Source organism: Aestuariibaculum sp. M13 (genome assembly GCF_024723255.1).
Lineage (GTDB): Bacteria > Bacteroidota > Bacteroidia > Flavobacteriales > Flavobacteriaceae > Aestuariibaculum > Aestuariibaculum lutulentum.
This window is the reverse complement of sequence record NZ_JANIAC010000001.1, coordinates 1,062,288-1,119,958: the sequence shown is the minus strand read 5'-3', so window position 1 is coordinate 1,119,958 and position 57,671 is coordinate 1,062,288. Positions and strand designations below refer to the sequence as shown.

Genomic DNA, 57,671 nt, shown 5'->3' with positions numbered 1-57,671 from the left:
ACGCTATAAATTCAACAATAATGACTGCACCGTCAATAATAATTCCGAAGTCGATAGCACCTAAACTCATCAGGTTGGCATCGATTCCGAACATGTTCATTAAGGAAATGGCAAATAGTAAACACAACGGAATTACCGAAGCAACAACAAGGCCCGAACGGAAATTTCCAAGAAGTAAAACCACTACAAAAATAACAATAAGTGAGCCTAAAATTAGGTTTTCGGCCACGGTAAAGGTGGTTTTACCAATCAGTTCACTGCGTTCTAAAAATTCGTTGATGTACACGCCTTCGGGTAACGATGTTTGAATATTGGCTATGCGCTCTTTTACGGCTTCAATAACTTGTTTAGAGTTACCGTCTTTAAGCATCATCACCTGCCCAAGCACTTTTTCGCCTTCACCGTTTCCGGTTATGGCTCCAAATCTAGTAGCGCTACCAAAATCTACAGTCGCAACATTCTTGATATAAATAGGAACACCATCATTTTTAACAACAATGTTTTCAATATCACTTAAAGAATTAACTAAACCTTCTCCACGAATAAAATAGGCTTTATTGCTTTTTTCAATGTAACCACCACCAGCAATACTGTTGTTTTTTTCTAAAGCATTAAAAATATCAAGGTAGCTGATATTCATTGCTTTTAGCTTTTCCGGATTAATGGCAACCTCATATTGTTTTAAGTAACCGCCCCAGGTATTAATTTCAACAACACCCGGAATTCCTGAAAGTTGACGTTTAACAATCCAATCCTGAATGGTTCTTAAATCGGTTGTGCTGTACTGGTCTTTATATTCAGGTTTAACATCCAGAATATATTGATGAATTTCTCCTAAACCGGTGGTGATGGGGCCCATTTCAGGTGAGCCGAAACCTTCCGGGATTTTTTCTGTAGCGGATTTAATTTTTTCGGCAATAAGTTGGCGTGGCAGATAGGTACCCATCTTGTCGTTAAACACAATGGTAACAACTGATAAACCAAATTTTGAAACCGAACGGATTTCTTCAACACCCGGTAAGTTCGCCATCTCCAGCTCTACAGGGTATGTAATAAATTGCTCGACATCCTGAGTAGAGAGGTTGCGAGATGTGGTAATCACCTGCACCTGGTTGTTGGTAATATCTGGTACTGCCCCGATAGGAATTTGTGTTAAGGAGTAAATACCAAAACCGATGATAAATGCGGTAAAAAGTATAACGATTAGCTTATTTTTTAAGCTGAATTTTATAATGTTTTCTAACATAATTCAAAGTAATCAAATAATTAAATAGAGCTATTTTAAACCGAAGTGGTTTAAATAGTTTTAATAATGTCGTTAAAGAATTATGCTAATTTGGGTGGCTGAAAAACAGAAGGTTTTTCGAATAAAGAGACAGGTTCTTTGTAAAAGAAATTTACAGGTTTTTCTATAATTTCAACACGTTTAATATTATATGAAAAGTGTTGAGTAAGTATAAATGTAGCGTTTAGATGGCACAACAAATGTTGATGCTCTTTAAATGGAAGATTTTTGTGTTCTTCGTGCTTATCGCCGTGTGTTGCTACTTCACCACCGTAATGTTCTGATAAAAACTGAAGGAAATTATCGCCATACATTTCTTTGTGATAGCTGGCATGTTCCAATAACGCATTGAACTTTGAAAAATCGTCAAAGTTAATATTGAAACTCTGTATGAGTATCAGAAAGGAATAAACTATACTAATAGCCTGGCTCATAAGTACCGAAATTACAAAAATTATTAATGCTAAATGTTAAGAGTTGCTTAAAAGTAGGCTTTTAGCTGAACTGTTCCAGTGTGAATCGTTTTACTGGTTTCGGTTTTTCTACCGTAATAGCTAAGGTTTAAATCTAAGAAAGTGGTTAGTTTTTTTTGTGCCAACAAACTCCAGGTAAAGTTTTTTCCGGGTTGTAAACCTTCAAGCATTTGGTAGGCTACAGGTGTGGAGGCACTACCACTAAAATCGTTGGTTAAAAAGTTGAATTCTCCAATTACTGAACTTTTTTGACTGTTAGCCAGGGTAAAGGATGTGCCGTATTTTGATTGCTTTAAAGTTTCCAGACTACCAATGGTATTTTCCTTGTTGGCATATTGGTAATAAATGTCGAAGCGTGAATTGTCGTTGAATAAATATGAGAGTTTCGGACTTAGACGTGTTTCATCAAAATTGTAATTTTTACTTATAAAGTTTTCACTTAAACTTTCATTGTTTTCAAAATCAGATTGTAAAGTGATTAACCAGATTTCGGCAATTTTATGATTGAAATTGAGCTGATGACTTTTCAGCGCATTTTCAATAAATCCTGTTGATAGAATATTTCTTGTGCGATTTGATAAAAAGGTATACGATGTCGTATAGTGTTGTTTTCCGCGATTGAAAAACAAAATATTTCTTAAGTTAAGCTGAAGGCCTAGCTGGTTTTCTTCATCATTTTCAAACGGATTTAAATTGAAGCGATTGCCATCACGCTTCAACTTTCTGTCAATTAAATAACTGGTTTGATTATAAAAATGCGACCAGAATTTTTTAGAAGCATTGTCGCTAACAGCCCATTGCGCTGGGTTAATGGTTACGGTTTGACTTAGCCTATTTTGATGTGTTTTTATATACACGCGATTAGGTAGCAGAACACGAATGTATTTGCCCTGATCTTGAAATTGTGCAATCTCAAATTCTTCCAGTTCCTGAATACCATTGTTGTTATAATCGATCCAAGTGTAGGTGCCTTGTCCGGGCTCAACTTCTACATAAGTAAAATCCTGTTGCGGTAAGGTTCCCGAATTGGTTTCAAAAAGGGTGTTCCACAAAATAAGTTGTTTAAATAACTTTTGACTGAATTGCAATCTGGAGTTTATAGATTGTTCATCAGCTATGTCTTCTTCCGCACTTTTTAAGTTTCTGTAATTGGCGTATAATGCCAGATTAGTATTTGTGTTTTGAATGAGTCGGGTGTCTAAGTAAAACGTATTCGATGTATTTACTTTTTGTAATTGATTATTTCTAATACTGTCGTTTACACGATTTTTGTACCCTATTTCGGTGAAAATCTTCGTGCTGTCTCCCACACCAAAAAAGACTTCATAAGATTTAAATTTCTGACTTAAAGGTGTTAGAGAATCGGTTAAAAGTTCACGTTGTTCATTATCTTCAATAGCCATTTTTGTTCCCAGCCAACTCTGTTTCATGCTATAAGTAACACGATTATATGACCTTAAAAATGTTGAGGTACTTAAAGTAGAATTGGCATCTAAAAAACTGGAATACGATTGAATATTGAATTTGTTTAAATTCAGGTTTACTTGCCCTAAATGACGGTTTCCATTGAAAAATCCAGAGTAACCTAAATGCTCAAACTGGTAATTTATACCTCCTTTTTCTGAGTGAAACAGGTTGATTCCGGAGCTTAATAAATTTTGGTTGTTATAGTCATTTATAATGGTCGTTCCGTTTAGGTCGCTTAAATTCCAATCCCGATTAAATTCGGCATTATACAAACGTTGAATGGTATTGAAGTTTTTCTGAATATAATCGCCATCGGCAAAAACGTTTAAATTCCAAAGACTATCTGTTTTTATAATACTTTGGGTGATTTTAAGTTTTCCGGCGAAGCCATCGTTATTGTTGTCATCCAGATTTGAGAATAAGTTTAAATCTTTTTTGCTTCCAGCGACTTCAAAGGCAATATTTGTTTTTTCTGTAGGGGTGTAACTGCCGTTTAAAACTGCAATTTGTAGTTTAGTTGGCGCCACCAGTTGAACAACCGGTTCATAATCGCCTTGTGGAATACCAAGATTAGGTTCTACATATTCGTAAATATTGCTGATGGCATTGGTGCTGCTTAAAATATAATTTCCTTGGTTAGCACCCACCTGGGAAAACGTTACCCGGTATAATTCATCGTCAGGGTTGTTAGAAAACACAAAGGCTTCAATACCGTTGATCACTTCTTTTCGGTATAAAATGCGGTTATCGTTGTAGTTTTCCTGAATTTCCGAGGGCGCTACCATTTGTGTACGGTCGTCTCCGGCTTGCGATAAAATTTCAACCTGTTCTTCCGAAAGGTTTTGTTGTAAAGGTTGATTTTTAGCATCGTTTTCAGAATAAACCGAAACACCAAGTTTTAGTTTTTTGCTTTCATAGTTACTGCCACCATAGGCAACCAATCTGGAATAATTGCGCTCGCTGTATTGATAATCGACAGTGATGCGCATTTCGGAAGTCATCGGAAATGTAGAGTTGAAAATGATTTCGCCGGCATTATAATCAATAATATAATCTTCATTTTCGCCACGCTTTAACGCGCTTCCATTAACATAAACGGTTTCGCTACCAGAAACAATAAGCACAAACAATTCACCGTTTTGTCCCTGTAATTTATATGGACCTTGGTTACCTTCCTGAGCTGTAAACTGACTGCGGGTAAATTGTCCGCGTACCAAGGCGCCAGCAGCAAATAGTTGGGTTTGGTTGTCGTCGTTTCCTAAATTGGCATTTACTAACAAACCTTGTACGCGCTTTGAGAAATTGGCAAAGTAAGAATTGTTATTTTCTAAATCGATATCTCCCGCACGAATATTCCACTTGTCACTTAGTAATTCAATAAAAATCTGATCGAATTCATCCAAGCGTTGGCTGTAACCACTTTCCTGAAGTGGAATGTTGGCATCCTGAATTGAGGCACGAAGCGAAATTTTGTCGTTCAGTTTTCCTGAGATTTGTAAATCCAGTTCGCTATTCAATACCGAATTTTGGTTGTTACCAACCGTAACTCCACGAGAGATACTTCCCGAAGTGGTTAAACCGTCAAACGGAATATAGTTTTTATTAGTGTTAGGTTGTGATAGCTGGTATAACTTTTGAATGTTATCGGTGTTTTCTACAATAATGTTTTCATCTAACTGTTTGTAAGTCTTGGTTAGAAAATCTGGAAACTTTAAATAATATATGATGATGGAATCTGAAGCTATACTTTTTTTGAAGTGTAACATCGCTTTTGGGAAATCGACCGTATAATAAGAGGTGTCAATAATGGAGCCATCTGTTCTTTTTATCGAAAAATGGTTCGGGTTAATACTTACAGAATCGATTTGTATGGAATCTTTTACAGCAACTTTTCTGTTTTTGTAATTCGTGTTTTGTTCTTGAGCCATAACCCAAAAACCAACAAAAAACATAAAAAGGCGTATAGTAGATTTCATTTGATACTTAAACAGTAAATTGTCTAATATATTTTGTTTGAGTTTTTGTTAAATGAACTGCAAAATTGTGGTGTAAAAGTAATGCATTATTTAATTTAGCAGAAATTCGGTAAACTTATTGGCTTTGGCGTTAGTACATTATTTGGTAAATAAGTGATTTGTAAAACTTTAAATATAAACATGAAGATAATATCTTATAACGTAAATGGTATTCGAGCGGCAATTAATAAAGGGTTTTTAGACTGGTTAAAAAGTGCCAATCCAGATGTGATTTGCCTTCAGGAAATCAAGGCTTTAAAGGAGCAATTAGATTTAAATGTGTTCGATGAATTGGGTTATAAATACAATTATTGGTTTAGTGCTGAGAAGAAGGGGTATAGCGGTGTTGCAATTTTAAGTAAAATTGAACCTAATCATGTTGAGTATGGCACGGGAATTGATTCAATGGATGCCGAAGGTAGAAATCTTAGAGCCGATTTTGACGGTCTTTCGGTAATGAGTTTGTACTTGCCTTCAGGAACGAATGATGCACGTTTAGATCATAAGTTTGAGTACATGGACATGTTTCAGGAGTATATAAATAATCTGAAAAAGGAAATTCCTAATCTGGTTATTTGTGGTGATTATAACATTTGTCACGAAGAAATAGATATCCATAACCCAAAAGGATTAAGTAAAGTGTCTGGGTTTTTACCAGCCGAGCGTGAGTGGATTGGAGGTTTCATTAATAATGGATTTATCGATTCGTTCAGACATTTAAATAAAGAAGCAGATAATTACACCTGGTGGAGCTATCGTGCCAATTCCAGAGCCAATAATAAAGGTTGGCGTTTAGATTATGCTATGGTTGCAGAGCCATTACAAGAAAAAATAAAAAGAGCCGTTATACTAAAAGATGCAGTGCACAGTGATCACTGCCCTATTTTAGTTGAAATTGAATCATAGAAGTTAGTTAATAATACAAATCAAACAGAACCTAAACATGATTAAAAAATTTGTTTTAGCCACATTAACCTTATCGCTTTTAGCGTCGTGTGTATCTCCAAATGTGTACAAAGATTTAGAAAATAAATACAATAACTTAAAAAAGGAGAATCGTAAACTGCTTATTGACAACAATACGCTTTTAGAAGATAAAACAGTTTGTGAAAACGAACTTGGTAAACTAAAAGATTCTTATGCGGGTGCGGTTGAACAACGCGACCGTTTACAGAACGACTATAATGCAGCTAAAGCAAATTTAGAAAATCTACAGGCTTCTTATGAAGCTTTAGAGCAAAACAGTTCTAAAGCGATTGCTGCTAATTCACAAAAGAACCGTGAGTTGCTAGCTGAATTAGACGCCAAAGAACAAGCTTTAAATGCTGAAATTGCACGTTTGGCAAAATTAAGAACAGAGTTGGAAGAGCGTTCGGCTCGAGTAGTGGAGTTGGAGCGTTTGATTTCAGAAAAGGAAGAAGCTATGACGGCATTAAAAGATGCTATATCTAAAGCTTTAACCGATTTCGAAGGTAAGGGCTTAACCGTAGAACAACGCGATGGTAAGGTGTATGTATCTATGGAAAATAAATTGTTATTCAACTCAGGAAGTTGGGCAGTTGGTGTCGATGGGCGTCGTGCGGTGCAACAACTTGGTAGTGTACTTGGGCAAAACCCTGATATTGCCGTGTTAATTGAAGGGCATACCGATAACGTACCATATTCTGGAAACGGACCATTAATAGATAACTGGGATTTATCAACCAAACGAGCAACAGCAATCGTAAATATTTTAGCTGAAAACGATGATATTTATCCTGAAAATTTAACTGCAGCAGGTCGAGGTGAGTTCGCACCTGTTGCAAGTAACGAAACGCCTGAAGGTCGTGCTAAAAACAGAAGAATAGAAGTTGTTTTAACGCCTAAGTTAGATGAGTTATCAAAGCTTTTAAACGAGTAATACAATTATAAGATTAACATAGATTTAAGCCTTTCAGTTTCCGGTAAGCTGAAAGGTTTTTTTATCTTTAATGTTTAAATTTTTAAAAGAATTATTTAGAACAATGAAATATACAACCATACCAAAAACCGATATAAAAGTCAGTAAAATTTGCCTAGGAACCATGACCTGGGGAAATCAAAACACCGAGGCAGAAGGTCATGAGCAACTCGATTATGCTTTAGAGCAAGGTGTAAATTTTATAGATACTGCCGAAATGTATCCGGTACCTGCAAGTCCGGAAACTCAGGGAGAAACCAGTAGAATTATTGGTAGCTGGTTAAAGAAAAGAAATAATAGAGAGCAAGTCATTATAGCCAGTAAGATCGTTGGAAGACCAAGCGATTATACGGCGCATATTAGAACATCAGGTCTGCAAGGAAACTCTATTGCAGAAGCGGTGGATAATGAATTAAAGCGCCTGCAAACCGATTATATTGATGTGTATCAGATTCACTGGCCGGAGCGTGAAACCAATACATTTGGAAAACGCGATTACGTGCATAACCCCAGCGATGAGTGGACCGACAATTTTAACGAAGTTTTACATAAAATGGATGAGCAAATTAAAGCGGGAAAAATTCGTCATGTCGGGTTATCAAACGAAAAAGCCTGGGGAACGATGCGTTTTCTTGAAGAATCGAAAAGTCATAGTTTGCCAAGAATGCGAACCATTCAAAATGCTTATTCATTATTAAACAGAACTTACGAAGGCGATTTAGCCGAAATCTCTATGCGTGAAGATATTGGTTTGTTGGCATATTCACCAATGGCATTTGGTGTGCTTTCCGGGAAATATATAAAGGGTACAGCTGCCGATAATGCACGTTTAAAGCTGTTTCCAAGGTTTGCACGTTACAGTAGTGAACAATGTACAGAAGCAACAAAACGATACTTAAAGATAGCTGAAGATAATAATATGACTTTGGCCGAAATGAGTCTGGCGTTTGTAAATCAGCAACCATTTGTTACGAGTAATATTATTGGAGCAACGTCTTTAGAACAGTTAAAGGAGAATATTAATTCTATTAATGTGACATTGAGTGATGCTGTTTTAGAGCAAATAAATGCCGTACATGCTGTTATTCCAAATCCGGCAACCTAGAAAATATATGTTGGTTTTATTCAATATGTTTTCATTTTGAATAGCTTTTAAATGGATTAATTTATAATATAGAAAATATATGTAAATTGTTCTGGTTACACGTATTAAATTGATTTAAAATGAAATGGCAAGGTAGAAGACAAAGTTCTAACGTTGACGATCGCAGAGGGCAAGGAAGTTCGAGTGGGGGCGGATTTAATCCATTGTTGCTTAGACCACTTTTTAAACTCCTGTTTTCAAAAGTAGGATTGTTTATTGTTGGTGGGTTTTTGGTGATTTCTTTTTTAATGGGGAAAAATCCATTAAGCTTAATTGGTCAATTGTTAGGAGGAGGAGTTCCAACCGAATCGTCATCGTCTTATCAGCCTACCGCAGAAGATGAAGAATTGGCTCAATTTAGTGCGACTATTTTAGCTAATACAGAAGATGTTTGGAATAAGTTATTAGATAATTACCGTGAGCCTACTTTGGTGTTGTTTACGGGTTCGGTATCATCAGCTTGTGGCACGGCATCAAGTGCAACAGGGCCTTTTTATTGTCCTGGTGATGAAAAATTATATATCGATTTAAGTTTTTTTGATGATATGGAGCGTCAGTTAAATGCTCCTGGAGATTTTGCTCAGGCTTATGTTATTGCACACGAAGTAGGGCATCATATTCAAAAAATAATGGGAATTACAGATAAGATGAATCGATTGCGAAGTCAGCTTAGTGAAACAGAGTATAATAAATATTCGGTGCGTTTAGAACTTCAAGCCGATTTCTTAGCCGGTGTCTGGGCACATCATTCACAGGAAATGATGCGTATGATGGAGACCGGTGATTTAGAAGAAGCTCTTAATGCGGCTAATGCTATTGGCGATGACAGGTTGCAGAAGAATTCGACAGGTAGAGTAGTTCCAGATTCCTTTACTCATGGTACATCGGCACAACGTATGCGATGGTTTAAAAAAGGATTCGATACTGGAGATTTGTCGCAGGGAGATACGTTCAGTACGAGTTCATTGTAGTTTATCTTCACCTTGTATAAATGTTTTAATAAAAAGCTTAGATGGTAGTCTAAGCTTTTTATTTATCTAATAGATATATTTATTATAACCCTCCGAAAACGAAATAGTTAATAAGTTTTATTACAGATATATGATAAGCTGACAAAAGTTAGTTTTTATAGGAAATTCGATATGTAATTTTGATGATATTAACCATTTCATTTTAATTATGAATACTCGAATTATCTGTTATTTATGTTTTTCTATTATGTTGTTTTCATGTCAAGAAGCAGCTAAAAAGTCTAAAGATCTTGCTCTGAATATACATGAGAAAAGGCACTGGAGTTATTCTGGAGAAACCTCACCTGAACATTGGGAGGAAATTGAAAAGAATTCTTCTTGTGGAGGCGCATTTCAATCGCCAATTAATATTATTCATAGGGATGTCGATTCTTTACAACAAACAAACCTGAAAATACAGTATAATCCAACGACATTTATAAATAAGGTTGAAAATAATGGACATTCCATTCAATTTGATTTTGAGTTAGGAGATTCCATAAATTATAAAAACAAAACCTATTTTTTAAAGCAGATTCATTTTCATGAACCTTCTGAGCATAAAATTAACGGGATTGTTTATCCAATAGAAATGCATTTGGTGCATATGAATAGTGATGGAGAAGTTACCGTATTAGGGGTTTTAGGAGAAGAAGGAGAAGGAAGTGTTTTGTTTGAGTTTTTTGAGAGCTTTTTACCAATTAAGGAAGGCGCTTTTAAGGAAATTAATCAGCATGTCGATTTGTCAAGTTTAATGCTAAATGAAAAACAATATTATTCATATCAGGGGTCTTTAACAACACCGCCGTGTACAGAAAATGTAAATTGGATTGTTTTTAAAGAGCCTATAATCCTTTCGGAAGCAGAAGTGTTGAAGCTGAGGTCTAATATGCCGATTAATAACTACCGTAATGCGCAGCCATTAAACGGAAGAAGAGTTAATTATAATTATTAATTACAACATAAAATAGAAAACCCCTGATAGAAATTAGCAGGGGTTTTTATTTGATTACATCTTGTTTTTTTAAGAGTTTTTAGCAATTTTAATGTGGGCTAAATGGTGTTCGCAGTGCCAGGCATAAATACCAATATTGGTTTTTAGGTTTACATAGGATTGAGATTCGGGATGAAAATAGCTTTTATTTAAATCTGATGCATTTAGGCTGTCCAGTAGGAACGTCCATCGTTGATGCAAACCCTCTAAAATGATTAGTGAGCTTTCTATTGAAGGATTATTGGCGTCGGGTAATTCCGCCCAGAGATTTTCGTGATATGGCTTTATTGTTGGGGTTTCTTCAGTAAGTGCAAGTTTGCATCTAATAAAGCTATTCATATGACTGTCGGCACAATGATGAACCACTTGCATAATGTTCCATCCGTTGGGTCTGTATGTTTTTTTTAAATCGGATACACTTAGGTCTTTGACTTCTAATTTAAGTTGTGTTGGGAAATTGCGAATTGTTTTTATCCAGTCCTTTATTTGTGTTTCACTAATGATTTCGGAAGATTTAAACGTCCCTATTGGATATTTTAAGTGCTCGATATTTGTATTCATATTTAGAAGTTGTTTAAGTGTTTTTCAAAGCATTTACTTTCTGCTACATTTGTGTATTGTCCGTAATTTGGGATGAGGTGATAACCATTTTTTGAGTAAAGTTTAATGGCTTCTGGCTGTTTAATTCCGGTTTCTAAAATACATGTTTTGTATGCTAATTCAGTGGCCCATTGTTCGAGTTCATACAATACTTTTGAAGCAATGCCTTGGCTACGATAATCTTCGGTGGTATACATCCGTTTTATTTCCATAGTAGTCTCGTTATATGGTTTTATAGCTCCGCAAGCCACGGGTGTTTTATTGGAGTAAGCGACAACGACATGTTTAATAGAATCTATTTTATTGAACTGAGCGTAAAAGGCGTGGTCGTCTCCATCACGTCTTGCTAAATCGGCATCGAGATGTTTGACTAATGCAATAAAATCGTTGTTTTTTGAGGTGGTTCTTAATAAGGTAATCATAAAAACGAATTAAGGTAACTAAGATAGTTAATACCTTAGAATTTAATTTGTAAAAGTGCGTTAGGGATAGTAGTGTAAAGCTCGCAGTGAGTTACGAACGAAGACTTGAAGCGTATAGCCCGACCTGAAGCAGAGCGAAAGGTAACGCCATAATTATAAAAAAAGAAAACCCCAAACTAGAACTAGCAGGGGTTTTAAAAGGTTATTTAACCTGATTACCATCTTTATCGAAAAAGTGATATTCCAGGTATGTGTAAGCATCTCTTGGTAAAATTTTAACCCATTTCTTATGTTCAAAAAACCATTTTGAACGTATAGATGGAAAACCTTTTGTTAAAAAGGCTGCTATAAAAGGATGTGTGTTTAAAGTCAACTTTTTATAGTCTTTTTTTAATAGTTTTTCAAGATCGTGAGTTATTTTAGACACAATTCCTATTGGAGCCTCAACCTCAGAGTCGTTCATAAGTTCATCAGGGTTTTGTTCCCTGGTTTTTATGTTCATTTCTGGGCGTACACGTTGTCTTGTAATTTGTATCAATCCAAATTTACTTGGGGGCAGTATTTTGTGTTTCGCTCTGTCATCTTTCATTTCATCACGGAAATGATTAAAGAGCTTCTGCCTGTTTTCTGCATTAGTCATATCTATAAAGTCGACTACAATAATACCTCCCATATCGCGTAAACGCAGTTGTCGGGCAATTTCGGTAGCGGCTATTAAATTAACCTCTAATGCGGTTTCCTCTTGATTGTTGGCTTTGTTAGAACGATTACCACTGTTTACATCTATAACGTGCAGGGCTTCGGTATGTTCTATTACCAGATAGGCGCCCTTAGCCATAGATACGGTTTTGCCAAACGAGGTTTTAATTTGTCTTTCTATTCCATATTTTTCGAAAATTGGAACATTTGATTGATACTGTTTAACTATTGATTCTTTGTTAGGTGCAATTTCGTGCACGTAATCTTTAATTTTAAAGTAAAGCTCTTCATCATCAACATGAATTGCATTAAAGGTGTCGTTAAAAATGTCTCGTAAAATAGACGAGGCTTTATTCATTTCACCTAATACTTTACTTGGATGATGGGCTTTGTGTAGCTTTTTGCACATTGCTGTCCAACGACTTAACAAATTTTGCAAATCTTTATCTAGTTCAGCTACCTTTTTGCCTTGTGCTACCGTACGAACTATAATACCAAATCCGGCAGGAGTAATACTCTTTACCAGACGTTTTAGTCGTTCTTTTTCTTCTTTGTCTTCTATTTTTTGAGAAATAGAAATACGGTTAGAAAAAGGAACTAAAACAATATATCTACCGGCAATAGAAAGCTCTGAGCTTATCCTAGGGCCTTTGGTAGAAATTGGTTCTTTTACTATTTGTACTAATAGCGACTGATTTGATTTTAAGACATCGGCAATTTTACCGTCTTTATCAATATCCTTTTCAAATGGGAAATTTTTTAAAGAAAAATCTTTTAGTTTACCTGTGCTTACACTTTTTGTGAATTTTAGAAGGGAAGGAAGTTTTGGTCCTAAATCATGATAATGCAAAAAAGCATCTTTCTCATAACCTACATTAACAAATGCAGCATTTAGACCAGGAACAGCTTTTCTTATTTTGGCTATAAACACATCACCAACCGAAAAGTTATTACCACCTTCATCTTTCTGTAATTCAATTAGTTTTCCATCTTTTAATAAGGCAAAATCAACATCATCGGAACTAGATCTAATGATCAATTCTTTATCCATTTAGTTAATTTTTATCCATACTTTCTAGGCTATAGTTTATAATTTTCTGTTTTTTTAGCAATATGCTAATAGACTAAAAACCAGTAACTAGAACTTAATTGTACAGATGGATTATACTTAATTTTTTATCTGATGCCAGTAATAGCAACAGATTTCACAGGATTTTTTAAAATCCGTGGAGTTCAGGAAAGGCACAAAATGTACCCACATTCTCTTGAACTCATTTCAAAGAACGTTTTGTTTTGTAAAAACCAAAAAAAGTAGCTGTTAACTACTTTTCTTGACTATTTTTTCTTTTTGTGACGATTAGCGCGTCTACGTTTCTTACGCTTGTGCGTAGCAACCTTATGTCTCTTACGTTTTTTACCACTTGGCATAAATACTGTTTTTTAAATTAATAATTTCTTTTAAATGTTTCGTTGTTATTTAACCTCTACATTAGTTTTAACGCCTTCAACAAATACTTTAGCAGGCTTAAATGCAGGAATGTTGTGAGATGGTATCTTAATAGTAGTGTTTTTAGAGATATTTCTACCTGTTTTCTCAGCTCTTGTTTTGATGATGAAACTTCCAAAACCTCTTAAGTAAACATTATCTCCCGCCTCTAAAGATGATTTTACTTCTTCCATAAATGTTTCAACCGTCGCTTGAACATCACCTTTTTCAATTCCTAATTTCTCAGAAATTTTTGCTACTAAATCAGCCTTCGTCATTTTAATATATTTTTATTAGATTACTATAATTTTAAAAGGGATGCAAATATAGGAATTAAATATTCAATATTTCAAACCTAATTCATTAAAATTTAAGATTATAAACGTTTATTTTTGTTCGCTGTATTTATTTGGTTGATGATATTTTATAAAACTTTAAATAATTGGTATTCAAATAATAAGCGTGAATTACCGTGGCGAAAAACCGCAAATCCCTATTATATTTGGCTATCAGAAATTATTTTACAGCAGACACAAGTTGCGCAAGGACTGCCATATTACAGCGCATTTGTCGCCGAATTTCCGTCTGTTTTCGATTTGGCTAACGCATCCGAAAGCCAGGTGTTAAAATTATGGCAAGGATTAGGATATTATTCCAGAGCTAGGAATTTACATGCAACTGCGAAGTATGTAGCTAACGAATTAAATGGAAAATTTCCGGATAACTATAAAGACTTATTAAAATTAAAAGGTGTTGGCGATTATACAGCCAGTGCTATAGCTTCAATATGTTTTAATGAAGTTGCTGCGGTAGTAGATGGAAATGTTTATCGTGTGCTATCGCGTTATTTCGGTATCGATACTCCTATAAATACTACGCAAGGGAATAAAGAGTTTAAAGCCTTAGCACAGGAGCTTATCGATAAGAAGGATCCGGCAACCTTTAATCAGGCCATTATGGAGTTTGGGGCAATGCACTGTAAACCTAAAAACCCGAATTGTGACACCTGTCCGTTTATTAATAGTTGTATAGCGTATAACAAAAGTGAGGTTGAAAACCTTCCGGTAAAGTTAAAGGCTAATAAAGCCAAGGTTAAACATTTTAATTTTCTGGTTATTCTTTCAGATGATAATCAAACGGTTTTAGAGCAGCGTCAAGGAAAAGGTATTTGGCAAAACCTGTATCAGTTTCCTTTAGTAGAAACTAAAAATGAAGTCGGTTTTACTGAAATGAAAAGCTTAGCAGAAAAGCACCAGTTATTAAAAGACAGGTCTTTTGAGTTGTCGTTATATAATAAGGAATCTATTGTACATAAACTTTCACATCAGCATTTGCATACCAAATTCTGGATTGTAAAGCTTGAAGACGAATTAAAAAGTGGTGTTTCTATTGCTTCTGTAGCCGATTATGCAGTACCTATATTAATAGGTAATTTTATAGAGGCTTTTAATTTTTAATTGGGTTATTTATTGCCGGTCGCATTTTTTTGTTAATTTTAAAAAAATGGAAATCGATTCTTAATAATGAAAAGCAATTCTGTAATTTTGCTTTTGTATAAACTGTAAATATATATGTCTGGAACTTTAAATAAAGTGATGTTAATTGGTCATTTAGGCGACGAGGTGAAAATGCACTATTTTGAAGGTGGTGGCTGCGTGGGGCGTTTTCCTTTGGCAACAAATGAAACCTACGTTAGCAAACAAACTAACGAGCGTGTAACCAATACAGAGTGGCATAATATTGTAGTTAGAAATAAAGGAGCCGAAATTTGTGAGAAGTATTTAAGCAAAGGGGACAAGGTGTATATTGAAGGTCGTCTGAAAACCAGAAAATGGACTGACGAATCAGGTAGCGAGCGTTACTCAACCGAAATTCAATGCACGGACTTTACATTTTTAACCACTAAAAAGGAAAGTGAAGCGCAAATGGGGAGCACCCCAAGTGCAGCACCGCAAGTTTCTAAACCTGTTGAAAGTAAACCTGTTTCCAGCGACCCTATTGAAGACGACGATCTTCCATTTTAAAGAAACGCCAAGTAGCGTTTATGTTTAACTTAAATTTTTGTATTTGGACCCTGAGCCCGCCAGTTTTAGTAGTTTAATAGCAGCAGTTGATTATTCAATTGTATTTGGTTTTGTGTTATTATTTGTACTGCTATGTTGTTCTGCACTTATTTCTGGTGCCGAAGTTGCTATGTTCTCACTTTCGCGTAGCGATATAGAAAAAGGTTTAGAAGAGAAGTCTAAACGCATTCAAATTATTTCAGATTTATTGGACCGCCCAAAAAAATTATTGGCAACTATTCTTGTGGCCAATAACTTTATCAATATTGCGGTGGTTATTTTATTCGCCTACTTAAGTGGTTTTTTGTTTTCAGGAATAACATCGGCGTTAATTAAGTTTATTATCGAAGTGGTAATCGTAACTTTCTTAATCTTATTATTCGGAGAAATTCTACCGAAAATATATGCCAGTCGTAATAATATAACCTTTGCTGTTTTTATGGCTTATCCGCTAAAGGTTTTAGATGTGTTGTTGTCGCCGTTAAGTTTACCCATGCGAAGTGTTACCTTGGCGATTCATGACAGATTAGGAAAACAAAAATCTAATTTAAGCGTCGATCAATTATCACAGGCTTTAGAGTTAACCAGTGAAGAAGATACCACAAAAGAAGAACATAAAATACTTAGAGGTATTGTTCAGTTTGGAAACACCGATACCAAACAGGTCATGCGCCCCCGTATTGATATTTTTGCTTTAAATATAGAGCAGAAATATGCCGATGTTCTAAATGAAATTATTGAAAACGGATATTCTCGTATTCCTGTGTATCAGGATAATATAGATACGATTAAAGGGATTCTTTACGTGAAGGATTTACTGCCTTATATTGACAGAAAACAGTTCGATTGGACAACGCTTCTTCGTGAACCATTTTTTGTTCCTGAAAATAAGAAGCTAGATGATTTAATGACCGAATTTCAGGATAAGAAAGTGCATTTGGCAGTTGTGGTTGATGAATATGGGGGAACCTCCGGTTTAATTTCTTTAGAAGATATTATAGAAGAAATTGTTGGAGATATCAGCGATGAGTTTGATGATGAAGATTTAACCTATTCAAAGCTTGATGACCATAATTATGTGTTTGAAGGCAAAACAGCACTGAAAGATTTTTATAAGATTATTAAAATTGAAGACGAAACTGTTTTTGAAGAAAACAAAGGGGAAGCCGAAACCGTTGCGGGATTTGTGTTAGAGATTTCAAAAAGCTTTCCGAAGTTAAATAGTAAAATAAATTTTAAAAATTTCGTTTTTAAAATTGAAGCTTTAGATAAGAAACGTATAAAGCTTGTAAAATTTACCATTCTAGATGAAGTATAATATTTACTTACTTTTATTTGTATTGCTATGTGTGTCTTGTGGCGAAGATTATGTGCCTAAGCCAAAGGCATTTTTACGATTAGATTACCCTGAACATAAATATAATCAACCGGATTTTACAGGTTTGCCATTTTCGTTTGAAACCAACAAGTTGGCAACTGAGGTTAATGTAAAACCTATGCAATCGTCTGTTGAAAGTTATGGAGTTGATTTGCAATATCCTTCAATGAAAGGGACAATTTTTATTACATATAAGGCTGTTAATAATGATGAGGAAATACTGGAAAAGTATTTACGTGATGCGGAAAAACTTACTATAGAGCACATGATTAAAGCTGAAGAAGTTCCTCCAATGTTTCCTTTTGAAAACAAAAAAGAAAGAGTTTATGGTGTTTTCTCTGAAGTGAAAGGCGATGTGGCTTCGCCGGCACAGTTTTACGTGACCGATAGTGTGAATCACTTTTTAACAGGGTCGTTATATTTTTATGCAAAACCCAACTACGATTCTATTTTACCTGCCGCAAATTATCTGGAAAAAGATATTCAACATATTATGGAAACCTTAAGGTGGAAATAAAAAAAAGCGTCTCGATTTCGAGACGCTTTTTTTATGTATTATTAATAGAAGTTAGGCTTTTTCTGCACAACAAGCTTTTTTACAATCTTTAGCGCAAGCAGCTTTTTCTTCTGCAGTTTTGTTAGTACAACACGCTTTAGCACAGTTGGCATTACATGCTTTTTCAGTTGAAAAACTATCAACAGTTTTCATGTCGCTTACTTTATAAGTGTCGCTAACAAGAGCAACAGTTTCTGTTAAATTTTCCGGAGTAACCAGCGCTTCGTTGTATTCAACCATGGCTAATTTTTTGTCGAAATCTACTTTAGCAGATTTAACGCCTTCCATTTTAGCTAATTTGTTTTCAATAGTTTTAGCGCATCCCATCATGCAAGTCATACCCTCAACGGTAAATTCAGCTTTAGCGTATTTTGCATTTGGGTCTAACTCTTGAGTGCCGGTCGTTGCAACTTCAACAGTTTTTACTTCAGCTTCAGCTTTATTTTTACAATTAAAAGCAAGAAGAGATAATAGGGCAATAAAGAATATGTTTTTCATTTTCAATGGTTTTATAAGGGTATTATGAAGCACAAAATTACTAAATAATACGGTTTGTTGGTTTTAGAACTCTAATTTTGTTGTATAAACAAAATGCTGAGTGAAAAGTCAAAATTTAAAATGGGTATATTTATTTGTACTCTCGTTAATCTGGGGAAGTTCTTTTATTTTAATTAAAAAGTCACTTTTGGGATTAACTCCAATGCAACTTGGGGTATTGAGGAACTTAATAACATCATTAATTTTATTAGCATTAGGGTTTAGAGGGTTGAAAAGTGTAACCCTTAACGAATGGAAATGGTTAGCAATTTCAGGGTTGGTTGGCTCTTTTATTCCTGCGTTTTTATTCGCCATAGCAGAAACCGAAATTGATAGTGCGGTAACCTCGGTACTTAATTCCTTAGTGCCTATACATACCTTTTGGTTAGGCTTGGCCTTTTTTAATATTCCTTCGTCTAAGCGTCAGTTTTTAGGGTTGGTTATCGGGTTTGTTGGTTCTTGTATTTTAATGTTGAATGGGGCAGAACTTAACCCAAATCAAAATTACTGGTATGCAGGTTTTATTTTGCTTTCAGGTTTGATGTATGGATTAAATGTGAATATCATAAAACGATATCTTCATAATGTGAAGCCTTTAACTATAGCTGCGGGTAATTATACAGTTATCTTTTTTCCGGCCATAATTATGTTGTTTTTTGTGGATTTCTTTTCTGAAAAGACATTTAGAAATCCGGAATTTAAAATGTCTATGGTTTATATTACAACCTTATCGTTTTTTGGAACGGCTATGGCTAAAATTATGTTCAATAAACTGGTTAAAATAAGTACGCCGGTATTCACATCTTCGGTAACGTATGTCATGCCAATCGTTGCTTTAATGTGGGGGTTTCTTGATGGTGAGCGCTTTAGTTTAGTTCAGGGTGCGGCTAGTTTTGTAATTCTTTTAGGTGTTTTTTTAGTACACAAACAACAATAACTTTCAGATATTCAGTAGGTAATAATTTGATTTAAATTATTTTTTTTCAGGAATTTTCACGAAATTTAAGAGAATAAATTTTTAGTAAAAATGAAAAAAATAGCTCTTCCTATCCGATTTGGTCTGGTTACCAGTGCCGTTTTAATTGCGTATTTTTTAATTTTGGCTTTGTTTCACAGGCACATTTATCCGGCGTTTAGTTTTTTTAATGCCGTTATTACCGCTTTTGGTATTTACGAAGCCATTAAGCTCACTAAACTAGAAAAACCAGAAGCGTTTTCGTATGGTGAGGGTTTTAAAACCGGACTTATAACTGGTTTTATTGCGGCCATTTTATTTACTTTTTTCTTTTTGTTTTACATTACCGAAATCAATGCCGGATTTTTATCAGAATTATTTAAAGTCCTAAAAGGAGGTTTAGACGCTGATACAGGCTTAGTTACCTTTGTGGTTTTAATCATGGGATTCGCGACAACAGTTATTGCAACTCTGGCAGTTATGCAATTTTTAAAAAATAGCACGCAAACTAAATAAAACGTTTGTAAATTAATTAATTAGCAGTATATTTGCACCCGCCTTATATAAGGTTAGTAGTATTTATAACAAATTTAATTAATAAACGTTACGCTATGTACGCAATTGTAGAGATAGCAGGGCAACAATTCAAAGTTGAAAAAGACCAGAAAGTTTTTGTTAATCGTTTAGCAACAGAAGAAGGTGACGCAGTATCTTTTGATAATGTACTTCTTTTAAGCGACGGTGACAATGTAACTGTAGGCGCCCCAGCTATAAACGGAGCTCAAGTAGGAGCAAAAGTTTTAAAGCACCTTAAAGGTGATAAAGTAATAGTTTTCAAGAAGAAACGTAGAAAAGGTTACCGTGTAAAAAACGGTCACAGACAAGCTTTAACAGAGATTGTTATTGAAAGTATCGTTGCTTCAGGTGCTAAGCCAGCTGCAAAAGCTGAGAAAAAAGTAGAGGCTCCTAAAGCTGACGCTTCTCAAGACTTAAGCGCTTTAACTGTTGCTGAATTAAGAGAACTAGCGAAAGCAAAAGATATTTCAGGATTTTCTACAATGAAAAAAGCTGAATTAATCGCTGCTTTAAGTTAATAACAAAATAAAATCGAAATAAAATGGCACATAAAAAAGGAGTCGGAAGTTCGAAAAACGGTAGAGAATCAGAATCGAAACGATTAGGTGTTAAGATTTTTGGTGGTCAAGCTGCATTAGCTGGAAACATTATCGTTAGACAAAGAGGTAACACACACCACCCAGGTGAAAATGTTTACCAAGGTAAAGATCATACTTTACACGCTCAAGTTGATGGCGTTGTAAAATTCACTAAAAAGAAAGACAACAAGTCTTACGTTTCTATCGAGCCTTTCGAAGCTTAAGAAACAATTCTTTTTAAGATATTAAACCCTTTCTGTTTACAGGAAGGGTTTTCGTGTTTAATAATTATAAGTTAATATTAAATACATTTTCAAGTAATATAAGTTATGTTTCTTTAAAGTTTTATTTGGAAACTTGCGATGGTATATTACTTAAAATTTCTTTTAACTTCATGTTTTATTATTCTGTCGGTTTTTGGCCAGGCTCAGGATTCAATCACTTCTTTTCAGGTCGATGTAAAATTCACTAATTTTAAGTCGCAATTAAAGGATGCTCGTTTTAAAGAAGATTCTCTAGTAATAGCGACAATTTACACAAAACTTGGGGACTTTTATTTGAATTTAGGTCTGGATAGCGAAGCTGTTAAAGAATACCATTTAGCGCAGGATTATGACAATAACAAAGATACATTATTTGTATGGCTCAATGCGCGTTTAGCCGAAATTCATCTTGGTTTTAAACAATTTGATGAAGCTAAATCTTTTTTAAAAGAAAGCTTAGAGGTGTCAAATTATCTAGATTATAAAAAAGGATTAGCAAAGGCTAATGCTTTATTAGGTAGTGTTTCTGAAAAGGAGCAGAGATATGATGATGCGTTAAAATATCAAAACAGAAGTTTAGAACTTTATCAAACCTTAAAAGACAGCACGGGATTGGCTATAACCAATGAAAATATTGGAAGTATTTATGAAGATCTTGAACAGTATGATGTAGCTTACAGGTATTTTTTAAAAGCATTTGATTACGCAAAAAATAGTACTTCAGATATTCGAAACAATATTCTTAACAATCTTGGTGATGCCAATCGTAAATCGGGAATATATGATAAGGCATTGTTTTATACGGAGCAAGCTTTAAGTTTGGCCCTGCAAACTAAAAACGGATCGCAGGAAGAGAGTGCTTTAAAAGATATGGCACGCACGTATGCAGAAATGGGCGATTTTGAAAAAGCCTATCAGAATTTAAGTAATCAAACCATTACTAACGAGCAGGAATTAAAGCGCCATAATGCCGAATTGGTTAGTTCGCTGCAAATTTTACATGAAGTAAAGGAACGTGAAAATCAACTTGAACTTTTAAGTAAACAAAATGAAATAATTAAGCAAAGGCAACTGGTTGTCGTCTTGTTAGCTGTTGCTTTAACCGTTTTGTTTTTTGTGATTTTAGTCTATTTTAAAAAGAAAAAGAAACAGGAAAAAACCATTCTTCAATTTAAACAGCAATTATTAAAAGCCGATTTAGAAAAGAAAACTTCAGAAGAAAAAGCATTAAAACGTGAAATCGACATTCAGGTGTCGGCATTAACGAATTACAGTTTAAATCTGGCGCAAAAAAATAAAATGCTTGCTGATGTTTCCAGAACTTTGATTAATATAAAGGACAGAAATAGCGAGTTTATAAAAAGTAAACTAGAAAGTCTGGCGAAAGATATCGATTTTGAACTGTCGCAACAAAACGAATGGAGTGAATTGTTAGGTTTCTTCGGGCAAATTCATCCAGGATTCTTTGATAAATTAAAAGCAGAAGCTATAGAAGAGCTTTCAACTTCCGATTTACGCTTGTGTATGCTTATACGATTAAACTTGTCTTCAAAAGATATGGCATCCATTCTTCATATTACACCCGATAGTGTTCGGATTGCACGTTACCGCATGCGAAAAAAATTACCGCTTCAGCCCAAAGAGAAGTTAGATGTGTTTCTGGCTAATGTATAGTGAAACTTAATGCAATGTTACCTGAATGTTAATGTTGCTTTGTAATATACCCTGTGCACGGGAGGTTGTTACGGTTTGTTAACACAGGCTTTAGCTATTTAAAAGAGTTGGTTGGTAGTTTTGCTCCAAGAATTTAACTAAAAATAATCAACTCAAAAATGAAACACTATTTAGTTTTTTTAATGCTGCTTGGATTTACTTTAAGTAGCTTTTCACAAACCGGAAATATACAAGGGGTTATTACCGATGAAAACGGTATTGCGGTACCAGGAGCCACTGTGGCAGTTCAAGGTTTTAATAAAGGAGCAGTTACCGATTTCGATGGTACGTATACACTAGTTGAAGTTCGCGATGGACTTCAGAAATTAATTGTTAGCTTTTTAGGTTATGCCAGCGTGGAGAAAGAAGTTACTGTTAAAGCAAACCAGACTGTAGCTTTAAATATTACCATGAGTTCTGAATCTACCACTTTAGATGAAGTCCTTATTACAGGGTATGGTTTAGGCGGACAAGCCAGAGCATTAAATACGCAAAAGAACAAGCAAAATATTACCAATATCGTGTCTACTGATCAAATTGGAAAGTTCCCGGATGCTAACGTGGGTGATGCTGTAAAACGTATTCCTGGTATTACCATGCAAGTCGATCAAGGGGAGGCGAGAAACATTATTATTCGTGGTTTATCACCACAATTAAACTCTGTAACCTTAAACGGCAGTCGTATACCTTCGGCTGAAGGTGATAACCGTAATGTTCAAATGGATTTAATTCCATCCGACATGATTCAAAGTATTGAGGTAAATAAAGCGGTAACGCCAAATATGGATGCAGATGCACTTGGTGGTTCGGTAAACTTAATTACCAGAACGTCACCTCAAGGTTTTCGTTTATCGGCTACTGCCGGTTCTGGTGTTAACTTTATTACCGATAAGCGTATTTTAAACGGATCGTTCTTATTAGGAAACCGTTCTAAAAATGATAAATTCGGTTGGATGGTTTCGGCTTCTATCAACGATAACGATTTTGGTAGTGATAACGTTGAAGCCGAATGGGAAGACGAATTCGAGTTCAATAATGGCGACGAAGACAACTTAGAAGAAGTAGCTGTTAATCCGTATGCTAAAGTATTTGAAATTAGAGAATATTTAGTGCAACGTGTGCGTCGTAGTTTTTCGGCTAACTTCGATTATAAATTAGATCAAAACAACAGTTTATATTTTAAGTCTATTTATAATTGGAGAGACGACCGTGAGAATCGTTTCCGTTTAGAAAACGAAATTTTAGATGGTGAAGATATTGGTGCAAGTGATTTCACAGTTGATGCTAACGGAAATTTAACGAGTTTCCCTGTTGAAGCTAAGCGTCAGACCAAAGGTGGTATTGTTGGTGGACGTAACAAAAATGCACGTCTCGAAGATCAGCGTATGCAAAACTACAGCTTAGGTGGAGATCACTTATTTGGTAGTGTAAAATTAGATTGGATGGCATCTTACTCAAAAGCTTCAGAAGAACGTTTAAATGAGCGTTATTTAGAATATGAAAGCGAATACGGAGTAGCATTCAATAATAATGGAGATAAGCCTTTGTTTACGCCTTTAAGCGCTGCCGATGCCGATTTTAGCTTATTTGAATTAGATGAAATTACCGAAGAAAATCAGTATACCGAAGAAGAAGATGTTAATTTCTTTGTAAACGTAAAAGCGCCTTTAACTTTGGTTGAAGATCAGGAAGGGTTTTTAAAATTCGGATTTAAAAGTCGTTTGAAAAATAAAAACAGAACCAATGACTTTATGGAATATAGCGATGAAACCGGAGCTTTAGATATTTTAGGTGATATTCCAACCAGAAATTATTCCGATAACGATTTCCTTGCCGGAAGTCAGTATCAAATTGGAAGTTTTGCTTCAGCAGATTATTTAGGAGGTTTAAACCTTTATGATAGTAGCCTTTTTGAAGGTGAAGATCTTCCGGATGAATATTTAACGGCTAACTTCGATGTAAACGAAAATGTTTATGCAGGTTACGCGATGTTAAGTCAGCAGTTTTCAGATAAGTTTACCTTATTAGCGGGTGTGCGTTTAGAGCATACAACCATAGATAGTGAGGGAAATACTTTAGTGTTTAACGAAGATGGTGACTACGACGGGACGCAAATTGTTAAAGATAAAGGCAACTATACAAACCTGTTGCCTGGTGTACATTTAAAATATAATGTGGCCGATAATACCGTGTTACGTTTTGCATGGACAAACACTTTGGCGCGTCCTAATTACGTAGATTTAGTGCCTTATCAGGAAATTAACAATGAGGATGAAGAGATTTATTTTGGTAATTCAGAATTAAACCCAACAACATCGATGAACTTCGATATTATGGCCGAGCAGTATTTTAAATCTGTTGGTTTATTATCAGGAGGTGTATTCTATAAAGACATCCAGGATTTTATCTATACTAATGTTTCTGAAGACGACAATGGATTTGAAGTTTACAAACCATTAAACGGAAACGGTGCAACAGTTTTTGGTGCTGAGGTGTCTTTACAACGTCGTTTAGATTTCTTACCAGGCTTTGCTAAAAACTTCAGTATTTATTTAAACTACACGTATTTAACATCGAATACCGATGGCATTTACAACGAAGATGGCGACGAGCGTACCGATTTAGATTTGCCAAATACAGCACCAAACATGTTTAACGGGTCGTTGGGCTATGCCGATAAACACTTTAGCGTACGTTTATCAGGAAACTTCTCTGATGCGTATGTTGATGAAATTGGTGGTCGTGCATTCGAAGATCGTTACTACGACAAACAGTTTTTCTTAGATTTTAATGCTAATGTAGCCTTATCAAAACAGTTGAGTTTATATGTGAATTTAAATAATATCACAAATCAACCATTACGTTATTACCAAGGAGTAAAAGGAAGGACCATGCAAATGGAATACTATGAAAAACGCCTGAACTTTGGTTTAAAATACGATTTGTTTAAAAAGAAGTAAGATTAGAATATAAATGAAAAAATTAAAAATAAATTTAGTTTTAGGTGTCGCAGCTTTAATGGTAAGTTGCGGACCTAAACTACCTGAAATTGTAGCAACAGCAATAACCGAAACCACACCTCACGATACTGATGATCCTGCGATTTGGGTGAATAAAGCCAATCCGGAGCAAAGCATTGTGTTTGGTACCGATAAGGATGAGGTTAATGGTGGTGTGTATGCCTTTAATCTTGACGGAAAAATAATTCCAGAGAAAAGTCTAACAGGAGTGAGTTACCCGAATAATGTGGATGTAGAATATGGTTTTAAATTAAACGATTCTACACAAACCGACATTATGATATTCACTGAAAGGGAAAAGCACCAGGTTCGTGTGTATTCGGTGCCAGACATGACCCCTTTAGATAACGGTGGTTTTAAAGTATTCGCCGATGAAACTGATGTGGAGATGAAACGACCAATGGGCGTTTCAATTTATAAAAATCCGAAAAGTGGAGCTATTTCCTTTTTTGTAAGTCGAAAAGTAGGACCAACCGAAGGGTATTTATATCAATACGAATTGTTGTCTGATTCATTAGGTGTAAAAGCAAACTTGCTTAGAAAAGTAGGAACTTTTAGCGGACAAAAAGAAATTGAAGCCATTGCTGTTGATGATGCTTCAGGATATGTGTATTATTCTGATGAAGGTGTTGGGATTAGAAAATACCATGCCAATCCAGAAGATGGTAATGCCGAAATCAGTTTGTTTGGAGGCGAGCACTTTAAGTCAGATATTGAAGGGATTGCTATTGCAAATTACATGGATAAAGGGTTTTTAATTGTGTCAAACCAGCAAGCACATACCTTTAACGTGTTCGATTTAAAAACCAACGCTTTTATAAAAGCTATTAATTTAGGAACAGTAGAAACCGATGGTTGCGATGTAACCACAGTAGCTTTAGGGAGCAAGTACCCAAACGGGCTGTTTGTTTCTATGAGCGATAACAAAACATTTTTATTTCACGACTTAGGTTTACTTAAGTTAGTTGATTAGTTAGTTTTTTTGAATGTAAAGCCTTCCTTTAAACAGGAAGGCTTTTTTTATTGATTTTTTCGGAAGAATTGATTAATTTAATGCAAGTTAAATTAGTTATTTCTCTTAAAATTCAAGCTTATGCATCTTCCGTTTAGATCTGAAATCAGAAATTCCCCAAAGCAACAAACCATTAAAATTTATTTAGGTGATGAATCTTTAGATGAAAAGATAAAAACACATCTTGAACATTTTAATGAAATCGATTTTATAGAAATAAGAGAAACTGTTGAGCAAAATCGGTCGAATGAAAATATTACGGTATTCCTTAAAGATGATGTAGATATAGTTAAGATGCAAAAGGCAATAGATTCCAGTTTATGGTGGTATTTCGAAGATGATGTGGTTGATGAATAGTTGCGCAATAGCGATTGCAGCGGCATCCTTTTCTGAGAGGCTGAAATACATTCAGTACGAAGAAAAGATATAGCGGAAAGCGCGGTGCTTTAGCAATTGCCCAAAATAAAAAATCCCAAGCCTTGAAACTTGGGATTTTGTGTATAATGATATAATAAAACCACACTTCGACAAGCTCAGTGTGACAAATTAATTTTAGTATCTGTAGTGTTCAGGTTTGTAAGGCCCTTCAACAGTTACACCAATGTATTTAGCTTGTTCATCGCTAAGCTCGGTAAGCTCCACACCAATTTTAGCTAAGTGTAATTTGGCAACTTTTTCGTCTAAGTGCTTAGGTAACATGTAAACTTCGTTTCCGTAAGCTTCGGCATTAGTCCAAAGTTCGATTTGAGCTAAAGTCTGGTTTGTGAATGAGTTACTCATTACAAAACTTGGGTGACCTGTAGCACATCCTAAGTTTACTAAACGACCTTCAGCTAAGATGATGATATCATTCCCATCAACGTTGTATTTATCAACCTGAGGTTTGATTTCTACTTTCGTGTTTCCGTAGTTTTGGTTTAACCAAGCCATTTGGATTTCGTTATCGAAGTGTCCAATGTTACAAACGATGGTTTTATCTTTCATTGCTTTAAAGTGCTCAGCTCTAACGATGTCTTTATTTCCTGTTGTTGTGATGATGATATCCGCATTTCCAACTACAGTTTCTAATTTTTTAACTTCGTAACCGTCCATAGCAGCTTGTAATGCACAAATTGGGTCGATTTCTGTTACGGTAACAATACTCCCTGCACCTTTAAATGAAGCTGCAGTTCCTTTACCAACATCGCCATAACCACAAACTACAACGCGTTTTCCGGCTAGCATCACATCCGTAGCACGACGAATAGCATCTACTGCACTTTCTTTACATCCGTATTTGTTATCGAATTTCGATTTAGTAACCGAATCGTTTACGTTAATCGCCGGCATTGGTAATGTTCCATTTTGTACACGCTCGTAAAGTCTGTGAACACCTGTAGTGGTTTCTTCAGATAAACCTTTAATTCCAGCAGCTAACTCTGGGTATTTATCTAAAACCATATTGGTTAAATCACCACCATCATCAAGAATCATGTTTAATGGTTTTCTGTCTTCACCAAAGAATAAAGTTTGCTCGATACACCAGTCGAATTCCTCTTCGTTCATACCTTTCCATGCATAAACAGCAGTTCCGGCAGCAGCAATTGCAGCAGCAGCCTGATCTTGAGTTGAGAAAATATTACAAGAACTCCAGGTTACTTCGGCACCTAAAGCCTGTAACGTTTCAATTAATACAGCCGTTTGAATAGTCATGTGTAAACATCCGGCAATACGAGCACCTTTTAAAGGTTGAGAAGCACCATACTCCTCACGTAAACTCATTAATCCCGGCATTTCAGCTTCGGCTAATTCTATTTCTTTTCTACCCCAGTCTGCAAGCGACATATCTTTTACTTTATGTGCTACGTAAGGAATTGTTTTTGTACTCATATTAATCTTTGTTTTGTTTTTAAAACTAAACATTCTTGTGGTTAAAACATAAATAGTTAAATTCGCCTGTCAAGAATGTAAAATTGCCTTAGGCGGTGCAAAGATAACCATAACTTTTAGAATATTAAATGCCTCTTTATAAAACCATTACTCCAAATTCACAAACTACTGTTAAAATCTGGAAAATAACAGAGTCTTTTGATGATTTAATGCAGGGATTAGCCTTAAAACCAGAAAGTTTGAATCGGGTTTTAGGGATGAAAAGTGAATTGCATCAGCGCGGATTTTTAAGTGTGAGGCATCTTTTAAGGGAGTTTGGTTATAACGATTCTGATTTGTTTTACGATGAAAATGGCAAGCCGCATTTAAAAGATGGTAAACAAATATCTATTACGCATTCCTTTAATTTTTCGGCGGTGATTGTTAGTGATGGTATTATTGGAATTGATATTGAAAAACAAAGGGAAAAAATTCAGTTGATTGCTCATAAATTTATTGATTACGAGTACAATTATTTAGATGAAAACGCCGAAGATTACATTAATAAGCTTACTATAATTTGGTGTGTAAAAGAATCACTTTATAAGCTTTTTGCAACGCCGGGATTGAGTTTTAAACAACACTGTTTAATGATTCCAGCTTCTGATAATGCCAGCGAAACCATTGCCTGGATTGATTATGAAGATAAAAAATACAGATATAACGTTCAGTTTTTAGAGTTTGAAGGTTTTACCTGTGCTTATGCCATGGCCTAAATGAAAACGGTATATAAAGACATAATCACGGCTATTGATTCTGGTAAAAAGTTATTAGCTGTTTTAATTGATCCTGATAAGTTTGCTGTTGAATCTGTTCCGGAGTTCATTACAAAGGTAAATGCTTCGGTAGCGACGCATATTTTTGTAGGTGGAAGTGCCGTTGAAGATGACGCGACTCATATTTTGGTTGAAGCTATAAAAACATACACATCATTACCTGTGGTTTTATTTCCTGGAGATGTCACACAAATTACCGAAAAGGCTGATGCCTTGTTGTTTTTAAGTCTCATTTCAGGTAGGAATCCTGAATACCTTATTGGGAAACATGTCGCATCTGTTTCAAAACTCCATGGTTTAGATTTGGAAGTCATTCCAACGGGTTATTTACTTATTGAAAATGGCAAAGAAACGGCAGTTCAACGCGTAACAGAAACCAATCCCATGCTCAGAGCTGATATTCAAAAAATTGTTGATACAGCCAAAGCAGGTGAGCTTCTCGGAATGAAATTAATCTATCTGGAAGCTGGTAGCGGAGCAGTGCATCCGATAACTTCTGAAATTATAACTTCAGTTAAAACTGAATTGAATATACCTTTAATCGTTGGTGGAGGCATTCGAAGCAAAGAACAATTACAATTGGCATACAACTCAGGAGCCGATATGGTTGTTATTGGTACCGCTTTAGAAGAAGATGAATCTTTTTTCAATAATGTAGCTATTTCTTAGGCCTTTTTACAATCTCTATATTCGGTGTTTTTGGTTTTTTCATACCGTGACCCAGATAAAAACTTGTATGTGCTGGCTGATTGTAGCCTACATTTTGCCAGGCGATGCTAACGCGGTACAGCGGGTCGTGCATTAGGGTAAAAATGCGATGCTCCGTTGGGAAGGGTGTTGAAAAGATGACTAGCTCGGTGTTATCTTCATTTCTCCAGATGACTTCTTCACGCCAGTCTCCTAAGATATCGGCAATTAAACAGGGGTTCGATTTGGTCCAGTTATTACTTCTTAAACGCATGCCATCATAATCGTAAGCTTTTAGAAGCATATCGGTAGTTTTAGTTTCGTAATTCCATTTGGTGATGACTGTTTTATCAACAATTTCACGTAACAAATCACCATCCCACCAACCAAACATATTCCAGCTGGCACCACGACGTCCGGCGGTTGGATAAGTTTTATAAATAACGTCGCCTTTCACATTATGAATTCCCGAACCATTTGAAGCCCAGCTTTCAGTACCTAAATAATTAGGGTCAATATCAGCTGTAACACCACGACCAAAATCGCCTGTACCTTTAACGCTCCATAATACTTCTCCGGTTTTCGGATCTCTAAAATCGATGGCGGGAATAGTTGTGCCATTGGCTTCTTCATGACACATAAAATATTCAAGTCCTTTGCGCGTTGGATCGAAATCACCCAGATGAGCAGCATCACCATGACCAAATTCTGTAGAGTATAAACCTGTGCCATCATGATCTATAGCACAAGAACCAAATTGAATTTCATCGAAGCCATCGCCGTCTAAATCGCCAACGGCTAAATTATGATTACCTTGACCAAAATAGGCTTCATTGCCTTTAGTATTCGTGTCGAAAATCCAGCGGGTTTTTAATTTTTTGTTTTTAAAATCGTAGGCAGCAATAACGATGCGCGTATAATATCCGCGAGTAAAAATTATCGACGGGTGTTTCCCATCCAGATAAGCTACGCAGGCTAAAAACCGATCCACACGATTTCCATAGCGGTCGCCCCATTCGGCTATATTACCACGTGGAGGAATGTAAGGTTCGGTTGTAATAAATTCACCAGTTTCGCCTGAAAATACACTTAAATATTCTGGGCCTTGTAAAATATAGCCTCTTTCGTTGCGGTAATCGGCATCAGCTTGTCCTAATATGTTTCCTTTGCCATCTGTAGTTCCATCAGCGGTTTTGCATGCAATTTCAGCTTTTCCATCACTATCTAAATCATATACCATAAATTGTGTGTAGTGCGCACCAGATCTAATGTTTTTTCCTAAATCAATAGTCCATAAAATAGTGCCATCAAATTCAATACCTTGTAAAAAGGTGTTTCCAGTGTATCCTCGATGGGAATTGTCGTGTGAATTTGTGGGTTCCCATTTTAATACAATTTCATATTGGCCATCGCCATCTAAATCGCCAACAGAGGCGTCGTTGGCTGTGTATTTGTATTCGCGTCCATCAGGTGAAATGCCGCCTTTTGGAGCAGTTATCGGAATCATTTTGTAAATATCGTTCCAAGCAGCTACGGGTTTAGATTTTTCTTGTTCCTTTCCGTTAATTATAGCCGAAATGCTATAGGCTTCAGAAGAGGGTGTTTTGTCAATAAAATTACTGGCACCGTAGATGGGCGTGTCGTTTAATTTTTTTGAACCACGGTAAATATTGTATGATGCGTTTTCAAATTCGGATGCCAAAATGCGCCAACTTATCAAAACTTCATTTTCATTGGTTTTAACAGCTACAGTACCACGATCTAAATCTTCCATTTGGTTTTGCGCAAAACTGGAAATATTAAATAAAAGAAAGGTAAATATATAAGGGAGTGTAATTAAAAATTTAAGCTTTTGGAAATACCGCATTTTAATATGTTGTTTAAGTCAGTTGTTTGGTTTATAGTTGGTTGTATTTTTGTTTAAGACTAAATAAATCAAGAATAGTTTAATGATTAGACTTAGCTTTTAATCAAATCTATATTTTACATAAAATTAGTCTGTCCTGTGGTATCCTGAATAGTAATTTTTCTCTTGAGATAAAAGGTCTTACTTTTAAGGTCTTAAAAAATAACTTATGAAAATATCAGTTGAACTTACAATAACCCCATTACACGACGATTACGAACCTGCAATTATTCATTTTATAAAAAAATTAAGAGCTTCAAATCTTACAGTTTTAGAAAATCCTTTAAGTACGCAAGTTTATGGTGATTACGACGAGGTGATGCGTGTTTTAACTTTAGAAATTAAAGAAGCATTTGAACTTATAGAGCGTGGTTTGCTGTATATGAAAATTGTAAAATCTGATCGTCACGATTATGAGCCACATTTTTAATTGGTTGTTTTCGCAATATCAAGGTGTCGAAACTCATTTAATTGTACTTGAATTACTTGGTGTTTTTTTTGGGTTTTTAAGTGTCTGGTATTCCAAGCAGGAAAACATTCTAGTTTATCCAACCGGGATTGTAAGTACCGCGATTTTTGTGTATATTTTATGGGTGTTTAGCCTTTTGGGCGATATGCTAATAAATGCTTATTATTTTTTAATGAGTATTTATGGCTGGTATTACTGGACACGAAAGGATGGAGATAATCACCAAGTTCCTATAACAAAAATGACCAAAAAGGAACATATGTGGAGTGTCGCTATTTTTGTGTTTACCATGTTGTTCGTAGTTGTTGTTTATGTCATTAGCGATAAATTTGATAACTGGACGGCTTATGTTGATACTATTACAACAGCCATATTTTTTGTGGGAATGTGGCTTATGGCTAAAAAGAAATTAGAAAACTGGACGTATTGGATTATCGGTGATATTATTTCGGGGCCTTTGTATTTTTATAAAGGACTCATTTTTACATCATTTCAATATTTGTTATTTACCGTAATTGCCATTTATGGATATAAAGCATGGAAGAAGACTTTAAGCAACAGCCAAGTAGCTGCATAAAAATAGTTTTATTCGGTCCTGAATCTACCGGGAAAACCACCTTGTCTAGACAATTGGCTCGGTATTATAATTCGGTTTGGGTACCTGAATACGCCAGAGAATATCTGCAAAATAAATGGAATAACGAACGTAAAACCTGTGAGCCGGAAGATTTATTGCCAATAGCCAAAGGACAAATAAAATTAGAAAATAAATTAGCTAAAAAAGTAGACGATATCTTAATCTGTGATACTGATTTGCTGGAAACTAAGGTGTATTCTGAAGCGTATTATTTGGGTTATTGTGACCCAGTTTTAGAAAAATATGCATTGGAAAACACTTACAGTTTATATTTTTTAACTAATATTGATATTCCGTGGGAAGCCGACGATTTGAGGGATAAGCCAAACGACAGGGAGGCAATGTTTGAAGCTTTTCATAATGCTTTAGTGAAGTATAAGCGACCTTTTGTGCTACTTAGCGGTAGTAAAAAGGAGCGCTTGGAAACAGCAGTAAAGCATATTGATAAACTATTGAAAAAGAAAAATTAATGATTGCAGAAAAAGAGGTGATGTTTACCGATAAGGATATCCGTCAAATTGAAAGTCATGGTCTTACCCAAGATAAAGTTATTGACCAAATTGAGTGTATTAAATCTGGAATGGAGTACTCAAATTTGGTTGAAGCTGCTACCGTTAATAAAGGTGTTTTAAAGTTTGATAAACATGACATGCAACAATACGTTGATTTGTACAACAGTAAGTTGGATGTTTTAAATGTCGTGAAATTTGTGCCGGCATCTGGAGCTGCAACCCGAATGTTTAAATTTATCTATCAGTTTTTAAAAGACTATCATGAGGATGAAGAACGTTTGGGGCATTATTTAAAAACACATAAAAACTTTTGGGTATTTGTTAATGGTTTAGAAAAGTTACCTTTTTTCGAGAATGTTGTTTCTAGAATTTCAAATTATTCAGATTTAGCAGTAGAGGAAAAATATATAGCTTTCGTAAAAGTTATGTTGGCTGATGATGGTTTAAATTGTAGTGCTTGCCCAAAAGGACTGTTGCCGTTTCATAAATATAATGATGAGGTATTAACGGCCTTTCATGAGCATTTGTTAGAGTCTACCTTGTATGCCTCTTCAAATAATATTTCGAATTTGCATTTTACTATTTCTGAAGGACATACTGAAAAATTTCAGGAAGAGTTAAAAAATGTTCAACAAAAGGTACAAGATAAAACCGGCACTAAATTTAACGTCTCGTTTTCTTATCAAAGTAAATCGACCGATACCATTGCCATAAAATCTAATAACGAATTATATCGAACTCCGGAAGGAAATTTATTGTTCAGACCGGCAGGTCATGGGGCTTTGTTAGAGAATTTAAATAGGCTTGACGCAGATTTAATTTTTATAAAAAACATTGATAATATTGTTATTTTAGAACAAAATAGAAAGCAGAGCGAATATAAAAAGTTATTAGCAGGAGTTTTGTTAGATGCTCAGGAAAAAGCTTTTCAGTATTTAAATGAATTAGATAAAGAAATGGTTTCGGAAAGAAAATTATTGGAAATAGCTATGTTTTTAACGCATAGAATGAATTTAAGATTAGATGCCGAATTCGATGATTTTAGTTTTAATGAGAAAGTTTCATATTTATATAAAAAATTAAACCGACCAATTCGTGTTTGCGGAATGGTTAAAAATGAAGGTGAACCTGGAGGAGGACCGTTTTGGGTAAAAGATTCGGAAGGGCATGTGTCTTTACAAATTATAGAGTTTGCTCAAATTAACGTGGAAGATAAATCTCAAAAAGCTATCGTAAAACATGCCACGCATTTTAATCCGACAGATTTGGTTTGTGGAACAAAAGATTATAAGGGCAATAAGTTTAATCTTCATGATTTTGTAGATCCTAAAGCTGCTTTTATAACTATTAAATCTCAAAACGGAACGGATATTAAAGCATTGGAATTACCTGGTTTATGGAATGGAAGTATGGCCGATTGGAATTCTATTTTTGTAGAAGTGCCTTTGTCAACATTTAACCCGGTTAAAACGGTTAACGATTTGTTGAAACCGGCACATCAAGTACTGTAATGTATAATAAAGAAGCTTTAATACAAGAATTAAATTTCAAAGCAATTAGAAGTTCTGGTTCTGGTGGGCAACATGTCAATAAAGTTTCTTCAAAAGTTGAGTTAAGTTTTAGTCTTAATGATTCGGTTGTTTTTGATGATATTCAGAAAACTAGACTTGAAAAAAAACTTCAAAATAGATTGACTAACGATGGTGTTTTAATCCTTCAATGTGGAGAAAGCCGAAGTCAGCATAAAAATAAAGAACTTGTTATAAAGCGTTTTCTTGATATGATGGAAAACGTTTTGATAGTTCAAAAGAAGCGTGTGCCGACTAAAATTCCTAAATCTGTAATTAGAAAACGCATAAAAAGTAAGAGGAATCAGTCTTTAAAAAAGGAAAATAGAAAAAAGCCAGATTTAGACTAAATAATCCGAAATTGCTTATTACCTTTGCGCCGTTCTCATAAAGGGGTGCCTATATCGGCTGAGATCATACCCATTGAACCTAGAACAGGTAATGCTGTTTAGGGAGGCGAAGAATCGCTGTTTGGATAAATTTATTTATCAAATTATTTAATCAAAATTAGTTAAGAATAATAACCTCTTTTTATTCGATTATAAAGTCATAATCGTAATGAAACATTTATTTATTGTTTTAACTACTTTGGTATTAGCTATTCAGGTTAATGCCCAAGAACAACAACAAGATTCAACTCAGGTTGAAAAATTAGATGAAGTTTTGCTCTCTGCAACCCGCGCAAAAGATAAAACACCGGTTGCCTTCACTAACATATCTAAAGAAGAACTGGAGTCGACCAATTTGGGTCAGGATTTACCTATTTTATTAGACCAGTTGCCATCTGTTGTTACAACTTCTGATGCCGGAGCAGGTGTAGGGTATACAGGTATTCGTGTTCGAGGTACCGATGCAACTCGCGTAAATGTAACCATAAACGGTATTCCGTATAATGATGCTGAAAGTCAGGGGACATTTTGGGTAAATATGCCTGATTTTGTGAGTTCTGTTGAAGATATTCAGTTGCAACGTGGCGTAGGAACCAGTACCAATGGTTCTGGAGCATTTGGAGCAAGTTTAAACTTAAAAACTCTTAATCCTTCAACCGAAGGTTACGCAACAACCACAAATGTAGTAGGATCTTACGGCACACGTAAGCATAATATCAGTTTAGGATCTGGATTAAAAAATGGGTTTTATGCGGAAGGTCGACTATCTAAAATTATGAGTGATGGTTATATTGATCGTGCGTCTTCCGATTTATCATCATATTATGTTGAAGGAGGATTTTTAGATGAAAAAACATCGGTTAAAGCAATCGTTTTTGGAGGAAAAGAAAAAACGTATCAGTCTTGGTATGGTACGCCAGAAGCCGTTGTAAAAGGTGATTTACAAGGTATTCAGGATTTTGTCGATAGAAATTATTCTTCGGAAGCTGAAGCTGAAAATCTATTGAATTCAGGCCGTACGTATAACTATTATACTTACGATAACGAGATTGATCATTACGAGCAAACTCATTATCAATTGCATGTATCGCATCAGTTTAATACTCATTTTTCAGCAAACCTTTCGGGGAATTATACACGCGGGAAAGGCTATTTTGAACAATATAAAGATGGTGAGGAAGTAGGTGATTATTTTCCTGAAAGTGCCGATGCCAGTGAAGAAGGCGAAGTTATTAGACGCCGTTGGTTAGATAATGATTTTTATGCAATCGTGTCTTCTTTCAACTATAAAAAAGATAATCTAAATGTATATTTAGGGGGAGGATATAATAAGTATGATGGCGACCATTTTGGTGAATTAATATGGGATTCGTTTCCGGTTTCTGTGCCAATTCGAACAGATTACTATACTAGTGTAGGAGAGAAAAATGATTACAATGCGTATTTAAAAGCTGAATATACTTTAAATTATACATGGTTTTTATTTGCCGATATACAGTATAGAGGTGTAGATTATAAGTCTAACGGATTGAGTTCAGATTTAATCCCAATTGATGTTTCAGAAACTTATAATTTCTTCAATCCAAAAGCAGGGGTAACATATACTATTGATAATTATAATTCGGTTTACGGGTCGTTAGCCATTGCCAATAGAGAACCAAATCGCGACGATTTAACAAAGAATCCTGTATTGCCACAACCAGAACGTTTATACGATTACGAGTTTGGTTATAAGTTAAAAACACCAAAGTATTATGCGACTGCTAATCTGTATTATATGGATTATAAAGATCAATTGGTGTTAACAGGCGATTTAGATAATGTTGGAGACCCCATTCGTGAAAATGTAAAGGAAAGTTTCAGAGCAGGTGTAGAATTACAGGCGGGTTATAAATTTTCAGATATGCTACGAGTTGATGCCAATGCGACTTTCAGTCAAAACAAAATTAAAAATTTCGACTACGTGGTTTACGATGCCCAGTACGACCCGAATACTTGGGAAACCGTGTCTTACGATGCTATTACAACATCTTATGAAGATACCGACATTTCATTTTCACCAAACGTTGTTGCCGGAGGAGCTGTTCGTTTTACACCTTTAGAAAATTTAAATCTGGCGTTTATTTCAAAATATGTAGGCAAGCAGTATTTAGATAATACTTCAAGTGACGCTAAGAGTATGGAGGCATATTTTGTAAATAATTTTAATGCGACTTTTAAGATACAGCCAAACTGGATTAAAGAAGTAGCTTTTAATCTGTTAGTGAATAATATTTTCGATAACGAATATGTGTCTAATGGATATACTTATAGCTATTATTACAGACCACAAGGAAGTAATGATAATGCTATAACCGAGAATTTCTATTATCCGCAGGCAAAAATTAATTTCCTTTTAGGAATGACTTTAAAGTTTTAATGAAAGAGAAAAGTTAGAAAATGAAAACGCTCCTAACTGGGGCGTTTTTTAATTGTTGTATACTCGAATAATATACCCGGAAACTTCAACATTATAACGTAATAAAGTATATTGTCCGGTAGTACCTTCGGCCATGTTTCCTGTTAGAATATCATAGGAGTTGTCATCATTGCAAGTGCATGAAGCAATAATCCCATCAATCGTTAATTTGGAGCAAGTGCTTAAAGCGTGATTAGGGTCCGATAATTCAAAGGCATTATAAATGTCACCTCCAGCATAAAACAATACCACACCATTTATGCCATAACCTTCTAAAATCACATAATTCCCCGGTAGTTGAAGTTTGTTGTATTGCGGTAATCTGGTGTCGATAAAGTTGTTTGTGTTAAACTTGTAGTCCGGTAAATAAGGGTTTTTTATAATATCGTCGTTACTGCAAGACACGATTAAAAAAAGGGTAAGGATGTATAAAAGAGGCTTCATAAAATTCGCAAAATATTCTACCGCAATTTACAACAAAAAGGAAATTGAGATAAATATTTTGTATATTTGTTACTCAATCTCGTGAAAACGAGATTTTTTTTATGCAGAAAATCGATAGACATGTTTTCGGCATTTTTAATTATTAAATGAATGAAGTTATGAGTAAAGTATCGTACTATACACCGGAAGGATTAAAGAAATTAAGAGACGAATTAAAACAACTAAAAGATATAGAACGCCCAAAAGCATCACAGGCTATTGCCGATGCCAGAGATAAAGGAGATTTAAGTGAGAATGCAGAATACGACGCTGCGAAAGAAGCTCAGGGTTTATTGGAAATGAAGATTTCTAAACTTGAAGAAGTACTTTCTAATGCCCGTATTATTGATGAGTCGCAATTAGATACCTCTAAAGTTTTGGTATTATCTAAAGTGAAAATAAAAAACCAAACCAACGGTATGGAAGTGGTATATACTTTAGTGGCTGAAAGTGAAGCAAATTTAGCAGCGGGTAAAATTTCTGTAAATTCACCTATAGGTAAAGGATTATTAGGGAAATCTGTTGGTGATATTGCTGAAATTCAGGTTCCTAATGGCGTGATGAAATTTGATATTATCGAAATTTCAAGATAAATAATAATAAAATACAATGTTTTTAAAAGATTCCTGTCTTAACTTAGTCAGGAATCTTTTAAATTTATAATCTCTCATTTTTAATATTATGGCTTCAATTTTTACTAAAATAGTTAATGGAGAAATTCCTTGTTATAAAATTGCTGAGACTGATGAGTTTTTAGCATTTTTAGATGTTAATCCAAATGCTTCAGGACATACACTTTGTATTCCTAAAAAGGAAGTTGATAAAATTTTCGATTTAGATGAAGCGACCTACACGGGATTAATGCAGTTTTCAAGAAAGGTAGCGATTGCTATCGAGAAATCTATTCCTTGTAAACGAGTAGGTGTTACTGTTATTGGTTTAGAAGTGCCTCACGTTCACGTACACTTAATACCATTATCAACCATGGAAGATGCGCGTTTTATTAAAAAAGTATCGCACTCCCAAGAGGAGTTTGAGGCTGTAGCAGAAAAAATTAAGGCAGCTTTATAATACGCTATATATTATAACTGCGGTTATACACAATGCAATAAATACACCTGAAGTAATGGCAAGCCACGTCGCCTTTTTAAAATGTGTCGAGGCTTGTTTAGGGTTAAATCCTCTTTTGTGATATTCAAACACACGCTCAATATCTTCGGTCCATTTTACGGGGTAAATATGCGTATTACAAGTTAAGCAATCCATTTCGTATTTAATATCAGAAGTAATTTTTTTATAGAAGTTGGTTTCTATAAACTTTTGCTTAAAGGTAAGTTTTAAGCCTTCTTTACTGTAACATTCCGGGCAATTGTTGTTAAGATCAACAGCTTTAATTTTGATATAGTGTTCTGCCATAGCCTAAGCGCGTTTAAGAGTTATTTGTATGGTTGTGCCTTTATCTTTTTCAGAGTGTAAAACTTTAATCTTGCCATCATGAAAGTCTTCAATAATACGTTTGGTTAGCGATAAGCCTAATCCCCAGCCACGTTTTTTAGTGGTATATCCTGGTTCAAAAATTTTATTAAAGTCTTTCTTGGCGATACCTTTTCCGGTATCGGTAACATTAATTTTTACGGTGCTATCAATCTCAACAATCTCAACAATTAGTTTACCTCTGCCTTTCATGGCGTCAATGGCATTTTTAACCAGGTTCTCAATGGCCCAACTGTAAAGTTGTTTGTTCAAATTTACTAAAATGCCACTTTCGGGCATAACAATTTCAAAGTCAATTAGTTTAGAAGCACGCGCTTTTAAATAATCGTAAGAATCTAGGGTCTCTTTTTTAATATCTGCTAATTCTAAGGTAGGAATTGAACCAATTTTGCTAAAGCGTTCTGTTATAGTTTGTAAGCGGTCTATATCTTTTTCAATTTCAGAGATATAACTTGGATTTACATTTTCAGATTTTAATATTTCTGTCCATCCTATTAAAGAGGATAATGGCGTACCGATTTGATGTGCAGTTTCTTTAGCCATACCCGACCATAGTTTATTTTGAGTTGCATTTTTAGTGCTTCGGTAGAAAAAGAAAATCACAGCGCCAAATAAAAACACAATCAATAATAAAGCTAATGGATAATATTTAAGTTTATTTAAAAGTGGGGAGTTGCCATAGTAAATAGTGCTGGCAATGGTATTGCCTAATTTTACAGGAATGGGGCGGTTTTCTTCAGCAAATTTGGCAATTAATTTTTGTACGTATAGTGAATCCTGAATTTTGGTCTCATCTAAATTTTTAAAACTGTTTAAGCTGCCATCTTCATTAATAACCAGCATAGGTGTAGTTTCGTTGCTGCTCATAATTTTCAGGGTGAGGTCTAGGTTCGTAGCATCGTCATCAGAATTGATAAATTCGGTCTGCGCAAAGGACCAATTTTCCATTTTGGTACGTTCTTCTTCTTTAAAATGTTGAAAAAACTCGTAGGTTTTCCACAAAATCAGGGAAACTATAATAAGAGAAGCGGCTACAATAACCCAGCGTAGTGTATTACTATATTTAGTAAAAATCATGCGTTTTTAATTAGTATCTAATATAATGCAAATCTGTTAATATTATTGTTTAACTTGTTAGTAAATTGGTTTTTAGTTACAATTTAGATTAGTTACATTTGTTGAAACAAAACTAGATGCAGTCTATAGATCCCAAAGAAATAAGAACCAGTTTGTTACATGGTTATTTGTTAAGTGCAGTAGCGCCAAGACCTATAGCTTTTGCCAGTACAGTTGATGCCGAAGGGCGTATAAATTTATCACCATTTAGTTTTTTTAATGTATTTAGCTCTAATCCGCCAATACTTGTTTTTTCACCATCGCGTCGTGTTAAAGACAATACGATTAAGCATACATTAAAGAATATTGAGGCGACTCGCGAAGTTGTTATTAACACTGTTAATTACGATATGGTACATCAAATGTCGTTATCGAGTTCAGATTTTCCTGAAGGCGTTAACGAATTTGAAAAATCAGGGTTAACCATGTTAAAGTCTGATATTGTTAAACCATTTCGTGTAGCCGAATCGCCGGTGCAAATGGAATGTAAGGTGAACGATATTATCGCTTTGGGAACTGAAGGTGGCGCCGGGAATTTAATTATCTGTGAGGTTGTAAAACTTCATATTGATGAAGACGTTCTAGATAAAGACGGACACGTTATTCAGGAGAAATTAGATTTGGTTGCCAGAGCCGGAGGGAGTTATTATACCAGAGCAAACAAAGGTTTTTTTGAAATTCCGAAGCCTATTTCAACTGTAGGAATAGGAGTGGATAGTTTTCCGGAGGAGATTAAAAACAGCATGGTTTTAACAGGCAACGATTTGGGAATGTTGGGTAATGTAGAGGCTTTGCCAAGTAACGAAGACGTGACGGCGTTTGTAACGGATTTAGGCGAGCGTTATCCGAATATAAAAACAGCCTCGCACCGTGAAAAACATAAACTGGCTAAGAAATATTTGAGTTATGGTGATGTGGATAGTGCCTGGAAAATATTATTAAGTTAAGTAAATAAAGTATAAATCTGAATAAATAGTAATACATGGAAGTTCAAGGAAGAATTAAAATGATTGGTGAAACTCAATCTTTTGGAAGTAATGGTTTTAGAAAAAGAGAAGTTGTTGTAACTACTGAAGAGCAGTATCCACAACACATTATGGTTGAGTTCGTACAGGATAAAACTGATTTATTAAACAGTTACCAGGTTGGACAACAGGTAAAAGTTAGTATTAACTTACGTGGTAGAGAATGGGTAAACCCACAAGGAGAAACGAAATATTTCAACACTATTCAAGGGTGGAGAATTGAAGCAGTTCAAGCGGGAGCTTCAGGAGATAATTTACCACCGGTACCTCCAATGGATGCTTTTGAACCAGCAGGAAGTTTAAATGAAGATGATCACGACGATTTACCGTTCTAAGTCGTTGTTATAAATTTTAAGAAACCTCAATATTAAATAATGTTGAGGTTTTTTGTTTTAATAGAAAGACTATGCATTTTTTAACCCAAGACTTATGGTTTCCCGATTATAGCGAAGCCAGTGCTGATGGCTTATTAGCTATTGGAGGAGATTTGTCGGTAGAGCGTTTGTTGTTTGCTTACGAGTACGGTATTTTTCCTTGGTACAGTCAGGATGAGCCCATTTTATGGTGGTCTCCCGACCCGCGTTTTGTGTTGTTTCCTGAAAAATTAAAGGTTTCAAAAAGCATGCGTCAGGTACTTCGAAATAAAAAGTTTAATGTTACCATTAATAAGGAGTTTAAAACGGTCATGCAATCCTGTTCTAGTATAAAACGGGAAGGACAGGACGAGACTTGGATAACCAACAATATGATTGAAGCCTATGTTAAACTATATGAATTAGGCTATGCAAAGTCGATAGAGGTATGGCAGGATGATAAACTGGTTGGTGGTTTGTATGGTGTCGATTTAGGTAATGGTGTGTTTTGTGGTGAGAGTATGTTTTCAAAAGTGAGTAATGCCAGTAAGGTTGGGTTTATCACTTTTGTTCAGCATAGTAATTATAAATTAATAGATTGTCAGGTGCATACTAATCATCTCGAAAGTCTTGGAGCAGAAGAAATTTCTAGAGCTGAATTTTTAGAATATTTATAATAAATTCGAGAAGCTGTATTGATAGGTCTTTTAAATGGAAAGGCTTAATGTATTTAAGAAGAAAAAGTAATTTCTGGAGTCGAGGTTAAAGCGTTCTAATCGGTATTCAATACCCGTTTCAAATTTTAGTTGTTTCCCAAAATGCCATCCCAGATATACAGCTGTACGCTGATCGATTTCTGGAGCGTCGGGTTTACTTAAACTTAATAATCCTTCAAAATAACATAAAACATAAGGCGCTTCAACGCCTTCATTATGTCCGCTAATAGGGAAATTGGCAGAAAATCTATAACGCTGTCTAAAAATAGTTTTCGATTCTAATATCCGTTGTTCTGTTCTAAAGCGATGCCCAAAGCTTATTTTAGCTTTATGTTTTTGGTATTTAAATTGCTGCATAAACCGTAGCTCATCACTCCCAGATTCAAAAACGTCTCGATGTCTGTAATAGAGTCCGACTCCTAAACGATTTGAAGAACTTAAAGAGAAGGTGGACATGTGAAAAATATCTAATTGCTGTTGCTGAAAGCTAAATGTTTTGTTCTCAAACAAAAAATAACGAGAGCGCCCGGTGAAACTTAAGCTATAGTTTTTGGAAACACCATAATTGAGAACAAACGAAGTTTCACCAAGTACCCCTGAATGATCCTGCGCTTTTAAAATGAATGTGTTACAGGAGAGAAAGATACAAAGGAAAACATGTTTTAATTTCATAATCGTTCAATGCAGATCAACTGGTCATTTTTAGTTGACTATCCCAGTTATAGCTTTTAGCAAAGATATTATAACAAAAAGGAAAAATGATATGAAATTTATACTTCATTATATCTAAAACAGTTTATTTCATGGTCGTTAACCATACCGGTGGCTTGCATGTGTGCATAAATAACTGTCGATCCTACAAATTTAAAACCTCGCTTTTTTAAATCTTTACTTAAGGCATCACTAATGGCTGTAGTTGCTGGTGCATTTTTATAATTTTCCAGTTTGTTTTTAATAGGTGTACCTTGCACAAAATCCCAGATATACTTACTAAAACTACCAAATTCATCCTGTACTTTCATGAAAGCCAGTGCATTGGTAACAGTTGCTTTCACTTTAAGTTTGTTTCTAATAATGCCGGCATCTTCCAGTAGGCAATCTATTTTATCCTCACCGTAGTTAGCTATCTTCTTATAGTCGAAATTATCAAAAGCTTTTCTGAAGTTTTCTCGTTTTCTTAAAATGGTAATCCAACTTAAACCTGCCTGAAAAGTTTCTAAAATTAAAAATTCAAAAAGAGTTGCATCATCATAAACCGGAACACCCCATTCTTCGTCGTGGTAGGCTTCATACAAGGAATCGCCAGTGCACCAGCCACATCTATGTTTTTCGCTCATTGTAATTTTTGTAAGGATTTATGTAAAAGTATGACAAAAATCATTTTAAATGAAGGTATGAGCCTCTAATTTTGCCCAAGATAATAGCATAAACCATGAAGTCAATAATTAAAGATAGTTTAGATCGAAGCATGTCTTATGAGGCATATAGAGATTTAGTAAAACGTTTAGCCGAAGAACATTCCACAACAGGTGCAGAACAAACAAAAGATCAGGCGGATTTCACCAAATTAAATGAAAGACGCATGAAACGTTGGGATAAAACCATAAGAATTCCGGAGGTTTCACAAAAACGAATATCTAAATTTAAGCAGGATATTACCTGGTTGGTTATTGCTGAAAGTTGGTGTGGTGATGCAGCTCATGTTTTGCCAGTGCTTAATAAGATTGCTGAGGTTAATCCGCACATAACCTACAGGGTAGTGCTTCGCGATGAAAATCCAGATCTTATGGATGCCTTTTTAACCAAGGGTGCGCGATCAATTCCTAAAGTTATTATTATTGACGATAATACAGGCGAAGTATTAAGTACGTATGGCCCACGACCAAGTGAAGCGACAACTTACGTGCAAAGGTTTATTGCTAAAAACGGAAAATTAACTCCTGAATTTAAAGAAGATTTACAACATTGGTATAACAGTGACAAGGGACTAAATATTATTAACGATGTTACCGAAATACTATGTGGATTGGAAGCTAAGGTTTGCCTATAAAATTAAAGGTAATCGTTCCAACTTGAGAAGGTTTTGATGCGTCTTCGCTAAAAGTGGCTTCTCTGGCATATTCTAAAGCGTGTTCTTTCAGGCATTGATTGTCTGAATTCGATGAGCCGTTAATAGAGGCGTCGGTAACCGTGCCTTGAGAATTAACCGTAATATTTACAACAATTTTTCCGCCTACTTCACATAAATAAATTGGGGTAGGCATAAAGTTGTGTGTTCTGTCTTTAAGGGAGTAACTCATGGTACTCTTCTTATTTACGCCTTCACTTTTTTGTTTTTTTAAAAGCTCGCTCACTTTATTAAAGGCAGATAGTTCTTCTTCTTTAATCGCTTTATCTTCTGAAAAATTTTCACCTAAAGCATTCGAATTATCACTTTCTCCTGAATCTGTACTTGTATTTGTTTTTGGAACGTAATCTTCAGGAGGAGCAATGGTTTTAAACGCCTGAGCAAAATGTTTGCTATTATCTGTTTCGTTGAATGCTTGATTAGTTTCCGCTTTACTACCCTGAAGTTGTTCTAAAGCCTCCAGAACCTTAATTTCTTCTTTGCTTAGCTCTTTTTCGGGTTCCATTTCATAATAGCTTTCAGCTATTTGTTCGCTTTGCTGTTTTAAGTGTAAATTAAAAACAAAAAGGATAACGGTTCCTGTAATAAGAAGCGTAATGAGTAGGGCTTTATGTTGATCTGTTAGGTGCAAATCTGGGTTGTTTTTGGGTGATTCTACTCGAAATATACGTAAAATTACTCAATTTGGTTGTTCAGAGAGCTAATGAAATCTTCAATGCTAACCCCGTTAGTAACATCAAAATCTCCGATTTTCGTACGCCTTAAAGCCGATAGATGGCCACCGGAATTCAAAGCTTTTCCAAAATCGTTGGCTAAAGAACGAATGTAGGTGCCTTTGCTGCAAACCACTCTAAAGCCAACTTCTAAGTCTCTAATATTTGTAATTTCAAACTCCGCAATATTAATGTTTCGTGGTTTAATTTCAACCGTTTCACCCGCACGGGCAAATTCATATAAACGCTTACCGTCTTTCTTTAACGCCGAAAAAACAGGCGGATATTGTTCAATATCACCAATAAACTGTTTGGTAGTTTCTTTAATTAAATCTTCGGTAATATGTTCGGTAGGAAAGCTTTCATTAATCTCGGTTTCAAGATCGTAAGATGGCGTCGTGCTTCCTAAAACAATAGTCCCGGTGTATTCTTTTATTTGAGCCTGAAACGAATCGATTTCTTTGGTCATTTTACCTGTACAAATAACTAATAATCCACTGGCTAAAGGGTCTAAGGTTCCGGCATGCCCAACTTTAATCTTTTTTAGTTTGAAGGCTTGCTTTATTTCCCAGCGCAGTTTGTTAACCACTTGAAACGAGGTCCAGTTCAAAGGTTTATCGATGAGTAAAACTTTACCAGCCTGAAATTCTTCCTGTAAACTCATATTAGCCGTTTAAAATTGAAAATAGAATTGCAATTAACCCAACAATAGCACAGTAAATGGCAAAGTATGTTAGTTTACTTTTCTTTACTAACGCAATCATCCAGGTACAGGCAAATAAACCAGCAACAAAAGCAGTAATAAACCCGATTGATAATGAAGTAATATGTGAGCTGTTGTATGCTAAATCGCCACTTAAAATGTCTTTTGCAATCTTCCCGAAAATTAACGGCACCACCATTAAAAATGAAAAGCGAGCCGCTTTTGTTTTATCGTTACCAAGTAAAACTGAAGTTGATATGGTTGCTCCCGAGCGAGAAATTCCAGGAAGCATCGCAATAGCTTGAGAAACACCTATGATCAATGCGTTCGAGAATGATACCTTTTTATTGGTGTCTTTAGCTTTGTCGGCAAAGAATAATAATGCAGCAGTTATAATTAGCATGCTTCCAACTAATAAAATATTGCCTCCAAAAAGGGCTTCTAATTGTTCTTCGAAAAACAAACCGACAATCACCGCGGGAATCATGGAAATAACAATCTTAGCAACGAATTGTAAATCTTCATTCCATTTAAACTGTAAGGCTCCTTTAATAAGTTCTAGAATGTCTTTTCGAAAAACAACAATAGTACTTAATGCGGTAGCGAAGTGTAAAACAACAGTGAAAAGCAGACTTTCTTCCGGGACAGATTGATCGCCTAAAATGGCTTTTCCTATTTCTAAATGTCCACTTGACGATACTGGTAAAAATTCGGTAAGCCCTTGAATAATACCAAGAATGATAGCGTTTATTATATCCATGGGGCAAAAATATTAAAATAGCCGTATAATTGGTCGCCAATCATAGAAACTTTAAAAGGATTAATTAGTAATTTGTTCGATAATCGAAATTTAAATATTTTCATGTTTTTCTTTTTCTATGAAAATCATAATCGCTCCCGATAAATTTAAAAACTCACTTTCCGCATTAGGCTTTTGTAATGCGGTTGAAACCGGTATTCATAAAGTGATTCCTGATGCTGAAATTGTAGCATTGCCCTTAGCAGATGGAGGGGATGGAACTATTGATATCATTAACTTTTATTTAGGCGGAGAAACCGTAAAGGTTATGGTGCATAATCCGTTTTTTAAATTAATCGAGGCCTCATATTTATATGCTGAACATTCCAAAACAGCCTTTATTGAAATGGCGGAAGCTTCTGGGTATAAGCTTCTGAAAACTGAAGAACTCGATTGTAAACATGCAACCACCTATGGAACAGGTGAATTGATTTTAGACGCAATTAATAAAGGTGCTAAAACTATCATATTGGGTATTGGCGGTAGTGCGACTAACGATTGCGGTATTGGAATGGCTAAAGCCTTAGGATACCGGTTTTTAGATGATTTTGATGAAGGTGTTAAGCCAATAGGAGCAAATTTAAGTCGTATAAAAACAATAGATACATCTCGTGTGAATCCAAAATTAAAGGATGTTGAAATAAAAGTAGCTTGTGACGTTGCGAATCCATTATACGGTGAACATGGTGCTGCACAAGTGTATGCTAAACAAAAGGGAGCCACAGATGAAGACGTTGAACTGTTAGATCAAGGATTGAAAGATTTTTCAAAAATTATAGAAAAAACTTTCAATATAAATCCGCAAAAAGTAGAAGGAGCCGGTGCTGCTGGAGGCATGGGAATCGCTTCAAAAATATTTTTAAATGGCGATTTAAAACCGGGCGTAGAATTAATAAAAGAATTAGCCGATTTCGATAATAAACTTCAGGGTGCCGATTGGATTATTACCGGAGAAGGTCGTTTAGATGGACAAACCTTATCAGGAAAAACGATTCAGGGTGTACTGTCATCCGCGAAAGCGAAACAAATAAAAGTTGCTGCTTTTTGTGGTGATATTCGTTTGTCTGAAAAGGAGATGCAGGGTTTAGGAACAGATTACTCCGATAAGGTTTTAAACTATAGTAAATCGACAGATGATGCTATGAAAAATGTCAAAGACTATGTGAACCAAATGACTAAAAAATTTGCTAAAACGCTTCTTGAATAATTACTTTTCAGGGTTTAGTAAAATGGCATACATCTCGATACCAAAACCTAAAAGCACCAGCATAGGTGCTAAACGAATACGTCGCCAATGAAAAATTTCTGGGTTAAAAACATTAGGGTCGTCACTACCACCGCCAGACATTAAAATAAAGCCTAAAGCAATACAAGCCAAACCAATAAACATGAATTTGTAGTTCTTCTTTCCGAAAATAAACTGGCTTTTATTAGCGTCTTTTTGTTTTTCTTCTCCCATAATGTGTTTAAAAGTGTAACGCAAATTAACGTATTTATTTAAAAAATAAACGTTAACAGGTTTATAAATTATCTAATAATAAAGTTCGTCGGTTTTTAAATTTAAGAAACGTTGTGTAGCAAAATGGGTGCTTATCCAGGTAATTACAATGCCTAATCCAAATACAAACGCAAATAGTAAAACCACTAAAATCGGGGTGTTAAGTAAGCCTAATTCCGGGAACATTTTGTTAACGTAATACAGCACAATGCCCATGCCTATTAAAGCTATTACCGCACCAATAACACCTAAACGAACACTTTTCCAAACAAACGGACGACGAATAAATTGCTTGGTCGCACCAACCATTTGCATGGTTTTAATGGTAAATCGTTTGGAGTAAACCGATAATCTTATGGAACTGTTAATTAAAAGTACCGCAATTAATGTGAAAATGCTGCTTAAAACCAATACCCAAAAACTGATTTTCTTAACGTTTTCGTTCATTAAGTTAACCAAATCGTTATCGTAAGTCACTTCATCAACAAAGTTTTTAGATAAGGCTTCTTCCGAAATTTTTTCTAAATGTTCCGAGGTTACGTAATCGGCTTTTAGGTGTACATCAATCGAGTTTTGTAACGGGTTGTAGCCTACAAAATCCATAAAGTCTTCACCGTTTTCAGCCTTCATAAATTCTGCCGCCTGTTCTTTCGAAACATATTCGGTAGACTTTACGTAATCGGCCATAGCCAAGCTTTTTTCAAGCTGTTTCGTCTCCACATCTTTCGCCGAATCTTTCAAATAAATGGTAACAACAACCTGTTCTTTAAAGTGATCGGAAACCTTTTTAGCATTAAGAACCAATAAGCCTAATAATCCTAATAAAAATAAAACCAAAGCAATACTTAAAACTACTGAAAAGTACGATGATATAAGTCGGCGTTTTTGGTGTTTCTCGAAAGATGAACTCATATAAATGTGGGATTAACGATGTAAAAATACTAAAAGAAAAAGGAATACTATAATTAAATTATTTGCAATACAAATCCTTACTAATTGTATAACTTTTTAAAGCTGAAATTGTTGTCTTTTCAATCGAATTTTAAGGGTTTTGAAAGTGCTGTTTTGAAATGTACACCAAGACAGTGAGTAATAGTTTTTGGTTTTTGTTGGCATGGTTGTTGAAAATGTGAAAATAAAATTGAAAAACAAACATTATGAAGAAGAACATTTTAATTTTAGCCTTAATCACATTCGCAGCATTTTTTAATCAAGCTCAGGCGCAACGTTATAATCAGAGGTATAGTAGTAATAATAATTATGTGTTTGGTTTAAAAGCCGGACTGAATGTATCGTCGTTTCAAGGAGGGAATGATGGTATAGCTCGCAATAGTTTGTTAGGATATCATATAGGTTTAACGGCTGAAAATAGAATCAGCAGAAATTTTGCTATTCAACCTGAATTTTTGTTTTCACGTGTTGGTGGTGAAGAAATGTATTCCGACGGACTTCAGGCGCGATATTACTTAGATTATATTTCGGTACCGGTGATGGCTAAATTTTATTTAGGTGATCAGTTGAGTTTAGATTTCGGACCTCAATTAGGATTTTTGGTGAAAGACAGAGCTAACTACAGTGACGATTATTACGATTACGATGCTGGCGCCAATACCTTTGATTTAGGTTTTAACTTTGGCTTAAGTTTAAATTTGGATCGTTATTGGTTTGCTCAGGCGCGATACAATATTGGTGTGACTAATGCTTTTGATAATCCGGATGCGCAAAACAGTGTATTTCAGTTTTCTATCGGACGTAGATTTTAAGCAGTATTAAAAATAAAGAGGATAAGGTCTAAAATTTAGACCTTATTTTTTTGTGGTTTACTCACTAGATAAACTCCAAGAGCAACAAGTCCACAACTTAATATTTTTACCAGATTAATGTCTTGCGCATATTGGGTTTTCATAAAAACATAAGCCATGATACTTACCATAATGAAGCTTACCGCAGGTTGTAAATAAACATAGCTGCTGGTTACCGATGGCGCTAAATGATTAAGTGCATAAATATTGAAAAAGTAGGCTAGAAAGGTGGTAAAAATCACCACATAACCAATAGTTAAATAGGTGTCTAAATCAAACCCAGCAAAATCAGTTTCTAAAAAGGCGTTAATGCCAAACGGGAAGACATATAAAAATCCGAAGAAGAAAATCCAGCTCACTACGGTCATCGCATTGTATTTGTGCATTAACGTTTTTGCTAGTACCAGATACAGTCCGTAACTGCACGCATTCAATAGAATAAATAAGTTTCCTAAAAACGAACTGGTTCCAACGGCTTTGTTTCCATATAGAATCAATAAAACAGCACCAATAGCGCCTAAAGTAATGCCAAGAATTTTGTTTTTAGTGATGCGTTCTTTCAGAATAAAATAGCTGAATACTAAAACAATTACCGGTGTTGCTGTGGTAATAATAGAGGCATCAATAGGTGAGGTTAAGTTTATACCGTGAAAAAACAAGGATTGATTTAATGCCCCACCAAACAAGCCGCAAAGTGCTAAACGCAGAAAATCTTTCTTTTCAACTTTTTCTTTAACAAATAACAATTTTATAATCCAGAACAGTAAAACACAACAGGCTAATCGTATAAAAACAAAGGCTGTCGGACCAATTTTGTTGGGCATCACGCCTTTGGCAATAATATAATTGGCTCCGTAAATAATGTTGGCTCCTAATAACGCTAAGTGTGCTTTGGTAGTATCTTTTATCAAGGTCAGGTTATTTAAGTCGCGAAATTACAAATACTCTGTAAAACGAATGCTTAAAGGATTGTTATAATGCGGGCTTAAAATTCAATTTTATTAATTGTGTATAAAGGCTTTCTGTTTTCTGAAGAAACCGTAAATTTGCGCTTTTAAAAAGCAGAATGACAATAGGATGAATGCCTGTTGAAAGAATAATATATTAAGTAGATGAAATACGATTTCAATCAAATCGAGAAAAAGTGGCAAGAATATTGGGCCAAAAATCAAACGTTTAAGGCTGAAAATCATTCAGACAAACCTAAATATTATGTATTAGACATGTTTCCTTACCCAAGTGGAGCCGGATTACATGTTGGGCATCCTCTGGGTTATATTGCCTCTGATATTTATGCACGTTACAAGCGTCATCAAGGATTTAATGTATTGCATCCGCAGGGGTATGATAGCTTTGGTTTACCGGCAGAACAGTATGCCATTCAAACAGGTCAGCATCCTGCCATTACAACTGAAACTAATATCGCGACTTATCGTCGTCAGTTAGATCAAATCGGTTTTTCCTTCGACTGGTCTCGTGAAGTTCGTACGTCTGATCCAAGTTACTACAAATGGACACAGTGGATTTTCATTCAGTTATTCAACTCATGGTACAACAACGACGCTGAGAAAGCTGAAGATATTTCAGAATTAATCAAAATTTTTGAAGCTGAAGGAAATGCTAAAGTTAATGCCGTTTGTGATGATGCTGTTGAGTCATTCACAGCAGAAGACTGGAACGCGCTTTCATCGAAAGAACAACAGGAAATTTTATTACAATATAGATTAACCTATTTAGCAGAAACCGAAGTAAACTGGTGTCCGGCTTTAGGAACTGTTTTAGCTAATGACGAGATTGTTAATGGGGTTTCTGAGCGTGGTGGTCATCTAGTGGTGAGAAAGAAAATGACGCAGTGGAGTATGCGTATTTCTGCGTATGCCGAGCGTTTATTACAAGGCTTAAATACCATTGACTGGACCGATTCTTTAAAGGAAAGTCAGCGTAACTGGATTGGTAAATCGGTTGGAGCTTCTGTAACGTTCAATGTGAAAGATCATGATGCCGTGATTGAAGTCTTCACCACACGTCCTGATACTATTTTCGGGGTGAGTTTTATGACCTTGGCACCTGAGCATGATTTGGTGTCTAAAATTACAACGCCTGAGCAAAAAGCTGAGGTTGAAGCTTATATGGAAGCGACTGCAAAACGTAGTGAGCGTGAGCGTATGGCAGATGTTAAAACCATTACCGGAGCATTCACAGGAGCGTATGCCGAGCATCCGTTTACTAAAGAACCCATTCCGGTTTGGATTGGCGATTACGTGTTAGCAGGTTACGGAACAGGAGCAGTAATGTCTGTACCATGTGGTGACCAGCGCGATTACGATTTCGCGAAGCATTTCAACATTGCCATTCCAAATATTTTTGAAGGTGCCGATATTTCGGAAGAAGCCTTTGCCGATAAAGACAAAACCATTATCGCTAACAGCGACTTTTTAAATGGTTTAAATTATAAAGAAGCAACCAAAACGGTTATTGCCGAGTTAGAAAAGTTAGGTTGTGGAGAAGGGAAAACCAACTACCGTTTACGCGACGCCGTATTTAGCCGTCAGCGTTACTGGGGAGAACCATTCCCTGTTTATTATGTAGATGGTATGCCACAAATGATTGATGCAGCGCATTTGCCAATTCAATTACCTGAAGTAGAAAAGTATTTACCAACCGAAACTGGTGAGCCACCATTAGGTAACGCGACGGTTTGGGCCTGGGATACGGTTGAAAACCGCGTAGTAAGTAACGATTTAATTGATAATAACACGATTTTCCCATTAGAGTTAAACACCATGCCAGGTTGGGCTGGAAGTTCATGGTATTTTAACCGTTATATGGATTCTACCAACACTGAAGCTTTCGCAAGTCAGGAGGCGTTGAATTACTGGAAAGATGTCGATTTATACATCGGTGGAAGCGAGCATGCTACCGGGCATTTATTATATGCGCGTTTCTGGCAAAAATTCTTATTCGATAAAGGCGTTGTGCCGGTTGAAGAATTTGCTAAAAAACTGATTAACCAAGGGATGATTCTTGGAACAAGTGCTTTTGTTTATCGTGTTGAAGGAGAAAATAAATTTTTATCGAAAGGATTAATCGAAGGACAAAAAGTGCAGCCAATTCATGCAGATGTATCTTTTGTAAATGCATCAGATGAATTAGATATTGAAGCCTTTAAAAACTGGCGAGAAGAATTTAAGGATGCCGAATTTGTTTTAGAAGATGGCGTTTACAAAGTAGGTCGTGAAGTTGAAAAAATGTCGAAATCGAAGTATAATGTGGTGAATCCAGACCAGATTTGTATCGATTACGGTGCCGATTCTTTACGTTTATACGAAATGTTCCTTGGGCCGTTAGAGCAATACAAACCTTGGAATACGGCTGGTATTACAGGTGTTCACGGGTTCCTTAAAAAACTTTGGAAACTGTATGTAGACGATAACGGATTACGAATAGACGATAGCGAGCCAAGTAAAGACAGCTTAAAAACGCTTCATAAAACAATTAAGAAAGTACAGGAAGATATCGAGAACTTCTCGTTCAATACATCGGTGTCAACTTTTATGATTGCGGTTAACGAATTAACAGCAGAAAAGTGTTCGTCGAAAGCTGTTTTAGAGCAGTTATTGGTTTTAATTTCTCCGTACGCACCTCACATTGCAGAAGAATTATGGAGTCAGTTAGGACATAACGAATCGATTTCAACGGCAGCCTTCCCTAAATTCGACGAGAGTCATTTAGTAGAAAGCAGTAAGAATTACCCAATTTCATTTAATGGTAAAATGCGTTTCACTTTAGAATTACCGTTAGATATGAGTAAGGAAGATATCGAGAAAACCGTATTAGCTCACGAAAAAACTCAGGAGCAATTACAGGGAAGAGCCCCTAAAAAGGTGATTGTTGTACCAGGCAAAATTGTAAATATTGTAGGCTAAATCTTCAGTCTAAAATATTGATTATAAAGTTAAAGCATTGTGCATTTTAATATTGCACAATGCTTTTTTTATATCTAACTTTAAATCAGCGGTTTACGTGTTAGTGGTTTGAGTATTTTGATTGAAAAATCCTCAATATAAACCTACTAAATCGATAGTATTTATTTAATTCATAATTTATTGTTAAAACCATTAATAATAATGTATTTAAAACGGAAATTTGCTGAAAATTACCAAAAGGACTTATTTGGTGTAAATAATTTATAACTAACATTTTAAATAAATTCAAAATGAAAATTGGTGTTCCTATAGAAATTAAAAACAATGAGAACAGAGTAGGTATGACACCTTCAGGTGTATTCGAGCTTACTAAAAGAAACCACGAAGTATTCGTGCAAAAAGATGCAGGTTTTGGTAGTGGATTTCTTGACCAAGATTATATTAAAGCTGGAGCAACTATTCTTGAAACCATTGAAGAGGTTTATGAGATAGCGGATATGATTGTTAAGGTGAAAGAACCTATCGAGAAGGAGTACAGCTTAATTAAGAAAGATCAGGTTGTATTTACTTATTTTCATTTTGCATCAAGTGAAACCCTTACTAAAGCAATGATCGAAAGTAAAGCGGTTTGTATCGCTTACGAAACTGTAGAAGATGCTGACGGGTCTTTACCATTATTAGTTCCAATGTCTGAGGTTGCTGGTAGAATGTCTATCCAACAAGGTGCTAAATATTTAGAGAAACCAATTAAAGGACGTGGAATTTTACTAGGTGGTGTTCCGGGTGTTCCTCCTGCAAATGTATTAGTTTTAGGTGGTGGTATCGTAGGTATCCAGGCAGCTAAAATGGCAGCAGGTTTAGGAGCTAACGTAACTATCATGGATATTAACATGAAGCAATTACGTTACATCTCTGATATCATGCCAGCTAACGTAAATACTGAGTTCTCTAGTGAGTACAACATTAGAAAACACTTACCAGAAACAGATTTAGTTATCGGTGGTGTATTAATTAAAGGAGCAAAAGCGCCTAAATTAATCACTAAAGATATGCTTAAAGATATGCGTCCTGGAACAGTAATCGTTGACGTTGCTGTAGACCAAGGTGGATGTTTTGAAACAACTCACGCAACTACACACCAAGATCCTACTTACATCATTGATGATGTAGTACACTACTGTGTGGCTAACATGCCAGGTGCTGTACCTTACACTTCTACTGTAGCTTTAACTAACGTAACTTTACCTTACGTAATTAGATTAGCTAACGAAGGATGGGAGCAAGCTTGTGCTAACAACGCGTCTTTAGCAAAAGGATTAAATGTTGTTAAAGGAGATATCGTTTATAAAGAAATCGCTGAAGCTTTCGATTTAGAGTTTGTAGCGTCTTAATAAATTATTTTAATAAAGCTTAAAACGGGATATTTAGAAATAGATATCCCGTTTTTTTATGTCCTTATTTTAACAATATTTTGGGTGCTGACAGAATATCATGCCGTAAAAAATGGCGCTATTTTTGTTATATTTAATTGTGAATTTAAATTAAAAACAATGATAGGATATTATATATTAATAGGAGGTATTGCTCTGGTAAGCTGGTTAGTGAGTAATCAGTTAAAACGAAAATTTGAACAATACTCAAAGGTTCAGTTAAGAAATGGGATGACTGGTGCTCAGATAGCTGAGAAAATGTTGGCCGATCATGGTATTACCGATGTTGAGGTTATTTCTACACCAGGTCGTTTAACCGATCATTATAACCCCAAAAATAAAACCGTGAATTTAAGTGAAGCTGTATACCATCAGCGTAATGCCGCAGCGGCAGCTGTAGCTGCTCACGAATGTGGTCATGCAGTGCAACATGCTCAGGCTTATGAGTGGTTACAAATGCGCTCGGCTTTAGTGCCAATAGTTAGTGTAACTTCAGGAATGTCGCAATGGTTGGTTATTGGAGGTCTGGTTCTTGGTGCAGCTGAAAGTGCAGGCATGGGCTTTTATGTAGCTATTCTTGGTTTGGTTTTTATGGCAGCGGCAACTTTATTTAGCTTTATTACACTGCCTGTAGAATACGATGCAAGTAATCGCGCTTTAGCATGGTTAAAGAATAAAAATATGGTATCTCAGGAAGAGTATGCCGGTTCTGAAGATGCACTTAAATGGGCGGCAAGAACCTATCTTGTAGCAGCAATTGGAGCGTTAGCAAACTTATTATTTTGGGGCTTACGCGTATTAGGAGGCTCAAGAGATTAGTTGATACAGAAAAATGTACTGAAACCGAATTTTTACGATTACGTAAGAATTCGGTTTCTTTTTTTATTACATTTATCATCTAACATTAAATAAAAAATAGTTTATGGAAGACATGATTCAAAACAAATTAATGGTCGCCGATTTATCTGAAGCAGATAAGGTCGCATTTTACAAAAAGACGTATTCTCATGTAGCAGGAGGCGTGTTGGCTTTTGTTTTATTTGAATATTTATTGCTTCAAAGTGATACTGTAATAGAATTTATGTTGTCTATGACAGAAGGTTGGAGCTGGTTAATTATGCTTGGCGGATTTATGTTAGTAACCAATTATGCTGAAAGTATGACTTTAAGAACAGCCGATAAAAATATGCAGTATTTAGCCTATGGGGTTTATATATTAGCTGAAGCCTTGATTTTTGTTCCTATTATTTACATTGCTGCGTTTTATATGGAGTCTGGTCCTGAAATATTAAATCAGGCGGCCATAGTTACATTGTGTCTGTTTACAGGGTTGTCGGCTATTGTATTCGTAACTAAAAAAGATTTCTCGTTTTTAAAGGCCGGATTAACGGTCGGATTTTTTATTGCAATAGGTTTAGTTATTGCAGGAAGTCTTTTTGGTTTTAATTTAGGACTTTGGTTTTCGGTAGCTATGTGTGTATTGGCAGCAGGTTCTATTTTATATCAAACATCAAATCTTGTTAATAAATATTCAGACGATCAATATATACCTGCAGCCTTAGGTTTATTCGCTGCGTTAATGCTATTGTTTTGGTACATACTGCGCATTTTTATGTCTAGAGATTAATAAAAACATAAAATAATAATAAAGCCCTGAAGTCATTCGGGGCTTTTTTGTTTCTTTACTTTGAAATTAAATATCTTTCAATAATTACCATGGAATCACCAGAATTTTACTATAAAAAACACCTAGATATTTATACTGCTGAAACTCAGAGGTATTACCGAAAAATGACAGGGTTAAGCAGTTTGCGCTTACTGGTTTTTCTGTTGAGTGCAGGTGGAATTTATACATTCTTTGCGCAATGGCAGCTGGCACTTGGAATTGGGTTGTTGGGAATTATTGTATTTATTGTTTTGTTGACAAAATATAACGATGTTAAAGCCAAACGAAATTTTAATAAGGCTTTGGAGGAACTCAATGAAGAAG

The 57,671-nt window shown here is 35.3% G+C and carries 59 protein-coding genes (2 of these 59 cut by a window edge); 38 read left to right on the top strand and 21 right to left on the bottom strand.

Annotated features, from left to right (window positions below; genetic code table 11):
- From NO995_RS04780 to NO995_RS04770, 3 genes are all read right to left on the bottom strand, one after another.
- Positions 1-1,246 carry the 5' end (the start) of a CusA/CzcA family heavy metal efflux RND transporter gene (locus NO995_RS04780; RefSeq protein ID WP_258226499.1) on the bottom strand. Its footprint begins 3,071 nt before the window's first position, so 1,246 of the gene's 4,317 nt are visible here — the first part of the coding sequence; its start codon is at positions 1,244-1,246; its stop codon lies off the left edge, out of view.
- Between the two features lie 80 nt (positions 1,247-1,326).
- Positions 1,327-1,719, bottom strand: a complete 393-nt coding sequence (locus tag NO995_RS04775) for a hypothetical protein (RefSeq protein WP_258226498.1) — start codon at positions 1,717-1,719, stop codon at positions 1,327-1,329.
- Between the two features lie 47 nt (positions 1,720-1,766).
- On the bottom strand, positions 1,767-5,201 hold the full coding sequence (locus NO995_RS04770) for a hypothetical protein (RefSeq protein WP_258226497.1): 3,435 nt from the start codon (positions 5,199-5,201) through the stop codon (positions 1,767-1,769).
- A 180-nt stretch (positions 5,202-5,381) separates the two neighbouring features.
- Here NO995_RS04770 and NO995_RS04765 point away from each other — a divergent pair, with 180 nt between their 5' ends.
- The 5 genes from NO995_RS04765 to NO995_RS04745 all read left to right on the top strand — a co-directional run bounded on the left by NO995_RS04765 (position 5,382) and on the right by NO995_RS04745 (position 10,288).
- Entirely contained in the window at positions 5,382-6,146 is a 765-nt protein-coding gene (locus NO995_RS04765) for an exodeoxyribonuclease III (protein WP_258226496.1), read from the top strand.
- A 37-nt stretch (positions 6,147-6,183) separates the two neighbouring features.
- Positions 6,184-7,140 (top strand): OmpA family protein, encoded by a 957-nt coding sequence (locus NO995_RS04760; protein ID WP_258226495.1) that lies wholly within the window; start codon positions 6,184-6,186, stop codon positions 7,138-7,140.
- A 103-nt stretch (positions 7,141-7,243) separates the two neighbouring features.
- A complete protein-coding gene (locus NO995_RS04755) occupies positions 7,244-8,284 on the top strand; it encodes an NADP(H)-dependent aldo-keto reductase (protein WP_258226494.1) in 1,041 nt (346 codons plus the stop codon).
- Between the two features lie 119 nt (positions 8,285-8,403).
- Positions 8,404-9,294: a neutral zinc metallopeptidase gene (locus tag NO995_RS04750; RefSeq protein ID WP_258226493.1), complete on the top strand. Its 891-nt coding sequence runs from the start codon at positions 8,404-8,406 to the stop codon at positions 9,292-9,294.
- Between the two features lie 208 nt (positions 9,295-9,502).
- A complete protein-coding gene (locus NO995_RS04745; protein WP_258226492.1) occupies positions 9,503-10,288 on the top strand; it encodes a carbonic anhydrase in 786 nt (261 codons plus the stop codon).
- A 69-nt stretch (positions 10,289-10,357) separates the two neighbouring features.
- On the opposite strand, the gene NO995_RS04740 is transcribed toward NO995_RS04745, so the two are convergent.
- The 4 genes from NO995_RS04740 to NO995_RS04725 all read right to left on the bottom strand — a co-directional run bounded on the left by NO995_RS04740 (position 10,358) and on the right by NO995_RS04725 (position 13,812).
- Positions 10,358-10,888 carry a YfiT family bacillithiol transferase gene (locus tag NO995_RS04740; protein ID WP_258226491.1) on the bottom strand — a complete coding sequence of 177 codons (531 nt, stop codon included), beginning with the start codon at positions 10,886-10,888 and terminating at the stop codon, positions 10,358-10,360.
- Between the two features lie 2 nt (positions 10,889-10,890).
- The gene (locus NO995_RS04735; RefSeq protein ID WP_258226490.1) at positions 10,891-11,349 is read right to left on the bottom strand and encodes a GNAT family N-acetyltransferase; all 459 of its coding nucleotides are present in this window, start codon (positions 11,347-11,349) and stop codon (positions 10,891-10,893) included.
- Positions 11,350-11,551: 202 nt separating this feature from the next.
- Entirely contained in the window at positions 11,552-13,099 is a 1,548-nt protein-coding gene (locus NO995_RS04730) for a ribonuclease E/G (RefSeq protein ID WP_258226489.1), read from the bottom strand.
- Between the two features lie 422 nt (positions 13,100-13,521).
- The gene (locus tag NO995_RS04725) at positions 13,522-13,812 is read right to left on the bottom strand and encodes an HU family DNA-binding protein (protein WP_188214535.1); all 291 of its coding nucleotides are present in this window, start codon (positions 13,810-13,812) and stop codon (positions 13,522-13,524) included.
- Positions 13,813-13,950: 138 nt separating this feature from the next.
- Here NO995_RS04725 and mutY point away from each other — a divergent pair, with 138 nt between their 5' ends.
- From mutY to gldD, 4 genes are all read left to right on the top strand, one after another.
- Positions 13,951-14,991, top strand: coding sequence for an A/G-specific adenine glycosylase (gene mutY, locus NO995_RS04720; protein ID WP_258226488.1), 1,041 nt, complete (start codon positions 13,951-13,953; stop codon positions 14,989-14,991).
- Between the two features lie 114 nt (positions 14,992-15,105).
- Positions 15,106-15,558, top strand: a complete 453-nt coding sequence (locus NO995_RS04715; protein ID WP_258226487.1) for a single-stranded DNA-binding protein — start codon at positions 15,106-15,108, stop codon at positions 15,556-15,558.
- Between the two features lie 43 nt (positions 15,559-15,601).
- Positions 15,602-16,915 (top strand): gliding motility-associated protein GldE, encoded by a 1,314-nt coding sequence (locus tag NO995_RS04710; protein ID WP_240572183.1) that lies wholly within the window; start codon positions 15,602-15,604, stop codon positions 16,913-16,915.
- Complete coding sequence (gene gldD / locus NO995_RS04705) at positions 16,905-17,492, top strand: gliding motility lipoprotein GldD (protein ID WP_258226486.1); 588 nt, start codon at positions 16,905-16,907, stop codon at positions 17,490-17,492. Before NO995_RS04710 ends, gldD begins: the two co-directional genes overlap by 11 nt.
- A gap of 51 nt (positions 17,493-17,543) precedes the next feature.
- Here the strand turns inward: gldD and NO995_RS04700 are convergent, their stop codons facing one another.
- Complete coding sequence (locus tag NO995_RS04700; RefSeq protein ID WP_258226485.1) at positions 17,544-18,029, bottom strand: heavy-metal-associated domain-containing protein; 486 nt, start codon at positions 18,027-18,029, stop codon at positions 17,544-17,546.
- Between the two features lie 100 nt (positions 18,030-18,129).
- Here NO995_RS04700 and NO995_RS04695 point away from each other — a divergent pair, with 100 nt between their 5' ends.
- The 8 genes from NO995_RS04695 (at position 18,130) to NO995_RS04660 (ending at position 26,542) form a co-directional block, all read left to right on the top strand.
- Positions 18,130-19,005 carry a DMT family transporter gene (locus tag NO995_RS04695; RefSeq protein ID WP_258226484.1) on the top strand — a complete coding sequence of 292 codons (876 nt, stop codon included), beginning with the start codon at positions 18,130-18,132 and terminating at the stop codon, positions 19,003-19,005.
- A gap of 90 nt (positions 19,006-19,095) precedes the next feature.
- The gene (locus NO995_RS04690) at positions 19,096-19,539 is read left to right on the top strand and encodes a DUF4199 domain-containing protein (RefSeq protein WP_240572179.1); all 444 of its coding nucleotides are present in this window, start codon (positions 19,096-19,098) and stop codon (positions 19,537-19,539) included.
- Positions 19,540-19,634: 95 nt separating this feature from the next.
- On the top strand, positions 19,635-20,117 hold the full coding sequence (gene rplU, locus NO995_RS04685) for a 50S ribosomal protein L21 (protein WP_258226483.1): 483 nt from the start codon (positions 19,635-19,637) through the stop codon (positions 20,115-20,117).
- Between the two features lie 23 nt (positions 20,118-20,140).
- Positions 20,141-20,401 (top strand): 50S ribosomal protein L27, encoded by a 261-nt coding sequence (rpmA, locus tag NO995_RS04680; protein WP_188222886.1) that lies wholly within the window; start codon positions 20,141-20,143, stop codon positions 20,399-20,401.
- Positions 20,402-20,539: 138 nt separating this feature from the next.
- On the top strand, positions 20,540-22,114 hold the full coding sequence (locus NO995_RS04675; protein ID WP_258226482.1) for a tetratricopeptide repeat protein: 1,575 nt from the start codon (positions 20,540-20,542) through the stop codon (positions 22,112-22,114).
- Between the two features lie 158 nt (positions 22,115-22,272).
- Positions 22,273-25,113, top strand: a complete 2,841-nt coding sequence (locus NO995_RS04670; protein WP_258226481.1) for a TonB-dependent receptor — start codon at positions 22,273-22,275, stop codon at positions 25,111-25,113.
- Positions 25,114-25,126: 13 nt separating this feature from the next.
- Positions 25,127-26,146: a phytase gene (locus NO995_RS04665; protein WP_258226480.1), complete on the top strand. Its 1,020-nt coding sequence runs from the start codon at positions 25,127-25,129 to the stop codon at positions 26,144-26,146.
- Between the two features lie 120 nt (positions 26,147-26,266).
- Positions 26,267-26,542 (top strand): hypothetical protein, encoded by a 276-nt coding sequence (locus tag NO995_RS04660; RefSeq protein WP_258226479.1) that lies wholly within the window; start codon positions 26,267-26,269, stop codon positions 26,540-26,542.
- Positions 26,543-26,737: 195 nt separating this feature from the next.
- On the opposite strand, the gene ahcY is transcribed toward NO995_RS04660, so the two are convergent.
- Positions 26,738-28,054, bottom strand: coding sequence for an adenosylhomocysteinase (gene ahcY / locus NO995_RS04655; RefSeq protein ID WP_258226478.1), 1,317 nt, complete (start codon positions 28,052-28,054; stop codon positions 26,738-26,740).
- 128 nt (positions 28,055-28,182) lie between these two features.
- Between ahcY and NO995_RS04650 the strand changes: the two genes are divergently transcribed.
- Both NO995_RS04650 and NO995_RS04645 read left to right on the top strand, forming a co-directional pair.
- Positions 28,183-28,809, top strand: a complete 627-nt coding sequence (locus NO995_RS04650; RefSeq protein ID WP_258226477.1) for a 4'-phosphopantetheinyl transferase superfamily protein — start codon at positions 28,183-28,185, stop codon at positions 28,807-28,809.
- A complete protein-coding gene (locus tag NO995_RS04645) occupies positions 28,810-29,538 on the top strand; it encodes a geranylgeranylglyceryl/heptaprenylglyceryl phosphate synthase (protein WP_258226476.1) in 729 nt (242 codons plus the stop codon).
- Here NO995_RS04645 and NO995_RS04640 read toward each other — a convergent pair.
- A complete protein-coding gene (locus tag NO995_RS04640; protein WP_258226475.1) occupies positions 29,528-31,330 on the bottom strand; it encodes a rhamnogalacturonan lyase in 1,803 nt (600 codons plus the stop codon). The genes NO995_RS04645 and NO995_RS04640 overlap by 11 nt on opposite strands.
- A gap of 301 nt (positions 31,331-31,631) precedes the next feature.
- Here NO995_RS04640 and NO995_RS04635 point away from each other — a divergent pair, with 301 nt between their 5' ends.
- The 6 genes from NO995_RS04635 to NO995_RS04610 all read left to right on the top strand — a co-directional run bounded on the left by NO995_RS04635 (position 31,632) and on the right by NO995_RS04610 (position 37,456).
- Positions 31,632-31,892: a thiamine-binding protein gene (locus NO995_RS04635; protein ID WP_258226474.1), complete on the top strand. Its 261-nt coding sequence runs from the start codon at positions 31,632-31,634 to the stop codon at positions 31,890-31,892.
- Entirely contained in the window at positions 31,876-32,508 is a 633-nt protein-coding gene (gene pnuC, locus NO995_RS04630) for a nicotinamide riboside transporter PnuC (protein WP_258226473.1), read from the top strand. The genes NO995_RS04635 and pnuC overlap by 17 nt, the downstream gene beginning before the upstream one ends.
- On the top strand, positions 32,469-33,038 hold the full coding sequence (locus tag NO995_RS04625; RefSeq protein ID WP_258226472.1) for an ATP-binding protein: 570 nt from the start codon (positions 32,469-32,471) through the stop codon (positions 33,036-33,038). The genes pnuC and NO995_RS04625 overlap by 40 nt, the downstream gene beginning before the upstream one ends.
- Positions 33,038-34,591 (top strand): DUF4301 family protein, encoded by a 1,554-nt coding sequence (locus NO995_RS04620; RefSeq protein WP_258226471.1) that lies wholly within the window; start codon positions 33,038-33,040, stop codon positions 34,589-34,591. Before NO995_RS04625 ends, NO995_RS04620 begins: the two co-directional genes overlap by 1 nt.
- The gene (gene arfB, locus NO995_RS04615) at positions 34,591-34,998 is read left to right on the top strand and encodes an alternative ribosome rescue aminoacyl-tRNA hydrolase ArfB (RefSeq protein WP_258226470.1); all 408 of its coding nucleotides are present in this window, start codon (positions 34,591-34,593) and stop codon (positions 34,996-34,998) included. The genes NO995_RS04620 and arfB overlap by 1 nt, the downstream gene beginning before the upstream one ends.
- A 208-nt stretch (positions 34,999-35,206) precedes the next feature.
- Complete coding sequence (locus NO995_RS04610; RefSeq protein WP_258226469.1) at positions 35,207-37,456, top strand: TonB-dependent receptor; 2,250 nt, start codon at positions 35,207-35,209, stop codon at positions 37,454-37,456.
- 48 nt (positions 37,457-37,504) lie between these two features.
- On the opposite strand, the gene NO995_RS04605 is transcribed toward NO995_RS04610, so the two are convergent.
- Complete coding sequence (locus NO995_RS04605; RefSeq protein ID WP_258226468.1) at positions 37,505-37,939, bottom strand: hypothetical protein; 435 nt, start codon at positions 37,937-37,939, stop codon at positions 37,505-37,507.
- Positions 37,940-38,097: 158 nt separating this feature from the next.
- Between NO995_RS04605 and greA the strand changes: the two genes are divergently transcribed.
- On the top strand, positions 38,098-38,571 hold the full coding sequence (greA, locus tag NO995_RS04600; protein WP_258226467.1) for a transcription elongation factor GreA: 474 nt from the start codon (positions 38,098-38,100) through the stop codon (positions 38,569-38,571).
- Between the two features lie 88 nt (positions 38,572-38,659).
- Positions 38,660-39,049, top strand: coding sequence for an HIT family protein (locus NO995_RS04595; protein ID WP_258226466.1), 390 nt, complete (start codon positions 38,660-38,662; stop codon positions 39,047-39,049).
- Here the strand turns inward: NO995_RS04595 and NO995_RS04590 are convergent.
- Together NO995_RS04590 and NO995_RS04585 are read right to left on the bottom strand one after the other, a co-directional pair.
- Positions 39,044-39,394, bottom strand: coding sequence for a hypothetical protein (locus NO995_RS04590; protein WP_258226465.1), 351 nt, complete (start codon positions 39,392-39,394; stop codon positions 39,044-39,046). The two genes, NO995_RS04595 and NO995_RS04590, sit on opposite strands and share 6 nt — an antisense overlap.
- A 3-nt stretch (positions 39,395-39,397) precedes the next feature.
- On the bottom strand, positions 39,398-40,549 hold the full coding sequence (locus tag NO995_RS04585; protein ID WP_258226464.1) for a HAMP domain-containing sensor histidine kinase: 1,152 nt from the start codon (positions 40,547-40,549) through the stop codon (positions 39,398-39,400).
- A gap of 116 nt (positions 40,550-40,665) precedes the next feature.
- Here NO995_RS04585 and NO995_RS04580 point away from each other — a divergent pair, with 116 nt between their 5' ends.
- From NO995_RS04580 to aat, 3 genes are all read left to right on the top strand, one after another.
- Positions 40,666-41,535, top strand: coding sequence for a flavin reductase family protein (locus NO995_RS04580; RefSeq protein ID WP_258226463.1), 870 nt, complete (start codon positions 40,666-40,668; stop codon positions 41,533-41,535).
- Positions 41,536-41,570: 35 nt separating this feature from the next.
- On the top strand, positions 41,571-41,948 hold the full coding sequence (locus NO995_RS04575; protein ID WP_240572158.1) for a DUF3127 domain-containing protein: 378 nt from the start codon (positions 41,571-41,573) through the stop codon (positions 41,946-41,948).
- Positions 41,949-42,019: 71 nt separating this feature from the next.
- Positions 42,020-42,643, top strand: a complete 624-nt coding sequence (gene aat / locus NO995_RS04570; protein ID WP_258226462.1) for a leucyl/phenylalanyl-tRNA--protein transferase — start codon at positions 42,020-42,022, stop codon at positions 42,641-42,643.
- Between the two features lie 30 nt (positions 42,644-42,673).
- Here the strand turns inward: aat and NO995_RS04565 are convergent, their stop codons facing one another.
- Together NO995_RS04565 and NO995_RS04560 are read right to left on the bottom strand one after the other, a co-directional pair.
- Complete coding sequence (locus NO995_RS04565; protein WP_258226461.1) at positions 42,674-43,354, bottom strand: DUF2490 domain-containing protein; 681 nt, start codon at positions 43,352-43,354, stop codon at positions 42,674-42,676.
- Positions 43,355-43,452: 98 nt separating this feature from the next.
- On the bottom strand, positions 43,453-44,019 hold the full coding sequence (locus tag NO995_RS04560) for a DNA-3-methyladenine glycosylase I (protein WP_258226460.1): 567 nt from the start codon (positions 44,017-44,019) through the stop codon (positions 43,453-43,455).
- Positions 44,020-44,114: 95 nt separating this feature from the next.
- On the opposite strand from NO995_RS04560, the gene NO995_RS04555 reads away from it, so the two are divergent.
- Positions 44,115-44,732: a thioredoxin family protein gene (locus NO995_RS04555; protein WP_258226459.1), complete on the top strand. Its 618-nt coding sequence runs from the start codon at positions 44,115-44,117 to the stop codon at positions 44,730-44,732.
- Here NO995_RS04555 and NO995_RS04550 read toward each other — a convergent pair.
- The 3 genes from NO995_RS04550 to NO995_RS04540 are packed head-to-tail and all read right to left on the bottom strand — an operon-like array spanning position 44,716 to position 46,986.
- A complete protein-coding gene (locus NO995_RS04550) occupies positions 44,716-45,441 on the bottom strand; it encodes an energy transducer TonB (protein WP_240572153.1) in 726 nt (241 codons plus the stop codon). The genes NO995_RS04555 and NO995_RS04550 overlap by 17 nt on opposite strands.
- A 44-nt stretch (positions 45,442-45,485) precedes the next feature.
- The gene (truB, locus tag NO995_RS04545; protein WP_258226458.1) at positions 45,486-46,187 is read right to left on the bottom strand and encodes a tRNA pseudouridine(55) synthase TruB; all 702 of its coding nucleotides are present in this window, start codon (positions 46,185-46,187) and stop codon (positions 45,486-45,488) included.
- 1 nt (position 46,188) lies between these two features.
- Positions 46,189-46,986 carry an undecaprenyl-diphosphate phosphatase gene (locus NO995_RS04540; protein WP_258226457.1) on the bottom strand — a complete coding sequence of 266 codons (798 nt, stop codon included), beginning with the start codon at positions 46,984-46,986 and terminating at the stop codon, positions 46,189-46,191.
- Between the two features lie 118 nt (positions 46,987-47,104).
- Here NO995_RS04540 and NO995_RS04535 point away from each other — a divergent pair, with 118 nt between their 5' ends.
- A complete protein-coding gene (locus tag NO995_RS04535; RefSeq protein ID WP_258226456.1) occupies positions 47,105-48,232 on the top strand; it encodes a glycerate kinase in 1,128 nt (375 codons plus the stop codon).
- On the opposite strand, the gene NO995_RS04530 is transcribed toward NO995_RS04535, so the two are convergent.
- A complete protein-coding gene (locus tag NO995_RS04530; protein WP_258226455.1) occupies positions 48,233-48,484 on the bottom strand; it encodes a DUF3098 domain-containing protein in 252 nt (83 codons plus the stop codon). It abuts the gene before it with no gap.
- A gap of 72 nt (positions 48,485-48,556) precedes the next feature.
- On the bottom strand, positions 48,557-49,435 hold the full coding sequence (locus NO995_RS04525; protein ID WP_240572148.1) for an ABC transporter permease: 879 nt from the start codon (positions 49,433-49,435) through the stop codon (positions 48,557-48,559).
- A gap of 245 nt (positions 49,436-49,680) precedes the next feature.
- Between NO995_RS04525 and NO995_RS04520 the strand changes: the two genes are divergently transcribed.
- On the top strand, positions 49,681-50,286 hold the full coding sequence (locus NO995_RS04520) for a porin family protein (protein WP_258226454.1): 606 nt from the start codon (positions 49,681-49,683) through the stop codon (positions 50,284-50,286).
- 35 nt (positions 50,287-50,321) lie between these two features.
- On the opposite strand, the gene NO995_RS04515 is transcribed toward NO995_RS04520, so the two are convergent.
- Complete coding sequence (locus tag NO995_RS04515; RefSeq protein ID WP_258226453.1) at positions 50,322-51,236, bottom strand: DMT family transporter; 915 nt, start codon at positions 51,234-51,236, stop codon at positions 50,322-50,324.
- Positions 51,237-51,437: 201 nt separating this feature from the next.
- On the opposite strand from NO995_RS04515, the gene leuS reads away from it, so the two are divergent.
- From leuS to NO995_RS04490, 5 genes are all read left to right on the top strand, one after another.
- Positions 51,438-54,251 carry a leucine--tRNA ligase gene (leuS, locus tag NO995_RS04510; RefSeq protein ID WP_258226452.1) on the top strand — a complete coding sequence of 938 codons (2,814 nt, stop codon included), beginning with the start codon at positions 51,438-51,440 and terminating at the stop codon, positions 54,249-54,251.
- 290 nt (positions 54,252-54,541) lie between these two features.
- Positions 54,542-55,642: an alanine dehydrogenase gene (ald, locus tag NO995_RS04505; RefSeq protein ID WP_240572144.1), complete on the top strand. Its 1,101-nt coding sequence runs from the start codon at positions 54,542-54,544 to the stop codon at positions 55,640-55,642.
- A 159-nt stretch (positions 55,643-55,801) separates the two neighbouring features.
- On the top strand, positions 55,802-56,500 hold the full coding sequence (locus tag NO995_RS04500) for a zinc metallopeptidase (protein ID WP_258226451.1): 699 nt from the start codon (positions 55,802-55,804) through the stop codon (positions 56,498-56,500).
- A gap of 103 nt (positions 56,501-56,603) precedes the next feature.
- Positions 56,604-57,308: a Bax inhibitor-1 family protein gene (locus tag NO995_RS04495; RefSeq protein WP_258226450.1), complete on the top strand. Its 705-nt coding sequence runs from the start codon at positions 56,604-56,606 to the stop codon at positions 57,306-57,308.
- Between the two features lie 89 nt (positions 57,309-57,397).
- On the top strand, positions 57,398-57,671 hold the start of the coding sequence (locus NO995_RS04490) for a DNA mismatch repair protein MutS (RefSeq protein ID WP_258226449.1). It continues 1,496 nt past the right edge of the window; only the first 274 of its 1,770 coding nucleotides appear in the window; its start codon is at positions 57,398-57,400; the stop codon falls past the right edge of the window.

What these genes read in the sequence shown, in the direction of transcription:
- NO995_RS04775 (WP_258226498.1), bottom strand. Translation starts at nt 1,719, where the DNA reads ATGAGCCAGGCTATTAGTATAGTTTATTCCTTTCTGATACTCATACAG.
- NO995_RS04770 (WP_258226497.1), bottom strand. Translation starts at nt 5,201, where the DNA reads ATGAAATCTACTATACGCCTTTTTATGTTTTTTGTTGGTTTTTGGGTT.
- NO995_RS04765 (WP_258226496.1), top strand. Translation starts at nt 5,382, where the DNA reads ATGAAGATAATATCTTATAACGTAAATGGTATTCGAGCGGCAATTAAT.
- NO995_RS04760 (WP_258226495.1), top strand. Translation starts at nt 6,184, where the DNA reads ATGATTAAAAAATTTGTTTTAGCCACATTAACCTTATCGCTTTTAGCG.
- NO995_RS04755 (WP_258226494.1), top strand. Translation starts at nt 7,244, where the DNA reads ATGAAATATACAACCATACCAAAAACCGATATAAAAGTCAGTAAAATT.
- NO995_RS04750 (WP_258226493.1), top strand. Translation starts at nt 8,404, where the DNA reads ATGAAATGGCAAGGTAGAAGACAAAGTTCTAACGTTGACGATCGCAGA.
- NO995_RS04745 (WP_258226492.1), top strand. Translation starts at nt 9,503, where the DNA reads ATGAATACTCGAATTATCTGTTATTTATGTTTTTCTATTATGTTGTTT.
- NO995_RS04740 (WP_258226491.1), bottom strand. Translation starts at nt 10,888, where the DNA reads ATGAATACAAATATCGAGCACTTAAAATATCCAATAGGGACGTTTAAA.
- NO995_RS04735 (WP_258226490.1), bottom strand. Translation starts at nt 11,349, where the DNA reads ATGATTACCTTATTAAGAACCACCTCAAAAAACAACGATTTTATTGCA.
- NO995_RS04730 (WP_258226489.1), bottom strand. Translation starts at nt 13,099, where the DNA reads ATGGATAAAGAATTGATCATTAGATCTAGTTCCGATGATGTTGATTTT.
- NO995_RS04725 (WP_188214535.1), bottom strand. Translation starts at nt 13,812, where the DNA reads ATGACGAAGGCTGATTTAGTAGCAAAAATTTCTGAGAAATTAGGAATT.
- mutY (WP_258226488.1), top strand. Translation starts at nt 13,951, where the DNA reads ATGATATTTTATAAAACTTTAAATAATTGGTATTCAAATAATAAGCGT.
- NO995_RS04715 (WP_258226487.1), top strand. Translation starts at nt 15,106, where the DNA reads ATGTCTGGAACTTTAAATAAAGTGATGTTAATTGGTCATTTAGGCGAC.
- gldD (WP_258226486.1), top strand. Translation starts at nt 16,905, where the DNA reads ATGAAGTATAATATTTACTTACTTTTATTTGTATTGCTATGTGTGTCT.
- NO995_RS04700 (WP_258226485.1), bottom strand. Translation starts at nt 18,029, where the DNA reads ATGAAAAACATATTCTTTATTGCCCTATTATCTCTTCTTGCTTTTAAT.
- NO995_RS04690 (WP_240572179.1), top strand. Translation starts at nt 19,096, where the DNA reads ATGAAAAAAATAGCTCTTCCTATCCGATTTGGTCTGGTTACCAGTGCC.
- rplU (WP_258226483.1), top strand. Translation starts at nt 19,635, where the DNA reads ATGTACGCAATTGTAGAGATAGCAGGGCAACAATTCAAAGTTGAAAAA.
- rpmA (WP_188222886.1), top strand. Translation starts at nt 20,141, where the DNA reads ATGGCACATAAAAAAGGAGTCGGAAGTTCGAAAAACGGTAGAGAATCA.
- NO995_RS04675 (WP_258226482.1), top strand. Translation starts at nt 20,540, where the DNA reads ATGGTATATTACTTAAAATTTCTTTTAACTTCATGTTTTATTATTCTG.
- NO995_RS04670 (WP_258226481.1), top strand. Translation starts at nt 22,273, where the DNA reads ATGAAACACTATTTAGTTTTTTTAATGCTGCTTGGATTTACTTTAAGT.
- NO995_RS04665 (WP_258226480.1), top strand. Translation starts at nt 25,127, where the DNA reads ATGAAAAAATTAAAAATAAATTTAGTTTTAGGTGTCGCAGCTTTAATG.
- NO995_RS04660 (WP_258226479.1), top strand. Translation starts at nt 26,267, where the DNA reads ATGCATCTTCCGTTTAGATCTGAAATCAGAAATTCCCCAAAGCAACAA.
- ahcY (WP_258226478.1), bottom strand. Translation starts at nt 28,054, where the DNA reads ATGAGTACAAAAACAATTCCTTACGTAGCACATAAAGTAAAAGATATG.
- NO995_RS04650 (WP_258226477.1), top strand. Translation starts at nt 28,183, where the DNA reads ATGCCTCTTTATAAAACCATTACTCCAAATTCACAAACTACTGTTAAA.
- NO995_RS04645 (WP_258226476.1), top strand. Translation starts at nt 28,810, where the DNA reads ATGAAAACGGTATATAAAGACATAATCACGGCTATTGATTCTGGTAAA.
- NO995_RS04640 (WP_258226475.1), bottom strand. Translation starts at nt 31,330, where the DNA reads ATGGAAGATTTAGATCGTGGTACTGTAGCTGTTAAAACCAATGAAAAT.
- NO995_RS04635 (WP_258226474.1), top strand. Translation starts at nt 31,632, where the DNA reads ATGAAAATATCAGTTGAACTTACAATAACCCCATTACACGACGATTAC.
- pnuC (WP_258226473.1), top strand. Translation starts at nt 31,876, where the DNA reads ATGAGCCACATTTTTAATTGGTTGTTTTCGCAATATCAAGGTGTCGAA.
- NO995_RS04625 (WP_258226472.1), top strand. Translation starts at nt 32,469, where the DNA reads ATGGAAGAAGACTTTAAGCAACAGCCAAGTAGCTGCATAAAAATAGTT.
- NO995_RS04620 (WP_258226471.1), top strand. Translation starts at nt 33,038, where the DNA reads ATGATTGCAGAAAAAGAGGTGATGTTTACCGATAAGGATATCCGTCAA.
- arfB (WP_258226470.1), top strand. Translation starts at nt 34,591, where the DNA reads ATGTATAATAAAGAAGCTTTAATACAAGAATTAAATTTCAAAGCAATT.
- NO995_RS04610 (WP_258226469.1), top strand. Translation starts at nt 35,207, where the DNA reads ATGAAACATTTATTTATTGTTTTAACTACTTTGGTATTAGCTATTCAG.
- NO995_RS04605 (WP_258226468.1), bottom strand. Translation starts at nt 37,939, where the DNA reads ATGAAGCCTCTTTTATACATCCTTACCCTTTTTTTAATCGTGTCTTGC.
- greA (WP_258226467.1), top strand. Translation starts at nt 38,098, where the DNA reads ATGAGTAAAGTATCGTACTATACACCGGAAGGATTAAAGAAATTAAGA.
- NO995_RS04595 (WP_258226466.1), top strand. Translation starts at nt 38,660, where the DNA reads ATGGCTTCAATTTTTACTAAAATAGTTAATGGAGAAATTCCTTGTTAT.
- NO995_RS04590 (WP_258226465.1), bottom strand. Translation starts at nt 39,394, where the DNA reads ATGGCAGAACACTATATCAAAATTAAAGCTGTTGATCTTAACAACAAT.
- NO995_RS04585 (WP_258226464.1), bottom strand. Translation starts at nt 40,549, where the DNA reads ATGATTTTTACTAAATATAGTAATACACTACGCTGGGTTATTGTAGCC.
- NO995_RS04580 (WP_258226463.1), top strand. Translation starts at nt 40,666, where the DNA reads ATGCAGTCTATAGATCCCAAAGAAATAAGAACCAGTTTGTTACATGGT.
- NO995_RS04575 (WP_240572158.1), top strand. Translation starts at nt 41,571, where the DNA reads ATGGAAGTTCAAGGAAGAATTAAAATGATTGGTGAAACTCAATCTTTT.
- aat (WP_258226462.1), top strand. Translation starts at nt 42,020, where the DNA reads ATGCATTTTTTAACCCAAGACTTATGGTTTCCCGATTATAGCGAAGCC.
- NO995_RS04565 (WP_258226461.1), bottom strand. Translation starts at nt 43,354, where the DNA reads ATGAAATTAAAACATGTTTTCCTTTGTATCTTTCTCTCCTGTAACACA.
- NO995_RS04560 (WP_258226460.1), bottom strand. Translation starts at nt 44,019, where the DNA reads ATGAGCGAAAAACATAGATGTGGCTGGTGCACTGGCGATTCCTTGTAT.
- NO995_RS04555 (WP_258226459.1), top strand. Translation starts at nt 44,115, where the DNA reads ATGAAGTCAATAATTAAAGATAGTTTAGATCGAAGCATGTCTTATGAG.
- truB (WP_258226458.1), bottom strand. Translation starts at nt 46,187, where the DNA reads ATGAGTTTACAGGAAGAATTTCAGGCTGGTAAAGTTTTACTCATCGAT.
- NO995_RS04540 (WP_258226457.1), bottom strand. Translation starts at nt 46,986, where the DNA reads ATGGATATAATAAACGCTATCATTCTTGGTATTATTCAAGGGCTTACC.
- NO995_RS04535 (WP_258226456.1), top strand. Translation starts at nt 47,105, where the DNA reads ATGAAAATCATAATCGCTCCCGATAAATTTAAAAACTCACTTTCCGCA.
- NO995_RS04530 (WP_258226455.1), bottom strand. Translation starts at nt 48,484, where the DNA reads ATGGGAGAAGAAAAACAAAAAGACGCTAATAAAAGCCAGTTTATTTTC.
- NO995_RS04525 (WP_240572148.1), bottom strand. Translation starts at nt 49,435, where the DNA reads ATGAGTTCATCTTTCGAGAAACACCAAAAACGCCGACTTATATCATCG.
- NO995_RS04520 (WP_258226454.1), top strand. Translation starts at nt 49,681, where the DNA reads ATGAAGAAGAACATTTTAATTTTAGCCTTAATCACATTCGCAGCATTT.
- leuS (WP_258226452.1), top strand. Translation starts at nt 51,438, where the DNA reads ATGAAATACGATTTCAATCAAATCGAGAAAAAGTGGCAAGAATATTGG.
- ald (WP_240572144.1), top strand. Translation starts at nt 54,542, where the DNA reads ATGAAAATTGGTGTTCCTATAGAAATTAAAAACAATGAGAACAGAGTA.
- NO995_RS04500 (WP_258226451.1), top strand. Translation starts at nt 55,802, where the DNA reads ATGATAGGATATTATATATTAATAGGAGGTATTGCTCTGGTAAGCTGG.
- NO995_RS04495 (WP_258226450.1), top strand. Translation starts at nt 56,604, where the DNA reads ATGGAAGACATGATTCAAAACAAATTAATGGTCGCCGATTTATCTGAA.